The sequence below is a fragment of the Halorubrum trapanicum genome (genome assembly GCF_017873555.1).
GTDB lineage: Archaea > Halobacteriota > Halobacteria > Halobacteriales > Haloferacaceae > Halorubrum > Halorubrum trapanicum.
The window spans coordinates 1-55,000 of record NZ_JAGGKE010000008.1; the positions used below are offsets into that span (position 1 = coordinate 1).

Here is a 55,000-nt window from a genome sequence, read left to right on the forward strand (position 1 = left end):
ACCTCGCGCCTCCCCCGCCTCGTCGCTGGCGGCTATCGCCGCCAGCGACTCCCTCGCGCGTGCGACTCACGCCCTTCGGGCGTTCGTCGGCACGCGCCACCGCGGTTGATTCTTCGTCGTCGTCCCGGTGGCTTTTCGGCGTCGCTCGCGTGTTCCGATCCATGACCGAGACAGCCGAGTCCGCCCCGACGGTCGCGGTCGTCGGCGGCGGCGCGGTCGGCGTCACGGCGGCCTCCGACCTCGCGGCCCGCGGCGCGGACGTGACGCTCTACGAGCGCGGCGAGCTGGCGGCCGAGAGCTCGGGTCGCGCGGCGGGCGTCCTCTACGACGCCTACGCCGAGGACGTCGACGCCGCGGTCGGCGCGCGGTCGATCGAGCGGTTCCGCGCGTTCGACCGGTCGCTGCCGGGGTTCTCGTTTTCGCCCTGCCCGTACGTGATCGCGGTCCGCGAGGGCGACCCCGAGGCCGACGCCGTCCCGGCGATGGTCGAACGCATGCGCGACCACGCCCGCGAGGTGTCCCTCGTTGACCCCGACGAACTCGGCGAGCGCTTCCCGTCGCTCCGGACCGACGACCTCGCCGTCGCGGCGGTCGCCGAGGGCGCGGGGTGGACCGACCCGCCGAGCTACGTCCGCGCGCTCGGCGAGCGGGCCGCCCGGGAGGGCGTCGCCATAGAAACGGAGACCGCGGTCGCGCTCGGCCCGCGGACCGACTCGGGACGCGAGATCCGGATTCGCGACGCCGGCGACGACGGGAACTCGGAGACCGAGACCCGCGCCTTCGACGCCGTCGTCGTCGCCGTCGGGGCGCACACCCGGTCGCTGCTCGCGGACGCCGGCGTCGCGGTCCCGGTCGTCCCCTATCGCGTCCAGGCGCTCGTGGCTCGGGACGACTACGACGGGCCGATGACCTACGACGCCACCGCGGACGCGTACCTCCGCCCGCACCCGGACGGCCTGCTCGCGGGCGACGGCACGGAACCGGTCCCGGCCGACCCCGACGACTACCGGCGGGAGGCGGACGACTGGTTCCGCGAGGACATCGCTGCCGTCCTCGACGAGCGACTCGCCCGCGGCGACTCTCTCGACCGCGCCGATCGCACTAACCGCACTGACCCCGACTCGGATGTCTCGCGGGCGTGGGCCGGACTCTGTACTGCGACCCCCGACGGCGACCCGCTCGTCGGGCCGGTCGAGTCGGCGGCGGACGACCCGACGCTGTTCGTCGCCGCCGGCTGGCAGGGGCACGGATTCATGCGCTCGCCGGCGATCGGCGAGACGCTCGCCGAGGGCGTGTTGGCGTCGCTCTCCGGGATCGCGTTCGACGCGCCCGACTCGCCGTGGATCGGCGCGTTCGACCCGACCCGGTTCGACGGCGACGAGGTGTTCGAGATCGCGGAGGGGATGTCGCTGTCGAACCGGACGGAGGAGACGTAACCGGTCGAAAAAGCGCGGTCAGTCGTCTTCCTCGACCACGTCGACGTCGCTCGACTCCCCGCGTTTGGGGATCTCGACGTGGAGCGTGCCGTTGCGCGTGAGCGTCGCGTTCGCGCCCTCGGGGGTCACGTCCGCGTCGCGCGGGAGGTCGACGCTGCCGGACAGCGAGACGCCGCGGCCGGGGAACACGAGGTCGTGGCCGTCGTAGAAGTCGCGGAAGCGTTCGAGGCTCACCTCGACGGTGTGATCGAGGAAGGTGACGTCGACGTCCTCGCCGCGGACGCCGGGGGCGTCGAAGACGACGAGGTACGCGTCGTCGCTCTCGAGGAGGTCGGACGAGAGCGGGCGGCCCTCCTGGACGCGGCCCCACCCGCGGCCGACGCGTTCGAGGGCGCTGCGGAGCGCGGACCGACCGGTCTCGACGAGTCCGCCCACGGCTCACACCTCGATTTCGACGAGGTCGCTCCCGCCGCAGTACGGACACGAGAGGTCCCCGACCGCGTGGTCGTCGGGCACGTCGTACGTGTAGTGGTTCTCGAACATGTCCAGCTCGCAGTCGTCGCTGACGCACTTGACCTCCATCGTCGATGGCATGTCCCGATATTGTGTCGGCGAGGGCTTAAACGGCGTGGCGGCGGCGACCCGGGGGCGCGAAACGCGCCGCGCGGCGGTCAGATCCCAGCGCCGCGAAGCCGCTCGGGAACGACCGTTCGCTCCGCGAGCAACGCGAGGAGGGTCCCGACCGCGACTCCCGCCAAGAACCCGGGACCGTACGAGAAAAGCGCCGGGGCGAACGCGAGCGCGACGCCGAGCCAGACCGAGGCGACGAGGATCCCCACGCCGCCGGCGACGTACGTCAGCGTCTCGCGGCGATCCTCCGGGACTCGGTCGCGCGCCAGCCACGCGATCGGTCCGAAGACGAGGGCGGTCCCGGCCGCCCACGCGGCCGCGACGCCCCACGGGCGCGGCTCGGCGGCGTAGAACTGTCCCGCGGCGAAGAGGAAGACGCCGCCGAACACGACGTATCGCACGACGCGCAGTCGGGTCGAAACCGTCTCGGAGGGCATACGATTCGATCCCGAGCGAGCTGATATAAATAATTCCCCGCCGCGTTCCGTGCTGTGCGTTCCGCCGCCGCGTTCCGTCCGCGTGTCCGGCCCCCGACGTTCCGCACGCTTTTCCCGTCTCGGCCGACTACGGAGGGTAACATGACCGATTCGCCCGCGTCGGCCCGGGGGTCGCTCCCGGCCGACCCGAACGACCTCTCCGTCACCGTCGTCGACGGGTACGTCGACGAGCCGGCCCACTTCGGCGTCCCGCCGTACCTCTCGACGTACCCGCGGTACACGGCGGGCGCGCTCGTCGACGCGGGCGTCCCCGAGTCGCAGATCACCTACCACACCATCGACGAACTGCGCGAGGACCGGTCGAAACACGCCGACGTGGCCGACGCGGACCTCATGGTGTACGTCGGCGGGATGACGGTGCCCGGGAACTACGTCGGCGGCACCCCGGCGGAGCCGGACGAGGTGCGCGAACTCGGCTGGACCGCCGACGGCGTGACGCTGCTCGGCGGTCCCGTTCGATTCGGGGTCGGCGAGGAGAACGCTGGCGCACAGGAGACGCAGCGCGACGACCTCGACTACGACTTCGTCGCGATGGGCGACGTCGAGGCCGCGGCTCACGACCTCGTCCGCGAGGGGCTTGAGGGGTACGGCAACCGGATGCGGACGAACGAGGAGGTCGACCGCTGGGCGCGGCTGGGGGCGTTCGTCGTCGAGCAGCACCCGAACCACCCCGACTACCTCATCTGCGAGATGGAGACCTCCCGCGGCTGCGCCTACCGCTGCTCGTTCTGTACGGAGCCGCTGTACGGCGATCCGGCGTTCCGCGCGCCCGGTTCGGTCGTCGGCGAGGTCGACGCGCTCTCGGACCGCGGGGTGAAGCACTTCCGGCTCGGGCGGCAGGCCGACATCCTCGCGTTCGGCGGCGACGGCGAGGCGCCGAACCCGGACGCCCTCCGCGAGCTGTACGGCGGGATCCGCGAGGTCGCGCCCGACCTCCGGACGCTCCACCTCGACAACATGAACCCCGTGACGATCACGGACTACCCCGAGGCATCCCGCGAGGCGATCCGGGTCATCGCCGAGCACAACACCCCCGGCGACACGGCCGCGTTCGGTCTCGAATCCGCCGACCCGGTCGTTCAGGAGGAGAACAACCTGCTCGTCACCGCCGAGGAGTGTTTAGAGGCCGTCCGCGTCGTCAACGAGGAGGGCGGCTGGCGCCCGGGCGACACGCCCGAGACGACGCCCGGCGACCCGACCCGCGTCACCGGTCCCTCCACCGGGCCGGACGCCTCGCCGCGGCTGCCGAAGCTGCTCCCCGGGATCAACCTCGTCCACGGGCTGACGGGCGAGCGCCCGGAGACGTACGAGCACAACAGGGAGTTCCTCCAGTCGGTGTACGACGAGGGGCTGATGCTCCGCCGGATCAACATCCGGCAGGTGATGGCGTTCGCGGGCACCGAGATGGCCGAGACGGGCGCCGACATCGCACAGGAGCACAAAGAGCAGTTCCAGGCGTACAAGCGGGAGGTCCGCGAGACCATCGACAACCCGATGCTCGACCGCGTCGTCCCGCCGGGGACCGTCCTGCCCGACCTCCACCTCGAATACCATCAGGACGGGAAGACGTTCGGGCGCCAGCTCGGCACCTACGCGCTCCTCGTCGCGGTCCCGGGCGAGCGCGAGCTGGGGACCGCGATCGACGTGGCGATCACCGACCACGGCTACCGCTCCGTGACGGGCGTCCCGTACCCGCTCGACGTCAACGCGGCCTCGATGGACGAGCTGACGGCGATCCCCGGGATCAACCGGAACACGGCCGGCGACGTCGTGGTCGGCCGCCCGTACGAGTCTGTCGACGCGGTCGACGCCGGGGTCGCCGACCTCGGGGCGTACGCGGTCGCCGGCGACACCGACGTGCCGATCCCCGGCCGCGACCGTCCCGGCTCCGGACCCGGACCGGCCGCGCGGTCGTCGCTCGGCCGCGGGGACTGATCGATGTCGGGCGACGACCCGGAGACCGGCGGCGGTCCGATCTCGAGCGACGAGCCCGCCGTCACCCGGATCGAAGTCCCCGTCGACACCCGCGCCCCCGGCGGGACCACGAACGCGTACCTCCTCGGCGGCCTGCTCGTCGACCCGGCGGCCCGGACCGACGCGCTCGACGCGGCGCTCGCGGAGCGCGGCTCGGACGACGCGGCCGCCCCCGCCGTCGAGGCGATCGCGGTCACCCACGCGCACCCTGACCACGTCGGCGGGGTCGCTGAGTACGCGGCCCTGACGGACGCGACCGTCGTCGCCCGCGAGGGTCACGCGGACCGCTTCGCCGCGGCGACCGGAATCGACCCCGACGAGACGGTCGCACCGGGCGAGGCGGTCGGTGACACCGCGGTCCGCGCGGTCGACACGTCGGGGCACGCGCCCGACCACGTCGCGTTCGCGGTCGGTGAGCCGGAGGAGAGATTTGAACCGTCGGCGGGCGGACCGGCGCCCTCCGCGCTGTGTTGCGGCGACCTCGCCGTCGCCGAGGGGAGCGTCGCGGTCGCCGCGCCCGAGGGCGACCTCTCGGCGTACCTCGCGAGCCTCGAACGCGTCCGCGACGCCGGCTACGACCGGCTCCTCCCGGGGCACGGCCCGCCGATCGACGACCCGGCGGCGACCTGCGACCGGCTGATCGAGCACCGGCTGGCGCGCGAGCGCGACGTGGTCGCCGCGATCGACGATGGTGCCGCGGACCTCGACGCGGTCGTCGACGGCGCCTACGGGAAGGACCTCTCCGGCGTGCGGGACCTCGCGCGGGCGACGGTCGCCGCGCACGTCGAGAAGCTGGTCGGCGAGGGGCGGGTCGAAGCGGCGTGGCGCGCGCGGTTGGCGGACGCCGGGTTCGACTGACTCCGCCCCTCCTGCCGCGCTCGTCGCGGCCGACTATGGCTCCGCCTCCAACTCCCCGACGACCTCGGACAGCGGCGTCTCCGTCACGTCGACGAAGCGCCCGCCGGCGGCGACGATCCCGCCGTCGGTCTCGGGGTCGTCGCCGACGTGGACGAGGGCGGACGTCGAGGTCCCGAGCGCCTCGGCCGCGGCCTCGAACGCGGAGGGGTGCGGCTTGCGCCAGCCGCAGCCGACGCTCGTCGTGACCGCGTCGAACTCGCCGCGGAGTCCGGCGCGGATCAGCGTTCTGGGCACGAGTTCGGGGACCGCGCAGTTCGAGAGCAGGCCGACTGGACCGCGCTCGCCGGCGCCGCGGACCGCGTCGAGCGCGCCGTCGCGTCGGGTCACGTCCGGGTCGAACGCCGCGATCACGGCGTGTCTGGCGACGTTCCCCGTCACGTCGACGCCGCGGGAGTCGAGCGCGCGGGCGACGTGTGCGGGGAGGGGGACCTCCGCGCCCGCCGGCGCCTCGACGTGTCGCTCGCCGTACGCGACGTGCCAGTCGTCGGGAACCGTCACGTCGCGGGACTCCAGTTCGCGCGCGACCGCTTCCGCCGGATCGGACGGGTACTCCACGTCGACGAGGGTCCCGAAGAGATCGAAGGTGACTGCCACGATACCGCCGTTAGGGGCAAACCCGGATTGAAGCTGTCGGTCGGGGCGGCCGCTCCCGGTGGCGGTCGCACGCGTCCCGCGCGGTCACACCCCGAAGTGGAGCGTGAACAGCCGGTAGAGACCGGTCACCCACGCGCAGAGCCACAGCAGCATGAAGCCGGCGACGCCCGCGCGGAGCCGCTTGCGCCAGTGGCCCATGTCCTCGTGGATCTCGTCGATGTCGACGTCGAGGTCCTCGTACGCGTCGGCGTTCCGCTTCGCTTGGAAGATCCGCACGATCCCGGTGAGCGCGAACGCCAGCAGGGCGTACGCCTGGACGCCGAAGAAGGCGTGGAGGATCGCCATCCCCGTCAGTTGATCGAGGACGCGCGGGATCATCCACCCGACGAGCGGGACGGTCGTGAGCAGGAGTCCGGCGACGATGTACCGCAAGTGCCGCATCAACACGTTCCACGACACCGTCTCCGCGTCGATCATGATCCAGGCGCCGTAGAGGAGGAACGGGAGGCTCGTCGTCACGGACACCCCGGCGAGCGCCGCGATGACCGACTCGTCGACCATACTGCCGGTACGTGCTCGGGCGCGTAAAGCCCCGCGATCCGCGTCCGGCGACGCGGTCCCGGATTCTCGGCGGCCGGGCGCGGACGAAAACAGTTAGCGTCAGGAGCACGTACCGCCGAAGCGATGGAGGACACCTCGCCGCGGTCGGAGTCGGAGTCGCCGCCGGAGGAGCCGGTAGAGCCGGCGTCCGACGGGACTCGAGAAGACGAGGCGCCGGAGACGGCCCCCGACGGCGCTTCAAGCGACGAGACCGACATCGAAGCCCTCCGCGAGCGCGTCGAGGCGGAGTACGACTTCGACGACTTCGGACCGTCGGACATGGCCCAGATGAGCGCGGAAGAGTGGGACGCCGCCTTCGATCCCGACACGTGGATCACCGGCGACCGGCTCCTCGACCGCGTCGACGCCGAGTTGAAGTCGCGCATCGCGACCCGCGACGTGTTCGGCGTCTTGGAGCGCGTCCGCGAGGACGGCGAAGAGCGCATCCTCGTCTACTCCGACGAGGGGTACGCGATCATCCGCCCCACCGGTGAGGTGCGCGGCGAGGGGACGGTGCTCCGGGACATCGAACCGGTCGTCGCGCTCGCGGCGATGGAGTCGTACGAGGTGCCCGAACCGCCCGAGGACTGGTCGCTCCCGCACCCCGACAGCGTCCCGGACGGGTCGGGCGAGTTCGGCAACCTCGTGATACAGGCCGTCGCCGCGGTCCAGGTGCTCGCCGGCGTCGCCCTCCTCGTCGCGAGCGCCGTGGCCGACCTCGGGACCATCGTCGCGCCGACGATGGGGGTCGTCTTCCTGCTCGTCGGCGTCTTCCTGTTCGCGATGGTGGCGAACGCGCGGCTCTCGGACCGGTTCCGCTCGGAGGAGTATCGGGACCGACTGCGCGCGCTCCGCGAGGCCAAGGAGCGCCCCGAGTTCGTCCCCGTCGAGGACGGCGTCGTGACCGACGAGGGCGCCGCCGCGAGTGACCGCGACCGCGACGAGTGATCCGCCGATTTCGGCGGTCTCAGACCCCGAAACCTCCACCACGTCGGCGGTTTCAGTCGGTGGGTTTAAGCGGACCCCGTCCTGAGTGAGCCTGTATGAAAAGGCGGGACTTCGTGCGGACGGCCGGCGGCGCGACCGCCGCCGTCGCGGCCTCCGCCGGGGCGACCGGAACGGCGGCTGCACAGGAGGTACAGCCCGACTGGCCGAGCGGCGCCAACGGGAACGTCGGGTCGTACCAGGACGCCCGCGGCCAAGACGAGGTGACCATCTCGGTCGGCGCCGGCAGCAGCGGCCTCGCGTTCGACCCGACGCTGGTGTGGGTCGACGAGGGGACGACCATCGTCTGGGAGTGGACGGGTAACGGCGGGTCGCACAACGTCCAGACGGTCGAGGACGGCGGCCCGGCCGCCCTCGACAGCGGCGACCCGGTCGGCGAGGAGGGGACCACCTACGAGTACGAGACCTCCGGCGAGGACGCCGGCATCACCCACTACCACTGTGTTCCCCACACCAACACCGGGATGCACGGCGGCATCGCCGTCGGCGAGGACGTCGCCACCGTCGAAGTCGGCGGCGCCAACACCGGATGGCCGGAGGACATCGCTTACGTCGGCGTCCCCCTCCACGCCCACTGGGTCGGTATCTCCGCGATGCTCGGCATCGGGATGACGTTCGTGTTCACCTTCTACATGCTCAAGTACGGCGAGTCGGCCCACACCGGCCACGGGGGTGCCAGATGAGCTCCGGTGGTTCCTCGTACGGCGACATCCACCGGTACGAGCCGGCCCGCGAGAGCACCGCCGCCGCGATCGCGATCGTCCTCCTCACGATCATCGAGGTCGTGTTCGTCATGCTGTTCACCTTCGGACTGATGTCGGCGTGGGCGTCGACGGAGTCCGGGAACATGTTCGTCGGCGCGCTGCTGGCGCTCATCTTCATCGACCTCGCGTTCATTTTACTCCTGTACCGGAAGGAGTTCCTTCCGGACGTGATGATCGTGAAGAAGCGCCGCCGCAAGTGGGAGGACCTGTACGTCCGTGAGGAGGACAAGGAGGGCGACGGCATCGACACCGGCAACCTCGCGGAGACGCTGAAGCGGGCGGTGTACCCGTACTACAAGAAGTGATTCGACAATGAGCCTGAAAAAGCAAGACGACATGGACCACAACGCGTGGCTCAAGAGTCAGGACCTCTCGCCCATCGAGACGGCGTTCCTGACCACGCTCATCTGGCTGGACAAGCGGCTCCGCATCGTCGATTACCTCGAGCTGCTGGAGACGATGTACTACCGCGCGAACCTCCAGATGCCGAAGAGCCACACCGAGCAGTACGACCTCGACAACAAGTTCTGGTACTGGTACCCGCTGTACTCGCTCGGGTCCCTCTCCATCATCGCGTACCTGCTCGCGGCGGTGTCCGGCGCGCTGCTCGGGTTCTACTACGCGCCGTCGACCGCTGGCGCGGCGGCGCAGGGCGATCCGACCGCCGCGTACGACTCGATGGTGATGATCATGCAAGACGTCCAGTTCGGCTTCATGCTCCGGTCGATCCACCGCTGGGCGGCGCAGTTCATGGTGGCGGCGGTGTTCCTCCACATGCTGCGGGTCTACTTCACCGGCGCGTACAAGGAGCCGCGCGAGGTCAACTGGATCCTCGGCGTCGTGCTCATCGCCCTGACGCTGCTGTTCGGCTTCTCCGGGTACGTCCTCCCGTGGAAGCAGCTGTCCTTCTGGGCGGCGCAGATCGGCGTGGAGCTGGCCCTCGCGACCCCGCTCGTCGGCGAGTGGGCGGCCCAGCTGCTGTTCGGCGGCTTCACCCTCGGACAGGCGACGCTCGTGAGAATGTACATCCTGCACGTGTTCGTGTTGCCGTTCGTGGTCACCGCGCTCATCGCGGTCCACGTCGGCATCGTCTGGGTGCAGGGCATCGCGGAGCCGCACTAATCCAATGACCGACGACACCACACCCATGACGGACGGAGGCACCGACGACGAGGCGCGCACCGACGGCGGCCCGCCGGCGACGGTCCCGCCGGACGACGAGACGCCGACCTGGTCCGAGCGGAAGGAGCGCAGTCAGGGGCTCGCGCAACTCACCTACCAGTACTTCGAGCGCTCCCGGCGCGAGGACGAGGACCTGCGTGCGGAGTCGACGTACGTCGAGCGCGACGTGCTGGGCTTCCCGACGTGGCCCCACGAGACGATCCGCAACCTCGCTATCACCTCCTTTTTCCTCGGGGTCATCCTGCTCGTGGCCTCGATCCTGCCGTCGCACTTCGGCGACCCGGCGAACCCCGGCTCCACGCCGGCGATCATCCTGCCCGACTGGTACCTCTACTGGTCGTTCGGCCTGCTGAAGCTCAGTCCGATCAACCCAGAACTCGCGGTGTTGGGCAGTAACATCGTCGTGTCCAACGAGCTGTACGGGCTCATCGCTCACGGCGCCATCTTCGGCGTCATCACGCTCGTTCCCTTCCTCAACAAGGGGAACGCGCGGCGCCCCGTCGAAGAGCCGGGCTGGGCCGCGCTCGGCGTGGCCGGGGTCATCCTGGCGATCACGCTGGCGGCGCTCGCCATCCAGAACTTCTTCCCGGTCCAGCTCGAGCTGCTGTTCTCGCTCGTGTTCATGCTCCCGATCGCGGGCGGCGTCATCACCTACGCGGTGTTGAAGACGATGCGCGAGGGGTACATGTACGACCTCAACCGCCGGTACTACATGCTGCGACCGCCGAAGTAACGCGCGGAATCCGCTGCCCCGTTTCCCCGACCGCGTCGCGCTCGCGGCTCTCACCCCGCCGTTCCGACGCTCCGTGTCACTCATGTCATCCTCAACAGACGGCGACTCCTCGCAGGCGTTCGACGAGACCGGCGACCCGATCGCTGGCGACGACGACGCCGACTCCCGCAACGAGCCGACCGGCCCGCGAAAGGGACCGGGCGGCCGGGAGATCGTCGTTCCCTTCAGGCTGTACAAGGCCGTGACCGTCTTCTCGACGCTCGCCGCGGTTGTGACCTACTTCGTCGGGTTCACGCTCATCGACGCCGCGACGCTTCAGATCAGCTTCGTCCGGACGACCATCGTCTACCTGCTCGATAGCGCCGGCGTCATGCCGCCGGAAGACATGCTCGTGGCGATACTCGCGATCACCGGCGTCGGATTCATCCTCCTCGGAACCGCCGTGTACGTGCTCGGGACCCGGTTCCGCGGACAAGGGATGGGAAAGTCTCAAGACGACCCCAGCGAAACGTGAGATAATGGCAGACGAGTTCATGAAGGGCTTCGCCCTGTTCGTGATCGGCGGTCTCGGGTGGATCACCTTCGGCGGCTGGTACCGGACCCCGTCGTACTACGAGGTGGTACAGCTCGTGAACCCGCCGGAAGGTGTGAATACGGCGTACGGCGAGGTCGGCCTGCTCGCGGGCGACATGTTCTTCTGGCTGATGATCCTCGGCGCGTTGACGTTCTGGGTGCTCATCCCGGCCAGCCGGCAGCTCCGCGACTCCCTCAACGACGACGACGCGGCAGCGAACTGAACGCACGACTCCTCGTCTCGCTTTTCCTCGTCGCGGCTTCGCTCCCAGCGGCGCGGCGACGAACCGGGAGCTTTTCACCTCCGCTCGCTCCACCCTCGCGCATGAGCGAGCCGACGCGCCGCCTCGCGGTTCTCGGCGACGGCGAGCCGGCGGCGGCGATCCGATCGGCGGCGACCACTGCGGGCGCGCGCCTCGCCGACCTCTCCGAGACCGACGGGATCGTCGCCGTCGGGGACGCCGCGCTGCGGGACGCGATGCGCGCGGTCGCAACCGGGGACGCTCGTTCGGTTCCGGTCCTTCCGATCGGAGACGGTCGTCACGCGGTCGACCTCGACCTTGCGACCGACCGGATCGGCGGCGTCCTCGACGGACTCGGCGGATCCGAGGCGTCGTTCGACCGCTTCTCGCGCGTCGCACATCCGGTCCTCGCGGTCGACGGAGCGGAGGACGGCCCACGTCGGTTCGCGGCGGCGGACGTCGCGTTCGTGACGGCGGCGCCCGCCCGGATCTCCGAGTACGAAATCGCGTTCTCCGACGGGGAGTCGGCGTCGGTGCGTGCGGACGGCGCCGCGGTCGCCACGCCGCTCGGCAGCGACGGGTACGCGGCGGCGGCCGGCGGGCCGGTGGTGTCGCCGGGGGGCGGTCTCTCCGTCGTCCCCGTCTCGCCGTTCACGACTCGTCCGGACACGTGGGTCGCGAGCGGCGGCGTCAGCGTCACGGTCGAGCGCGAGGAGGAGCCGGTCGCCTTGGTCGTCGACGGGACGCGACGGGGGACCGTCGAGCCGCACCGGTCGGTCCGGATCGAGACCGCGACGACGGTCGATCTCCTCTCACCGACGGCCGAGAACGGCTGAGCGCGGGCGCGGTGGGTTCCACACTCGCGGCGTCGTGCTCGTCTCGCGGGCGCGCCGATCGGAAACACTCTAATACGTCGTGAACGGAAGTGGTGGATATGGACCCACTGCAGTTCCTCGTTCCCCTCGGCTGGCTGTCGGCCGTCGGGCCGGTGCTGCCGTACGCGATCTTCGTGATGACCGTCGCGAACCTCGCGACGCGGCACCTCGCGCACAAGCGGCACGTCGAACAGGGACAGGACGCCGACAGCGTGGAGGCGTACACGCCGCACGTGTTCACCAACGTCGGACTCGTCCTCCTGAGCTTCCTGTTCATCCTCGACTCGCCGGTGAGCGGGACGATCCTGTCGGTACTCGTGCTGGCGATGTTCATCGCCGACTTCTTCGAGCTTGAGGCGCGCAACGTCGAGGCGCGCAACGACATGGAGATCGAGGCGCCGAAGAGTTCGATCGCCGCCTCGCTCGTCGTGTTGGTGTGGTCGTCGTACTACGCGCTGTTCTTCGTCATCGAAGGGTTCTGGAACCAGTTCGTCGTCGCCTGACGGACGCCGACCGCGGCTTCTCCTTCCGCTCTCCGCTCAGAACGGCCAGTCGCCGGTGAGCTTCATCCCCGTCGCCTTCCCCTCGGCTTCGAGCGCCGCGGCGATCTCGTCGGTGTCGCGACGCGGGATCGACGCGTCGGCTTCGGCGAGGTCGACGACGAGTTCGGTCAGGAGGATCGCCTGCTCTCTGAGATTCCGCGACTCCAGCTTGTCGAGGGTGTCGGCGTGGGTGTGGCCCCAGCCGCGGCCGCGCCCCTCGGTCTCGCCGGAGACCATGTACCCCGGAACGCCCCGCTTCACGAACGGCCAGTGGTCGCTGTGGGGGACCAACTCCGCGCCCGTCGCGATCGGGTGATCGAAGCGGTCGCTCACGCGTTCGGCGGCCTCGGCGAGCGCGTCGAAGCCGTGGTGGTCGAGCCGGAGCGTCCGGCCGAACACGTTGCTGTCGACGTTGACGACGGCGCGGACCGCCTCCCGGTCGGCAGCCTCCGCGGCCACCGAGGAGCCGACGAGTCCGACCTCCTCGGCACCGAACGCGGCGAACCGCACCTTGATGTCGAGTTCGTCTTCCCGCGCCGCGAGCGCCCGCGCGACCTCGACGATCGTCGCCGTGCCGGCGCCGTTGTCCATCGCGCCCTCCGCGAGATCGTGGGCGTCGACGTGCGACGAGACGAGTAGGTGCTCGTCCGTGTCGGGACCGAGTTCGGCGACCGCGTTCCCGCTCGTCGCCGTCGGGGTCTCGCAGTCGACCGCGACGGTCACGTCGTCGCCCTCGTTCCGCCGCGCGAGCCGGGCGCCGGTCTCCTTCGAGACGCCGACCGCCGGCACCTCGCCGATGGGCGCGTCCGCCGTCCCGACGCTCCCCGTCGGCGGGAGCGTCCCCTCGACGTGGTTGGCGAAGACGAAGGCGGCGGCGCCGGCGTCGACCGCGCGGTAGTACTTCTCGCGGCGGTGGACGAACCGGTCGACGGACTCCGGCGTGTCCGACGAGACCATCACGACCTTGCCGTCGAGGTCGGTTTCGAAGTCCTCGGGGATCCCGTAGCCGAGGTCGACGAACTCCCCGGTCGCCTCGCCGCTCGGGCTTCGCGGCAGCGCGATACAGGCGTTCGGGCCGACCGCGAGCGGGTCGTCGGTCGCTGCGTCGCGGACCGCGCTGTCGCCGCGCTCCCATCCCTGAATTTCGAACGCCTCTATCGCCGCGTTGCGCGCGCCGACGTCGTCGAACGCGTCGCGGGTCAGCTCCAGCGCCTCGCGCTCGCCCGTCGAGCCTGCCATCCGGTCGCCGACGTCGACGAGGTCGAGGAGGTGGTTCCAGCCCACGTCGCTCGTGAACGTCTCGCCGATCCAGTCGGTCATACGTGTGGGTGTCGCGGCCGCCGCTCAAGCGTTTCGGTGGCGGCGGGGGCGGCCGGAGTTCGGCGGACGGCCCGGATGGATTCGGCGGAAGAGGTCAGACCGGAACGGCCGGCAGCAGGACCGCCGCGGCCTCGGCGGCCGCGAACGTCGAGTCGTACAGATGGTTGAGGAGGAGGTAGGTGACGACCCCCAGCGCGAGCGAGAGGATCCACGCGCTCGCCGCGATCCGGCCGACGCGCCGGTGGGGCGTCTCGGTCCGCAGCTCCTGTTCCGTGTGCGTGAGTCCGAGGACGACCGCGTACAGGACGACCGGGACGGAGACGACGGAGAGGACGATGTGAATCGCGAGCATGACCAGGTACGCCGGGTACACCGGGTCCCACAGCGGGACCCACGCGTACGCCGAGTCCAGCACGAACTCCTTGGTCCCGCCGCCCGCGACCTTCGGGAGGTACATCCCGAGGAACAGGAGGATGAGACCGAACGAGGTCGTCATCGCCGCGGCGTGTTTCTTCACCTCGCCGTTGCGGATCCAGTACCAGCCGAGCGAGAGGGAGATCACGGTGACCGTGTTGACGGCGGCGATGGCGTGTGCGAGCAGGTCGACGGTTCCCTGCGTGAGCGTCGGGAACAGCGCCTGGAACTCCGGCACGAGGAACACGCCGCCGACGGCACCGTAGCCGACGACCGTGAGGAGGACGGTTATCGCGGCGGGGTGGTCTTTCGCCCTGTCGCGAACGCTGGCGGTGGACATATCGGGAGGAGGGAACGGAGCGATAAGTCGGCTTCGGGTGCTCCCGCCGGTCGGGACGTTTCGCCACCGAGCGCGTCGTCGACTACGATCGATGACTCCGGTCGCGGTCGCGACTACCGATCGATGACTCCGGTCGCGGTCGCGACCTCGACCGCGGCCTCCTCGTTGATCCCGCCCTGGAGGATGGTGTAGCGGTCGCGGATCTCGTGGGCGCTCGTCAGGGCGGCGATCAGCTCCGCGTCGTCGATCCCCAGTTCGCCCGCGGTCGTCGGCGCGTCCAGCTCCGCGAGCGCGTCGCGGATGGCGTTCCACCGACCGTTCTCGCCGCTGTGGAGGTACTCAGTCATGATCGACGCGACGCCGACCTGGTGGCCGTGGAGCGCCTTGCCGGGCGCGATGCGGTCGAGCTGGTGGGAGATCAGGTGTTCCGCGCCGGACGCGGGCCGCGAGGAGCCGGCGATCGACATCGCGACGCCGGAGGAGACGAGCGCCTTCACGACGACCCACGCCGACTCCTCTAACCCCGGCCGGATCATGTCGGCGTTCTCGACGAGCAGCTCCGCGGTCATCTCCGAGAGCGCGCCCGCGTACTCGCTGTACTCGACGTTGCGCAGGCGGCGCGCGAGCCGCCAGTCCTTCACCGCGGTGTAGTTCGAGATGATGTCCGCACAGCCCGCGGTGGTGAGCCGCCACGGCGCGTCCGCGATCAGCGTCGTGTCCGCGACGACCGCGAGCGGCGGGTCGGCGGCGACCGAGTGGCGCGTGTCGCCCTCGGGGATCGAGGAGCGCCCCGAGACGATGCCGTCGTGGGAGGCGACCGTCGGGACGGAGACGAAGCCGACGTCGAGGTGGTCGGCGGCCATCTTCGCGATGTCGATCGGCTTCCCGCCGCCGAGGGCGATCAGGTAGCCGGGGTCGACCGCCTCCGCGGTCTCGGTCAGTTCCTCGACGGCCGCGAACGAGGCCTCCTCGACGACGGCGGTCGCGGGGTCGTCGAACTGCGCCCGGACGCGGTCGCCGGCGATCTCGTTGGGCGTGGGGCTGGTCACGATCAGCGGCCGTCCCGTGAGGTAGAGGTCGCCGACCGCCTCCCCGAGGTCGTCGATGACGCCGTGTCCCACGAGGACGTTCCGCGGGAGCTTGATCCACGTCGTCTTCTCGAACATACGGGGCGGTCGCGCCGACGGGTCAAAGCCGTTGTCCATGTCGGCCGCGACCGCTCGGGCGCAGGCGAGCCGGCGGGCGCGTGAGGTCGATCGGTCTCCCGATCGTTCGCTCGCCCCGCTACGCGCCGAGCGCCGTCAGCGTCGTCGCCGCGTCGTAGAGGAAGTAGACGCCGAAGCCGGCGAGCACGACCGCGGAGCCGACGGCGACGAGCGGCGCGAACGTCTCGATCCGGCGCTCCGCGGCGACGAGTCCGGTCGGGAACCCCACGATCCACGTCAACACGCCGAGGAAGAACCCGCCGATGAGCGTCGGCGAGCCGGTGGCGACCACGAGCGTCCCGGCGAGGTCGCTCCCGATCACGGGTAGCTCGGCCAGCACGTCGAGTTCGCCGGGCCGGAGGAGACCGACGCCGATCGTCAGCCAGAACAGCACCTGGTACGGGTTCGTTAAGGCGAGCACCAGCGCCTTGCGGAACCCCTTCCCCTCCTCGACGACGGGGCCGTCGCCCGAGGTCGGGCGGAACGACTCCCGTGCGCCTCGGGCCGCCCCGACGGCGAAGTACAGCATCAAGACGCCGCCGACCGCGACCATGGCGCCCTGTAACAGCGGGAACGACTCCACGACCGCGACGACGCCGACGTACGCGAGGACGAAGAAGATCGCGTCGGCGGTCGCGGCGCCGAGACCGGCCCGGAACCCGGCGACGCGACCGCGGAGGACCGACTCCTCGGCGATCACCGCGTTCATCGGGCCGGGCGGCGCCGCGAGCGCCAGCCCGAAGACGACGCCCGCACCGAGCGTAACGAGAGTACTCACACCGCTCGAAACGCCCGTTTTCGTGAAAAACCCCGCGACAGAGAGGCGGACAGTGGCGGTCGGTTCCGGGTCGTGTGCCCGAGATCGACGCACCGACGGACGGATCCGAACACCGGGGTCGGGACCGGCCCGGGACCGTCGACCGCGCGGCTACGCGTCCTGAAGCTCCGCGTCGCGGAGCGCCTCGTTGAGGTCCTCGCGGACGCGCTCGCCCGTCTCGCGGTCCATCGCCGTGGTGACGATCCGGTTCTCCTGGACGCTGGAGCCGTCCCGCAGGAGGAGCCGAACGTTGCCGTTGGTCCCCGCGCGCGTCGCCTTCGCGCGGAGGCCGGTCCGCGACCCCGTTCCCCCGGCGTCGATGGGACCGGGAACGATCTTCTTGACGTGCGGGTGTTCCGCGACGGTCTGGACGGCCTTTCGGCCCTTGCGGTCGCCGATGAGCGTCGAGTGTGACCCGCCGATCTTCTCGCGCGGCGGCGTCTCGACCACCGCCAGCGACCGGTCTCCCCGACGGTCGAGGACCCACGCGACGACCGGACTCACGTCCTCGTCGTCGCCGTCGCGCTCGCCGTCCGCGGTCGCGGCTCCGCTCTCGCCGGACGCACCGCCGCGGCCTCCCCCGCCCGCGCCGCCGTCGGGGACGCGGTAGAACTCGTGGTGGAGCTGCGCGCGGGTCTCGCGGAGCGGCTCGCGCTCGCCGGCGGCGTAGACGGTCTCGGGGCGCTTCCGCCGGATCTCGTCGGCGACGCGGCCGGCGAAGTTCCGCAGTTGGACCTCGCTCAGTCGCTCTCCCTCTTCCGGGCGCGTGGTGACCGTCGTCTCGCCGACGACCGTGTCCTCGTAGAGCAGCGTCAGGTGGGCGCGGTCGGTCTCGAACTCGGCGACGACCGCGTCGGCGTTGGCGGTGTTGCAGGTCAGACAGTAGTCCCCGGGCTTCTCGATCGGGGTGCCACACCGCCGGCAGTTCATACCGATCGAACGGACGTACCGGGTAAAAGGGCGTCCGTTTGCCGTCCGATCGGAGCCTCCGGGTCGCGGACGGGGTCGTCGCCGTCGACTCGGAGCGACCTCTTATTACCCTCGCCGGACTCCGTACCGGATATGAACGGAGATCGACGCCGCGACGCCGACGACGGTGCGGAGGCGGATGTCGATGACGCGGAAACCGTCGAGGCGGCCGAGCCGGAGACCGTGGAGGACCGGCTGGCGCGGCTGGTCCGCGACGGTCGACTCAACGCGCTCGCGGCGTGGGCGATGATCGCGGTCCTCGCCGGCGTGCTCCTCGAAAGCGCGCTCGACTCCGATCTGCTGTCGGCGGCGATCGCGATCGGACTCGGCGCGGTGGTGCTCGCGCCCACCGTCGCGGCCCGCGACTGGCGGGCGATGCTGCCGGCGGAGCTGGTCGGTCTCGCACTGTTGCCGATCCTCATGCGCGCCCTCTTCGGCGGCGAACTCGGGACGTTCGCGACGTACGTCGCCATCGCGGCGCTGGCGCTCGTGATCGCCGTCGACCTCCAGATGTTCACCACGCTGCGGCTCACCCACTGGTTCGCGGTCGTCTTCGTCGTGATGGCGACGCTGGCGACCGCGGCGGTGTGGACGGTGCTTCGCTGGAACCTCGACCAGCGCGTGGGGACCGCCTACCTGACGACGAACGACGCGCTGATGGTCGAGTGGATGTACGTCACGCTGGCCGGACTCGCCGCGGGGCTGCTCTTCGACGGCTACTTCCGGCGGCGCGGACGCCGCCTCCGGCGCGTCATCCGGCGGGTGGTGCGCCGATGACGCTGCTCCCTCGTCCATCGCTCGCGTCGCAGCGGCGGCTCACGGGCGCGATGCAGGTCCTCCTCGTCGGTATCGTCGCGTACGGCTTCCTCGCGGGCGAGCAGAAGGCGATAAGCAACGGGATCATGGCGTTCCTCGTCACGCTGATCCCGGCGGCGCTCGAACGCCGGTACGACCTCCCCTTGGACCCCTGGCTCGCGCTGTGGATCACGATGGCGGTGTTCCTCCACACGATCGGGTCGGCCGGGTTCTACGCCCGGGTCGAGTGGTGGGACCACCTGACGCACGCGTTGTCGGCCTCGCTCGTCGCCGCGGTCGGGTACACGACGATGCGCGCGGTCGACCTCCACAGCGACGGGATCCGGATCCCGCCGCGGTTCGCGTTCGTCTTCATCGTCGTGGTCGTCCTCGCGTTCGGCGTGCTCTGGGAGCTGTTCGAGTTCGGTCTCGACATCGTCGCGACCGAGACGGGCATCGACATGCCGCTCGCGCAACACGGACTCGACGACACGATCCTCGATCTCATGTACAACACCGTCGGCGCGGTCCTGGTGGGCCTGTTCGGACAGGCGCACCTCACCGGGGTCGCGGAGACGGTCCGCGACCGGCTGCTCGGGAGCGTGGCCGAGTAAGGGAAGCGCGGCTGAGTAGGGGGAGCACGGCCGAGTAGGGCGAACGCGCGGCGGCGGTCCGGGCCGCTCAGTTCAGGCAGGCGGCGACGACCCGCAGCGCGGCCTCGCCCCGCACCTCGTTCGCGAGCAGGGGCACCCGCTTCACGTCGCGGGCGCGGAACAGGTCGGTCGCTTCCCGGAGCGCGTTCTGTTGGACCTCCCAGCGGCGCGCGCAGAACTCGCAGGTGTCCGGGTTCGGCTCCACCACCCAGTCGGGATCGATCGCGGTCCCGTTTCCGCCCGTCACGTCGCCGACGCCCTCCATCACCCGGTTGACGACGAGCGTGTTCACTGGAATCCCGAACTCGTCGAGGCGGGCGACGAGCCGTTCGGACTCGACGACGCTCATCTCCTCTGGGATCATCACGACGCGGAAGTCGGTCTTCGCGGGGTCACGGAGGACGGCCCGCAGTCGCTCGATGCGCTCGCGCAGTTCCTCGAGGTCGGCGGAGGGGTCCGGCTCGTCGTCGCCCCCGCCGAACATCCCCTTGATCCCGTCCATCATCCCGGAGAAGCGCTGGCGGAGCTTCATCACGCGGCCGAGCATCGAGTCCATGATCTCCGGCAGCTGGAGCAGCCGGAGGGTGTGGCCGGTCGGCGCGGTGTCGACGACGACGCGGTCGAACCGCGGGTCGTCGAGGTACTCCAGCAGCTGGCGCATCGCCGCCGCCTCGTCGGCGCCGGGCATCGTGCCGCCGAGGAGGCCGCCGAGGCCGGCGTCTCCGTCCTCGTCCGCAGCTCCGGCGTCCCCGCCTGCGCCGCCCATCGGTCCCTCGCCGCCCATCCCGCCCATCGCGTCGCCCATCTCGCCCAGCCCGCCGAGGGGGTCGCCGTCGGCGCCGAACATCCCCTCGTCGACCGCGGCGTCGGGGTCGATCTCGACCGCGTACAGGGGTATGTCCTCGCGGATGCGCGCCGGCTCGGCGGGGATCTCCGTCTCGTAGGTGTCGGAAAGCGAGTGCGCGGGGTCCGTGGAGACGACGAGCGTCCGGACGCCGCCCGCGGCCGAGGCCAGCCCCGTCGCGGCCGCCATCGTCGTCTTCCCGACGCCCCCCTTCCCCCCGTACAGCACGTAGTCGGGCGCGTCGACGCCCGCCGGGAGGTCGGCGAGGTCGTCGTCGACGGTGAGCGCCTCGTCCGTCTCCGCGGTCTCGACGGCGGTCTCGTCCCCGTCGGCGGTCCCCTCGTCGCTCTCGTCGACGCGGTCGACCGGCTCGACGTCGATGTCGTCCATACTCGCGTGTCGTTCCGGCGGGCTTGTGTACCCGTCGGTCCCGAGAAGACAGATACGCAGTTCCTGCGCGCACCTGTTTCAAATCTTCAGTCGTCGGTTTGTAAATGGACTCTGACGGGTCCACAGCGACCACCTCCAAAGCCCCAGCCGCCCGGTTGGACGCAACTGACTCTCGAACAGCGGAGAACGCCTCCGAAGCCCCAACTGCGAGGACGCCGGACGCTCGTTGCGCTCCTCACTCGGTCGCTTCGCTCCCTCGTTTCGGTGCTTACGTCGCCTCCGGCGTCCTCGCAGTTGCCCCTTTGAGTCCCACCCCGACCGGAACCGCACCGCGGCCTCACACCTCCCCAGCCTCGCCGCTCACGCCCTGCGGGCGTTCGCGGCGTCCCTCGCGCGTGCGACTCGCGGCCGCCGGTGGCGGCCGCTCGCAGGCACGCGCCACCGCACGCAGTTCCGTCACTGTGAGTCCTATGCTTCTGTGTCGTCGCGTTCGACGGCCATCCCGAGGTCGGCCATCGCCTCGAAGAAATCGGGGAACGAGACGTCGACGTGTTCGGCGCCGCGGACCGTCGTCGTCCCCTCGGCGGCGAGCGCGGCGACCGCGAGGGCCATCACGATCCGGTGGTCGTGACGGCCGTCGACGGTCGCGCCGCGCAGGTCGCTCTCCTCGCCGTGGATCGTGAGGACATCCGGCTCCTCGGTCGCCTCGGCGCCGAGTTTTTCGAGTTCCTCGGCCATCGCGGAGACGCGGTCAGTCTCCTTGTAGCGGACGTGCTCGCAGTTCTCGATCCGCGTCTCCCCGTCCGCGACCGCGCCGAGCGCGGCGATCGTCGGGAGGAGGTCCGGGGTGTCGCCCACGTCGACGGTGACGCCGGAGAGGTCGGCGCGCTCGACCGCGATCTCGCCGGCCTCGCGGTCCCAGTCGACGGGCGCGCCCATGCGCTCGACGACCCCGACGATCGCGGCGTCGCCCTGTGCGCTGGGGCGCGCGCCCTCGATTCGCAGCGGCTCTCCCGGCGCGGCCGCGACCGCGCCCGCGCCGAGCAGGTAGGAGATGGAGGAGAAGTCGCCGGGGACCGCGTACGTCCCCTCGCTCGGCGCGTAGGTTTGTCCGCCCGGGACCGAGAAGCCCGCGGCGCCCGCGGCGCCGTCGAGGGGGTCACCGGACTCGTCGACCGGGGTCGCCTCGACGCCGAAGTCGGCGAGCAGTTCGAGCGTGATGTCGACGTACGGCGCCGACTTGAGATCGGTCGTGAGGTCGACTTCGACCCCCTCGTCGGTGACCGCGCCGGCCATCAGCAGCGCCGTGACGTACTGCGAGGAGACGTCGCCCGGGATCGCCACCTCGCCGCCCGCGAGCGGGCCGGCGACCACGAGCGGGGCCTGCCCGTTCGCCCGCGTCGACTCCGCACGGACGCCGAGGTCGGCGAGCGCGTCGAGGAGCGGTCCCTGCGGGCGCGAGCGCAGCGAGTCGTCGCCGGTGAGGACGGTCGTGCCGTCCGCGAGCGCGGCCGCGGCGGTGACCAGTCGCATCGTCGTCCCCGAGTTCGCGCAGTCGATCACGTCGTCGGGGACCCCGGGACGGCCGTCGAACCCCTCGACGGCGAGGGCGTCGGCGCCGGCGAACTCCGACTCGGCCGCTGTCTCACCGTCGGCTCCCGCCGGGGCGACCGACCCGCCGAACGCGGTGACGGCGCGGGCGGTCGCCCGCGTGTCGGCGGAGATCAGGGGCGACTCGACGGTCGCGCCGTCGCTGTACCCGGCGGCGAGCAGCGCGCGGTGGGTGTAGCTCTTCGACGGCGGCGCGCGCGCGGTCCCGCGAAGGTCTGAGCGCGTGACGTGGGCGTCCATACCCACTCCTGCCGGCCGCGGCGACAAGTCGGTACCGACCGCGGCACGATTGCGATCGGTGCGCGTCGAGACGCAGCTGCGCTCGGCGCGCCGCCGCGGCACACCCTTTATACCATCGGGAGCGTTAGCGTCGCGTATGCCCCAGTGTGAGATGTGCGGCGCCGAGGAGGCCTCGCTGACGACGACGAAGGTCGAAGGCGCCGAGCTGGAGCTTTGTAGCTCGTGTACGGACTTCGGCACCGAAGTCCGCGACGAGTCGACCGGCTCCGGCGGCGGCAAGTACTCCACCAGCTCCAGCACCGGGAAGTCGTCCTCGTCTTCGTCGTCCGGCTCGTCCGGCTCGTCGAGCGGTTCCGGGAGCTCAGGCGGCTCGACCCGCCCCCGCGACATGTTCGACGACATGGACGAGATCGCCACCGACTACGACGAGCGGATCCGCGACGCGCGGGAGTCGCGCGGGCTGAGCCAGGAGGAGCTGGCCGACCAGCTCAACGAGAAGGCGAGCCTCATCCGCAAGCTCGAACGCAGCGACACGCTCCCGACCGACGAGGTCCAGCGCAAGCTCGAACGCGCGCTCGACATCTCGCTGGTCGAGGGCCAGTCGGCCGACGACGCCGACTGGGAGACCAACGACGCGGGCACGATGACCCTCGGCGACGTCGTCAAGCGGAAGGACTGAACGGTCAGTTCCTCCGAACCTCACTTCTTCGTTGCTCGCGTTCTTACTGTCAGACGCGTCGCCGCATGCCGACGAGCAGGACCGCGAGCAGCCCGAACGCGACGAACGAGAGGTTCGGGATCGTGAGTCCGAACACCGGACTCCGCCACAGCACGGTCGCGCACGGGCCGCCGAGCGAACACTGCCCCATCGTCGCCTGGAGGTACGAGTGGTAGGCGGCGAGGCTCAGCCCGATCGCCACGAGCGGCAGCGCGGTCCGCCGGACCGCCGGTCGCTCCTCGACGGTCGCGACGCCGAGGACGACGACGAGCGGGTACATGGCGATCCGCTGGTACCAGCACAGGTCGCAGGGCGTCAGCCCGAGTCCGAGGCTGAACCAGAGGCTCCCCGCGGTCGCGACCGTCGCGACGACCGTCGCGGCCGACAGCCACGCGGTCGTCTCCGAGAGCCGACCCCTCACACGGTCTCCCCGCCCTCGTCCGTCTGCTCCGACCCGCCGTAGCGCTCGGTCAGGTAGTCGATGATGTAATCGACGGTCTCGGGGTCGTAGCTCCAGAACCCGTAGAACTCTCCCGGGGCGCGCTCCTCGGCGAGCAGCGCGCACTTCGCGTCCTCGTACCCGCCGCCGTCGTACGCGACGAACCACGTCTCGCGGATCTCCGCGGTCTCGCCGACGTGGACGGCGTAGTGTTCGACGTCGGGCGCGTCCCCCTCGTCGGCGGCGTACGCGTGGACGTCGAGCCGCTCCTTCTCGCCGAGTAAGTCGTAGGTGTCGATCTCGCCGGTGAGCACGTCGAGCGTCTGGAATCCCGCGTGGAGCTCCCCGTCGCCGACCCGCCACGCCCGGTCCTCGATCTCGCGGGACGCGGCGACCATGTCCTCGCGCGAGTAGGAGGTGAACATCGTCTCGTCGAGGTGGTCTAACACCGGCTTTCCGACGCGTCCGCCGCTACCCCCCTCGGCGATCGGTTCGTCCCCCTCCGACGCACCTCTCCCGTCTCCCGACGATCCCGTCCCGTCCTCGCCGCGCCGAGGCAACAGCTCGTCGACCGTCACGGCCGTGACGAACTCACCGTCCCGCGCCAGCACGGCGAACTCCTTCGGTCCGGAGGCCGTCTGGTCGCCGACGATCCGGACGTTGCGGTCGGCGAAGTGTTCCCGAAGCTCGTCCGTCACCGCCGGGTCGGCGTTGAACACGGTCAACGTGGCCTCGTGGGCTTCCACGCCAGCGATGAGCTCGATGAGGGACATCCCTTGTCGGACCCACAGCAGCGGGGTATAAGGTCGTTTCTGCTGTCCGGACCGCGAGGGTTCCTCGGAACCGGAACTCGCGAGGAGCCACGACGAGGGGTCGTCTGGGGAGCGCCGCGAAGCGTGAAGCTATTTGCGCCGCGCCCCCCGAGTGAGGGTATGTTCATTCTGGTGAACCTCAAGGCGTACCCGTGCGATCCGATCGACGTCGCGACCGCGGCCCGCGACGTGGCCGAGGCGTCCGGCGCCCGGATCGCGGTCTCGCCGCAGGCCGCCGACATCGCCCGCGTCGCGGACACCGGCGTCGAGACGTGGGCACAGCACGTCTCGCCGAACGCGCACGGCTCGCACACGGGGTCGACGCTCGCCGAGGCCGTCGGCGACAACGGCGCGGAGGGGACGCTCATCAACCACTCCGAGAAGCGGCTGAAGCTCGCGGACGTCGACGGCTCCGTCCGGGCGGCCGAGCGTGCCGACCTCGAAACGATCGTCTGCGCGAACAACCCCGCGCAGGTCGGCGCCGCCGCCGCGCTCGGTCCCGACGCGGTCGCCGTCGAACCCCCGGAACTGATCGGGGGCGACGTCTCCGTCGCCACCGCCGACCCCGGGATCGTCGAGGACGCGGTCGCGGCCGCTGAGGCCGTCGACCCCGCGGTCGACGTGTTCTGCGGTGCCGGCGTCTCGACCGGCGAGGACGTGTCGACCGCCGGCGACCTCGGCGCCGCCGGGGTCCTGCTGGCCTCCGGCGTCGCGAAGGCCGACGACCCCGAGGCCGTGCTGGAAGACCTCGTCAGCGGCATCTGAGCCGGGAGCCGAGTCGGCGGCCGCGGTGGTCCGGCGGCCGCTCGCGTCTCGACCGGTCTCGAAACGCCGCTGCGTTTGCGGATCTGTATAAAGACACCGATGTGAGCGACTCACACGATCGAGAAACCGCACGACTGCGGCGGCTTCTTTCTTCCGCACGGATGGCAGCGTCTAGTAACCTTTAACCGAAACAAGCCGCTACCTGTGAGCAAGATGGCGAGCAACAAAATTCTCGGTATCGACCTCGGTACCACCAACTCCGCGTTCGCGGTGATGGAGGGCGACGAGCCCGAGATCATCGCCAACGCGGAAGGCGACCGAACCACTCCGTCGGTCGTCGCCTTCGCCGACGACGACGAACGGCTCGTCGGCAAGCCGGCGAAGAACCAGGCAGTTCAGAACCCCGACCGCACGATCCAGTCGATCAAGCGGCACATGGGCGAGGACGACTACACCGTCGAGATCGGCGACGAGGAGTACACGCCGGAGCAGGTCTCGGCGATGATCCTCCAGAAGATCAAACGCGACGCCGAGGAGTACCTCGGCGACGACGTCGAGAAGGCGGTCATCACCGTCCCCGCCTACTTCAACGACAAGCAGCGCCAGGCGACGAAGGACGCCGGCGAGATCGCCGGCTTCGAGGTCGAGCGCATCGTCAACGAGCCGACCGCGGCCTCCATGGCGTACGGGCTCGACGACGAGTCCGACCAGACCGTCCTCGTGTACGACCTCGGGGGCGGCACGTTCGACGTGTCGGTCCTCGATCTGGGCGGCGGCGTCTACGAGGTCGTCGCCACGAACGGGGACAACGACCTCGGCGGCGACGACTGGGACGAGGCGCTCATCGACCACCTCGCAGACGAGTTCCAGAACGACCACGGGATCGACCTCCGCGACGACCGGCAGGCGCTCCAGCGGCTAAAAGACGCCGCCGAGGAGGCGAAGATCGAGCTGTCGAACAAGAAGGAGACCACCGTCAACCTCCCCTTCATCACCGCGACCGACAGCGGTCCGGTCCACCTCGAACAGTCCGTCACCCGCGCGACGTTCGAGAGCCTCACGTCGGACCTCATCGGGCGCACCGTCGATCCGACCGAGCAGGCGCTCTCCGACGCCGGCTACTCGAAGTCGGACATCGACGAGGTCATCCTCGTCGGCGGCTCCACCCGGATGCCGCAGGTTCAAGAGAAGGTCGAGGAGCTGGTCGGGCAGGAGCCGAAGAAGAACGTCAACCCGGACGAGGCGGTCGCGCTCGGCGCGGCGGTCCAAGGCGGCGTGCTCTCCGGCGACGTGGACGACATCGTCCTGCTGGACGTGACTCCGCTCTCGCTCGGGATCGAGGTGAAGGGCGGCCTCTTCGAGCGGCTCATCGAGAAGAACACCACGATCCCGACCGAGGAGTCGAAGGTGTTCACCACGGCCGCTGACAACCAGACCTCCGTCAACGTCCGCGTCTTCCAGGGCGAACGCGAGATCGCCGAGGAGAACGAGCTGCTCGGCGCGTTCCAGCTCTCCGGCATCCCGCCGGCTCCCGCCGGGACCCCGCAGATCGAGGTCTCCTTCAACATCGACGAGAACGGCATCGTCAACGTCGAGGCCGAGGACCAGGGCTCCGGCAACGCCGAGTCGATCACCATCGAGGGCGGCGTCGGCCTCTCCGACGAGGAGATCGAGGAGATGCAAGAGGAGGCCGAAAAGCACAAGGAGGAAGACGAGGCCCGTCGCGAGCGGATCGAGGCCCGCAACGAGGCCGAGACGACGATCCAGCGCGCGGAAACCCTCCTCGAAGAGAACGAGGAGGAGCTGGACGACGACGAGCTGGTCGCCGACATCGAGGCGGCCATCGAGGACGTCGAGGACGTGCTCGAAGACGAGGACGCCGACACCGACGAGATCGAGTCCGCCACCGAGGCCCTCACCGAGGAGCTACAGGAGATCGGCAAGCAGATGTACGAGGGACAGGCCGCGCAGGCCGGTCCGGGCGGCGCGGGCGGCGCCGGTCCCGGCGGCATGGGCGGGATGGGCGGCGCCGGCGGTCCCGGAGGGGCAGCGGGCCCCGGCGGTGCCGGTCCCGGCGCCGACACGGACGACGAGGAGTACGTCGACGCCGACTTCGAGGACGTGGACGACGACGACGAGTAACGCCGACCCGCTCGCCTTCGGACGGGCCGTTTAACACGACCCAACCACGAACGACTCAACAACGAACAACGCATGAGCGAAGATTTCTACGACGTCCTCGGCGTGTCGCGGGACGCCAGCGAGGAGGAGATCAAGAAGGCGTACCGCAAGCAGGCCGCCGAACACCACCCCGACGTCAGCGACGACGACGACGCCGAGGAGCGGTTCAAGAAGATCCAGAAGGCCAAGGAGGTGCTCACCGACGAGCAGAAGCGGAAGCAGTACGACCAGATGGGTCACGACCGGTTCACCGAGGCCGACAAGCGCGGCGCGACCGGCGGCGGTCCGGGCGGCGCCGGCGGTCCCTTCGGCGGCGCGGGCGGTGCCGGGGGCGCCGGCGGCTTCGAGGACATCTTCAACCAGTTCTTCGGCGGTGGCGGTCGCGGCCGCGGCGGCGGTGGCGGCAACCGACCGCGACAGGGCCGCGACCTCAAGACGGGACTGACGATCGACCTCGAAGCGGCGTTCGAGGGCGCGACCAAGGAGGTCACGCTCACGCGGCCGACCGAGTGCGCCACCTGCGACGGCGCGGGGCACCCGCCCGACGCCGACGTGGAGACCTGCCCGCAGTGTAACGGTCGCGGGCAGGTCCAGCAGGTCCAGCAGACGCCGCTCGGGCGCGTCCAGCAGACGTCGACGTGTCCCCGCTGCGAGGGCGAGGGCGAGCTGTACAGCGAGGACTGTTCCGACTGCGGCGGCGACGGCGTCGTCCGCGAGGAGGCGACGCTCTCGGTCGAGATTCCGGCGGGAATCCGCTCCGGACAGAGCCTCCGGATGGAGCGCGAGGGCGCCCCCGGCGAGAACGGCGGCCCGAAGGGCGACCTGCTCATCGAGGTCGACGTCGACGTCGGCGACCGGTTCGAGCGCGACGGCGACGACCTCCGCGTCAACGAGGCGGTCTCGTTCCCGCAGGCCGTCTTCGGCGACACCGTCGAGGTGGAGACGGTCGACGGCAGCGTCGAGATGGACGTTCCCGCCGGCACCCAGAGCGGCGAGACGTTCCGGCTTCAGGGGAAGGGAATGCCCCGGCTCCGTCGTCGCGGGCGCGGCGACCTCTACGTTCAGGTCGCGGTCGTCGTCCCCGAGTCGCTCAACGACGAACAGCGCGAGGCGCTGGAGGCGTTCGCCGAGGCCGGCGGCGAGGACATCGACGTCGGCGGCGGCTTCTTCGAGAAGCTGAAAAGCTCGTTCTGACCGGCGTCTCCGCCACCGGTCGCGCGTCTCCGACTGCGGAGTCTCGGCTTCCGCGGCCCGTAGCTTTTCCGCCCTCCGGCCCGTCCACCGAGACATGGGCTACGACACGACGGCCTACGACGACGTCGAACCGCGCGCTCCCGGGATGTACTTCCTCCGTGAGGCGCTCGACTGCGAGAACCTCGGCGTGACCGTCGTCGAGGCCGACGACGGCTGGGAGGGGATGGAGCACGACCACGGCGACGCCCACCACGAGGAGGTGTACGTGCTGCTCCACGGCGAGGCGACGCTCACCGTCGCCGGGGACGACGTCGACCTCGCCCCCGGCGACGCGGTCCGCGTCGACCCCGGGTCCACGCGCGACCTCGCCTTCTCGGCGGACGGCTCGAAGATGGTCATCGCCGGCGCACCCTGACGCCGGCTCGAAGATGGTCATCGCCGGCGCGCCCTGAGCGTCGGCGCCGACGCCGCCGGATCTGTTTCTCGACCCTCGACGGGCGACGCCGCAGCGTTAAGGCCCGCGCGCTCCGAGAGCCGCGCATGGACCTCGTCGGCGACCTGCTCGCTCGCGACCGGCGCAGCCGCGACGCGGCGCTCGTCACGCCGGACGGCCGGGAGCGAACCCACCACGACCTGATCACGAACGGCTACAAGGCGGCGAACGTGCTCCGCTACCTCGGCGTCCGCACGGGCGCGACCGTCGCCGTCGACCCGACGCCGGGGTTTCACACGACGCTCGCGTTCCTCGGCGCCGCCGCCGTCGGCGCCCCCGTTCGGTTCGACCCGGAAGCGGGGATCGAGGCGGGCAACCGCGTCGTGCTCCCCCCGGTCTCGACCGCGGCGGCCCTCGATCCGGCGCCCGGGACGAACCTCGCTGCGTTCGGGGGAGCGCCCGACCGCCCCGACACGACTCACTGGGAGCAGGAGCTGTGGAGCGAGAACCCGGGAACCCCGCCGAGCGACGTCGATCCCGCCGACACCGCTATCGTCGGGCCGGGTCGCGAGTTCAGCCACCGCGAACTGTGTTCGATCGCGGCCGCCGCCGTCGACGAGGCCGACTTGGACGGGGAGACGCGCGTGGTCCTCCGGCGTCCGTTCTCGGACGCGGCGGCCGTCGCGTGCGGCCTCGTCGCCCCGCTTTCGGTCGACGGGACCGCGGTCCTCGCTCCTTCGAGCGCCGGTCGCGAGGCGGACGACGGAGACGAGGAGTCCCGCGGCGACGTGGCCGTGGCTCCGGCGGATACGAACGTTCCGGAGCCGCGCCGGGTCGACCCGGCGACGCTCGCGTCGGCGGCGGAGTGAACGCTGCTCGGAGCCACGGTCGACCAGACCGAGCGCCGACGCAGATGACTCGTCTCTCGGCTCACGCCTGCGAACCACGCCGAACGTCAGATCCTGAGCGGACTCTTCTCAACATCCCGTCATATCTGTGGCGGATCGGGTTCGGACTGGCACTTACTCGACAGATTCATGATTTCAAGATCTAAACACACTTTTATTCTATAATGATTATTCATTTTTCCTTGTCGGCTTGCTGTTCTATACTTTGTAACACCTCGTACATTTCGACGAATAACTTAGTTTTCGTCCAATAATACGTTCTAAACGCCCTCCCTCAGCGTATCGTAACATATTATAGTAATCAGTTGTAGGATGTGGTATGCCAAGTCGGCACAACGCATCCGATAACAACCAAACTATAAATCGACGTAACGTTATCGCCACCATCGGGGCGGCTGGAGCAGCCAGCCTGGCCGGGTGTGGCGGCCAATCCGACGGCGGCGACGGCAGTGACGGCGGCGACGGCAGTGACGGCGGCGATGGCGGTGACGGCGGCGACGGTGGAGACCTCTTCCCCCTCGACGTTCAGCTCGAAGTCAACGCCGACAACAGCGACCGGCTTCAGATGGTCGAGCTCATCGCCGAGTCGATGGAGCAGACCGGCTACTTCAACACGACGGTCGAGACGTACGAGTGGAACACGTACGTCGGCCGCGTGCTCAACCCCGAGTACCAGAACAACGGGTACGTTCCCTGTATCGGCCTTTCCGGCACGTTCAACCCCGGGAGCTTCTGTAACGCCCTCCACCACTCCAGCAACATCGGCGCGTGTTGTAACCTCAACGGGATCAGCGACTCCGAGCTGGACGACATGATGGACTCCGCGCGGTACGGTGTCGATGTCGCTCAGGATCCCGAACTCCGCGCAGAGCGGTACGACGAGGTCTGGAACTACCTCGCGGACGAGCGCTACAGCTCGATCACTCACTTCGGTCTCGCCACTTCCGTCTCCAACACGGACCTCCACGGCTTCGACATGTGGCCCTTCCAAGGCGGACTGTACAGCTACAACATGTTCGCGCCGCAGGAAGAGCAGGTCATGTGGATCGACCGCGACAACGCTGCGGGCGACTCCGACCTCTCGGACCTCTCCGAGGGCGGCACGCTGTCCATGGCGATCTCCGCGAACGTCGAGTCGTTCGACCCGCCGCACAGCAGCGACACGACGTCGACGCTGGCGCAGAACTTCATCTACGAGGGACTTGTCGCCAACGACAAGCAGGGTAACATCCACCCGTGGCTCGCCGAGAGCTACGAGCTGCTGGACACGACCGACGTCGACCGAACCGCGTACGCGGACTACATGTCGGCGGTCGGGACGACCGAGGAGGGCGCGATAGACACGGACGAGCAGGTCATCGTCCAGCACCCGGAGGACAGCCCCGCCGAGGACGACGAGGTCCGCGTGCTGCTCCCCGACGACGCCACCGAGGCGGCCGAGGACGGGACCTACGGGATGCAGTACCGGTACAACCTCCAGCAGGGCGTCGAGTTCCACAACGGCGACGAGCTCACCGCGGAGGACGTGGTCGCGACCTACGAGTACGCCGAGAACTCCGTGCTCGCCCCGCAGACGTTCGACTCGGTGCTGACCGTGACGCAGGTCGACGAGTACACCGTCGACATCTACGCTCAGGTCGCTGACGCCGAGGCCGAGCGCTCGCTCCCCGCGCTGCTCATTCTCAACGCCACGCAGATCGAGGAGGTCGAGAAGGGCAACATCGACCCGCGTCAGGGCAACACCCCCATCGGGACGGGTCCCTACGAGTTCTCCGAGTTCGAGGACGCCCAGTACTACGAGGTCACGAAGTTCGACAACTACTGGACCGAGCAGAAGGGCGTTAGCGAGGCGTTCAGCTGGTTCGACGGCTCCGACGAGTTCCCGGACGGTCCGGTCATCGACGCCTTCGAGATCGACATCGTCCCCGACAACTCCACCCGTTCCGGGGCGCTCCAGAACGGGGAGATCGACTCCACCTACGGGCTGAACACCTCGACGCTCGACCAGTTCGACTCCTCGGAGGAGTTCCTCCTCTACGAGATCGAGACCGGCGGCTACGAGTACATCCAGTACCCGGTCAACGTCGCGCCGTTCGACGACGCTCGGCTCCGGCAGGCGATCAACCACCTGATCCCGCGCGAACGGATCGTCGAGAACGTGTTCAGCGGCTACGGGCGTCCGGCGTGGACGCCTATCCCCGAGCTGGCACAGGGAAGCGGGACCGCCGACGCCGAGGCCTTAGAGGAAGAGCTTCGGCCGACGAACGAGTACAACGTCGAACGCGCCGAAGAGCTGCTCGAGCAGGTCGCCGCGGACAACTGAGGCGTTCCGCGGACATCCCGTTTCCGATCACACAAATGACGTCATTACGTCTACTGACAACTGAACTCGCCACGATAACCACGCAACGATGAGCCTCCAACGTTTCATACTGAAACGAACGCTGTCGATAATCCCGATCATGTTCGGGGTATCGGTGATCACGTTCGGGATGTTCCACCTGACTCCCGGCGACCCGGTCACCCGACTCGTCGCATTGAACCCGGACGTGACAGCGGCCGAAGAGGCCGCGCTCCGCCAGCGCTGGGGGCTTTCCGGTCCCGTCTGGGAACAGTACCTGGACTGGATTTCGAACGTGCTCGTCGGCGACTTCGGTCAGGAACTCCAGACGGGCCGTGAAGTCTCCGCTATCGTGTGGCGGCGGCTCCCGGAGACCATCGCGCTCGGTCTCTTCGGGTGGGCGTTCGCGCTCGTCATCGCCATTCCAGCTGGGATCTACGCGGCGGTCAACAAAAACCAGCTCGGAGACACCATCAGCCGCTTCCTCGCGCTGTCCGGGATCTCGATCCCGAACTTCTGGCTCGGCTTGATCTTGATCCTGATATTCTCGCTGTACCTGGGTCTGTTCCCGGTGCTTGCGCCTTCGAGGCAGTCGCTTCTCTCCCCGGAGATGCTGTGGTATCTGATCCTCCCGGGCATCACTATCGGGACCGCTTCGGCGGCTAGCATCATGCGCGTGATGCGCACCTCGATGACGGAGGAACTGAACAAGGAGTACGTCACCGCGGCCCGCGCGAAGGGACTCCCCGAGCGGACGGTGATTCTCAAACACGTACTGCGGAACTCCCTGATCTCGGTCGTCACGCTCGCGGCGACGCTCACGGCATCCATCGTGGCCGGGTCGGTCGTCGTGGAAGTCGTGTTCAACTGGCCGGGACTCGGACGGGAGTTCATCAACGCTATCAACCAGCGGGAGATCAACGTCGTCATGGCGATCACCCTCTTTACCGGGTTCTTCGTCATTCTCGCGAACCTCGTTGCTGACATCGTGTACGCGGCGCTTGACCCGAGGATCCGATATGACTGATCGACACACCCACGACGAACGCGGCCGGATCCGCATCTCCGGATTCGATTCGGACCGCGTCAGAGACCGAGAGCCGATGTCCGACTGGACCGACGAATCGAGCGGCGAAACGGTCGGTCGCTGGCGGCGCGGCTTCCGGAAGTTCAAGCGGAATCGCTCCGCGATCGGCGCGCTCGTCGTCGTCGTCGTGATGGCGCTGGCGGCGTTCTTCGCGCGTCCCATCGAGGTGTTCGGCGTGGTCGTCCAGCCGTTCTCGCTGGCCCCGTACGACCCCACGACGATCCTGTACTTGGGGGTCGACCCGAGCGTGAACGTGTACGACCCGCCGTCGTGGCAGTATCCGATGGGCGTCGACGGCTCCGGCCGCGACCTGTTCTCGCGGCTCCTCGTCGGCGGTCGGTACAGCCTCTCGATCGGCTTCATCGTCGTCGGACTCACGGCGTCGTTCGGTCTGATCTACGGCTCCATCTCGGGGTACTACGGCGGCAACGTCGACGAACTGATGATGCGAATCGTCGACACCATCTTCGCGTTCCCCGGACTCATCCTGGCGCTCATCATCGTCGCCATCCTCGGCGGCGGCTACTGGCAGCTCGTCTTGGCGTTCAGCCTCTTCGGCTGGGCGGGATACGGTCGTCTCGTCAGAGGTGAAGTGCTGAAGATCAAGGAGAACGAGTACGTGCTGGCGGCGAAAGCGCTCGGTGCGCGCGACCGCTCGGTGGTGTTCAGACACATCGCCCCGAACGCGATGCCGCCGCTCATCGTTCTGGCGTCGCTCAACATCGGAAGCGTCGTCATCGGCGTCGCTGCGCTCGGGTTCCTCGGACTCGGGCTGGACCCCAGTTCGGCCGAGTGGGGAACGATGTTGAACGCCACGCGGTCGACGCTGATCCAGGGACCGGGCGGCCAGATCCCGTGGTGGGCGACGGTGTATCCCGGTGCGGCCATCTTCATCTTCGTGATGTCAATGAACATGATCGGTGACGGTATCAACGACGCACTGGACGCACAGCAGACGGGTGTCGGCCGCGGGGGTGAGGACTGATGGCGCTGCTCGAAGTGAAGGATCTCACCGTCCGCTTCTACACGCAAGAAGGCGTGGTGACCGCCGTCGACGACCTCTCGTACCGCATCGAGCGGGGCGAGAAGTTCGGCGTGGTCGGCGAGAGCGGAGCGGGCAAAAGCGTCACCGCGCTCTCCGTGTTGCGACTGATCGACAGCCCCGGCCAGATCGAGAGCGGCGAGATCCTGTTCAAAGGCGAGGACCTGCTGGAGATGTCCGAGTCGGAGATCCGCTCGATCCGCGGCAACGAGATCTCGATGATCTTCCAGGACGCGCAGACGGCGCTCAATCCGGTGTACACGGTCGGCGGCCAGATCGCGGAGGCGATCGAACACCACCTGGACTACACCAGCAAGGAGGCGAAGGCCCGAACGATCCAGCTGCTCGATCGCGTCGGTATTCCGGAGGCCGAAGAGCGGTTCTCCGACTACCCGCACGAGTTCTCCGGCGGGATGCAACAGCGGGCGATCATCGCGATGGCCCTGTCGTGCGATCCCGATCTGATCGTCGCGGACGAGCCGACGACCGCGCTCGACGTGACGATCGAAGCGCAGATCCTCGACGAACTCAGAGATCTGGCCGACGAGTTCGACACGGCGATCCAGCTCATCACCCACGACCTCGGCGTCATCGCCGAGGTCTGTGACCGCGTCATGGTGATGTACGCCGGGAAACCGGTCGAAAAGGCACCGGTCGAGGAGCTGTACTACGACCCCAAACACCCGTACACGGTCGGACTGATGAGCTCTATCCCTCGCGTCAACGACAAGCGAGAGCGGCTCCAGACGATCCCCGGCGTGATGCCGGACCTCGTCGAGCTTCCCTCCGGGTGTAGCTTCCACCCGCGCTGTCCGTTCGCCGAGGAGAAGTGTACGCGGAAGGAGCCGCCGCTCACCGACGTCGAATCGGGCGCGGAGGCCACGCTCGACACCGAACACTCCGCCGCCTGTCTCGAGTACACGGAGGGTCTCTCGCAGGGGCTCACCTACTCCGTCGAGACGACCGGTCCGGCGGACGGCGCCGCCGCGGGGTACGTCGAGGGTGATCGCGATGAGTAGCGCCGAGCCGATCCTCCGCGTCGAGGGGTTAGAGAAGTACTACGACTCCACCGGCGGGTTCGTCGACAAGCTGCTCGGTCGGTCGCAGTGGGTGAAGGCGGTCGACGGCGTCGACCTCGAACTCCACGAGGGCGAGACGCTCGGCGTCGTCGGCGAGTCCGGGTGCGGGAAGACGACGCTCGGCCGGAGCATGCTTCGCCTGATCGAGCCGACGGGCGGCTCCGTCTACTACAAGGGCGAAGACATCACGGACCTGTCCAGCTCGGATCTCCGAAACCTCCGGAAGGACGTCCAGTACATCTTCCAGGACCCGTTCTCCAGCCTGAATCCCCGTCTGACCGTCGGCGACATCATCGGGGAGCCGCTCGACATCCACGACATCGCGTCCGGGGAAGCGCGGAAAGAGCGGATCTACGAACTGCTCGAAACCGTCGGGCTGAACCCGAGCCACGCGAACCGCTACCCGCACGAGTTCTCCGGCGGCCAGCGGCAGCGGATCGGTATCGCCCGCGCGCTCGCCGTCGACCCCGAGGTGATCGTCTGCGACGAGCCGGTGTCGGCGCTCGACGTGAGCGTTCAAGCGCAGATCCTCAACCTCATGGAGAACCTGCAAGAGGAGTTCGGTCTCTCGTACGTGTTCATCGCCCACGACCTCAGCGTCGTCGAACACATCTCCGACCGGATCGCGGTCATGTACCTCGGCGAGGTGGCCGAGATCGCGCCGACGGAGGAGGTGTTCGAACCGCCGTACCACCCGTACTCGGAGGCGCTCCTCTCCGCGATCCCCGAGCCGGACCCGCTCTGGGAGGGCGAACAGATCTTCCTGTCCGGCACCGTCCCCTCCCCGTTGAATCCGCCGTCGGGCTGTCGGTTCCACACCCGGTGTCCGAAGGTGATCCGCGACGCCGACTACGACCTTCCACAGGAGACGTGGCGGTCGATCATGGACCTGAAACTCCGGGCGCGGGAGTCGGACTCCGTCGGGTCGGTGACGGCGGAGCTCGAAAGCGACGTGGAGGGGTCGCGCATCGACCCGGCGGACGCGTCGCGCGAGGAGTTCGGTCGGATGGTCCGCACCGAGTTCGACCTCCCGGAGAGCCTGTCGGACGACGACGCGGAACGCGCGGTCTCGGAGGCGATCGACCTGCTCCGCGACGAGGATCTGTCCTCGGCGGCGACGGCGCTGGAGGACGCGTTCACCTCGCCCTGCTCGACGCACGAGCCGGACGCCTACGAGGTGGGCGACGACCACCACATCTCGTGTCTCCGGTTCGACGACCGGTTCGACTCCGAGCGGGAAGTGTTCGGTAACGCGGCGTAGTCGAAGACGTCCCTTTCTTTCCCCGGCGTTCCGCGTTTTTCCCGTTCAGCCCGACGTTTCGCGTTTTTCCCGTTCAGCCCGACGTTTCGCGTTTTTCCCGTTCAACCGGGGGTCCGCCCGTCCGACTCCAGCGTAATGCTTTATCCTTCGACCCACGTAGGTGTCCCAATGCGTCGGATCTACGAGTCGAACGCCCTCCACCGCGACGACGAGGAGGCGCACGCCCCGTCGGAAAAGGAGCGAACGACCAAGCTTCAGGCGCTGCGGTCGGTCCCGTCGTCGACGCTGAGCGATCTCCTGATCCCGCGACGGCTGCGTCACCTTCCGGTGTCGGTCGGCGTCGAAACCCCGGACGACGAGTACGAGGTCGGCGAGCCGGTCCCGTTCACCGTGACGATCCGCAACCGCCTGCCGCTCCCGATATCGATCCCGACGGTCTCGCCGCTCCTCTGGGAGTGGACCGTCGACGGCAACGTCGAGGCGGCCGAGATCCCGATCCGGGACCCGCCCGACGAGGCGGGACAGCTGTCGTTCGACCGCGGCGAGCGCAAGGAGTTCCGGAAGCGGTGGGACCAGCTGTTCAGAGTCTCGGAACGGGAGTGGGAACCGGCGGCGGCCGGGAATCACACCATCGGCGTCGCGGTCAACGCGACGGACGCCGAGAACCGCGGCCTGACCGACGAGACGACGGTGCGGATCGTCCGCTGATCCGGCGTCGCCATCCGACCGGGGGGCGACCGTCTCTATCGCGCCTCTCACCCGCTCTAACTCTCGTTTTTTCCGTCTCCGTCCGACCGGGCCGGCTCCGAGGTTCCCCCTCGACCGTGTCGGAGACAGCTGACGGTCCCGGTCGCGTCCCGGTCCGCGTCGCGCCCGGCCGGGCGAGCGACGGCCGCCGGGGTCTCGCGTTCGCAGACGCTGGTGAACGCCGCGGCCAGTATCTCGTCCGCGGCGTCGACGTCGCCGGCGGCGAGTTCCGCGGCCGCGTCTTCGACCGCCGCCTCCGCTTCGGGATCGCGGAGTTCCTCGCTCAGACCGACGGCGCGTCGGACCTCCGTCGCGGTGCGGCCCCCGGCGTCGCCGTCGCCGCTCGTCGGCGTCTCGCTTTCGCGGTCTCCGACCGCGCTCTCCGGAAGCTCCCCCGCCTGGACCGAGAACCTGAATCCCGCGATCGTCCGCCAGGTCTCCTCGGGAACCGAGAGGTCGTCCGGTGGGATCACGTCCGGACACCGGGGGTGGAACCGACAGCCCGACGGCGGGTCGCTCGGGTTCGGCACCGTGTCCGTCAGCGGCCGCCCCAGCTCCCGGTCCGTCGGGTCGAGGGAGGGGACGGAGGAGAGCAACACTCGCGTGTACGGGTGCGCCGGGTCCGCCAACACGGTCTCGGTCGCGCCCCGCTCGACGATCTCACCGAGGTACATGACCGCGATCCGGTCGCAGCTCCGCCGGATGACGTCGAGGTCGTGGCTGATGAACAGGACGGCGATGTCGAACTCGCGTCGGATCCGGTCCAGCAGGTCGAGTATCTCGGAGCGGACTCGCGCGTCGAGCGCGCTCGTCGGCTCGTCCGCGACGATGAGGTCGGGGCTGACGACGAGCGCCCGCGCGATCGAGATCCGCTGTTTCTCGCCCCCGGAGAACTCGTGCGGGTAGCGGTCCAGGTCGTCGCCCGACAGGCCGACGCGTTCGAGGATGTCCGCGACGATCGCGCGACGCCGGTCGGCGTCGTCGAGACCGTGGATCCGGAGGGGTTCGGCCACCGCCTCCCCGATCGTCATCCGCGGATCGAGGGCGTCGTTGGGATCCTGAACGATCAGCTGCGCGCGGCGGCGGAAATCCCGACGCTCGTCGCCGGACAGCTCCGAGACCGGATCGCCGTCGAACCGGACTTCGCCGGCCGTCGGCTCCTCGAGTCCCAAGACGGTGTGGGCCGTCGTCGTCTTGCCGCTGCCCGACTCGCCGACGATCCCGAGGGCCTCCCCGCGTTCGACGTCGAAGCTCACCCCGTCGACGGCGCGGACGCGACCGACCTCGCGCCGGAGCAGTCCGCGGGTGATCGGGTAATGCTTCTCCAGGCCGCGGACCGAGCAGATCGGCTCCTCGGTCATCGCCGCTCGCCCTCCGTGTCCGGAGTCGGCGTCGCGGGCGACTCCGCGGGGTCCGTGGACCGCCGCTCCGCTCCCCGCTCCGCCCGGCTGTCCATCGGCGACGTCGCGTTCTCGCGGATCGCCGACGGATCCCCGTCCGGTCCGTAATGAACGCACGACGCCGCGTGGTCCGACGAGTCGGCGACCGAGCGGAACGCCGGCTGCGCGCCGCCCGCGCACTCGTCGACCGCGTGCGGGCACTCCGCGCGGAACCGGCAGCCGTCGGTCGGTATCTCGCCGCGGGCGGTCCGCTCCGCGATTGACGCCCCGTCGCTCACCCCGTAGCTGTCGAACAGCGCCTGCGTGTACGGATGTGAGGGGTCGGAGAACACCGCCTCGACGGGACCTCGCTCGACGATCGTGCCGCCGTACATGACCAGCACGCGGTCGGCGACGGCGGCGACGACCCGCAGGTCGTGCGTCACGAGCAGCATGCTCGTCCCGTCGCCGGCGATCGACCGGAACAGGTCGAGCAGCCGCGCCTGAACGGTCACGTCCACCGCGGTCGTCGGCTCGTCGGCTATCAGCAGGTCCGGGTCTCCCGCCAACGCGACCGCGATGGCGATCCGCTGTTGCATCCCGCCCGAGAACTCGTGCGGGTGGCTGTCGAGGCGCTCGCCCGCCCGGGGGATACCCACCCGGCGCAGCAGGTCGACCGCCCGGTCTCGCGCCGTCGACCGGCTCACGTCCTCGTGGATCCGTATCGGCTCCGTCACCTGTTCGCCGACGGTGTACACCGGGTCGAGCGCGCTCTGCGGGTTCTGGAACACGTGCGCGATCCGGCGTCCCCGGATCGACCGCAGCTCCGCCTCCGACCGGTCGGCGACGGACTCGCCGTCGAACTCGACCGCGTCGGACGACACCTCGGCCGGGGGTTGCGGGACGAGACCGGTGAGCGACTCGCAGGTGACGCTCTTGCCGCTGCCGGACTCGCCGACCAGACACACCGTTTCGCCACGGTCGACGTCGAAGCTCACCCCGTCAACCGCGTGGAGCCAGCCGTCGTCGGTCCGGATCCGCGTCCGGAGGTCGCGCACGGAGAGGAGCGGGGTCCCGTCGGTTCCGCCGCGGGAGCGAGTCACGACCGGTCACCCCGCGGGTCGAGGGCGTCTCGGACGCCGTCTCCGAGCGTCTTGAACGCGACGAGCGTCGCCGTCAGCGCGGCGGCCGGGAGCGACGACACCCACCAGATCTTGTGGGCCGGCTGGTCGGCGCGCTCCTGTAGCTGTCCGGCGACCGCGGCGTTGATCGACTCGCTGATCGTCGACCCCCACGAGTAGGTGCCGATCTCGTGGAACCCGAGGAAGGCGACGCCCGCCTCGATGAGGACGAACAGCGCGAGCAGCTGGAACACGGCCGGAACGAGCGTGTTCGTGCTGTTGGGGAGGATGTGCCGCCGGGCGACGTACGCGCCCGACGCCCCGAGGCTCCGGGCGACCAGAACGTACCCCTCCTCGCGGCGCTGGATCACCTCGCTGCGAACCAACCGAGCGATCCCGCCCCAACTGAGCAGGCCGAACGTCGCGAGCAGCAACAGGAGCGAGGGACCGTAGTAGGCGTAGCCGATGAAGTACAGCAGCAGCGCCGGGATACACAGCTGGACGTCGACGTACGACGACAGCAGGTCGTCGACGACGCCGCCGCGGATCCCCGCGACGACCCCGACCGCCGCGGCCAGCGGAACGATGAACGCCGCCGAGATGACGGTCACGTACGCCGCGGTCCGGGCGCCCTCGACTAGGAGGAACCCGAGCGGGTGGCCGCGCTCGTTCGTCCCCAACGGGTACTCCCACGTTCCGTGACACACGCGGTCGAACGGCCCGCCCGTCTCGACGCCGAGACACTCCTGCGGGGGAACGGTGCTGGCGAACCCCACGGGCGGGTGGTAGGCGTGCTGGAACCGGAGCGGCGGGGAGCCGCCGAGCGCCGAACCCACCACGCCGACGGCGACGAGTCCGGCGACGAACGCGCCCGAGAGCACCACCGCGGGCCGCCGTCGGAGGACGCCGCGGAGCGAGACGGGCCGTCGCCGCAGCCGCTTCGCGAACGGGACCGCGCCGTACGCCGCGACGACCGTCACGGCGAGGAGGAACGCCCAATCGAGGGTGACCGGCCGCCAGTCACCGATCAGGTACAGCCCCGCCGACAGCTCCTGGTACGCGCGACCGAGCGCGAGAAGCGCCACGCCGACCGCCAGCGCCGCCCGCTCGGCCGTGACGGTTCGTTTCGACTGCTGAATCTCGTTCCAATCGAGGTCTTCGAACCGCGGATCGTCTTCTGTCGGCGGCATACGGAGGGTGACCGTAGTATCGACGGACGGGGGTTAAAACCACCTGACCGATCCGCGACGCGACGGTGAATATTATCCGCCGTTCGGGGTGAATCAGCGGCACGCGTCAGAGACACGCCCGTGATTTAATATCTTCCCGCTCGTGGTGCCCGCAAACGTGTCCTCCGAATCGCCCTCGAAGCCTCGGTCGATCCCCCCGGTTTTGGGGGTCGTTCACGCGACGACGCCGGCGCGGAACGGAGGTCCGTCCGGATGAACCCGCTTCGGATCCTCACGAAGCGGGTGCTCATGGGTCTCGTGACCTCCTGGGTCGTCCTCACGACGATATTCGCGCTGTTCACGCTCACCGAGGACTGGGTGTTGTCCGGACAGATCGGCGCCGCCAGGTTCGCCGGCGAGAACGACCCCGAGGCGCTCGCGGCGATCAGAGCGGAGTACTTCGCGGCGCGGGGACTCGACAGGCCGCTGACGGACGTGTACGTCGACTGGCTCGGGAACATGGTCACCCTCAACTGGGGGAGTTCCATGTCCACCGGCGAACCGGTGTTCCCGCTCGTGATGGACGCGGCCGCGCGGACGGCCGCGTACGTCGTCCCCGCCCTCGTATTGGCCGTGATCTGCGGGGTCTCGATCGGGATGTCCGCCGCGTTGTACCCGAAGAGCCGCGTCGGGTCCGGCGGCGTCGCGGCGGCGTATCTGCTGTTCGCTGTGCCGACCTTCTGGCTCGGCGGGATGATCCTGTCGTTCACGCTCGACGGGCGACTGGACCGCTCGCCGCTCGTCTTCGATCACCTGCTCCCGATCGGGCTGACGTTCACCGCGCTGCTCGGCGGCTACGTCAGCTACTCGCGCGCTCACTCGCGGGAGTACGCCACCGCCGAGTTCGTCTCGCTCGTCAAAGCGAAGGGCGCGTCGGGGTATCGCGTCGCCTATCACGTCCTCCGGAACGCCGCGATCCCGTTCTTCTCGATGCTGTTCACCGAGGCGCTCGGACTGCTCGTCCTCTCGACGTTCGTGATCGAGGTCCTGTTCGGCATCGAGGGGTTCGGTCTCCTGTTGCTGCAGGCGGTCGCCGACCGCGACCTCCCCGTGCTCCTCGGCGGAACCGTCGTCGTGATCGGCGTCGGCGTGTTCGGGAACGTCGTTCAGGACATGGCGTACGGCTACCTCGACCCGCGGGTCGAGATGGGGTAGTAACCGTTGGAACGGGTTCAGGGCGTGATTCCCGTGTCCTCGCCCGGCGTCGCGACCTTCTCCGGTTCGAGCTCGAGGATGTGTTCGCCGCAGTCCTCACAGCGGATCGCGACCACCTCGTGCGCCATACAGCAGGACTCGACGGTGTTCGCCGTCGCGGCGACCTCGCCCCCGCACACCGGACACGAGGAGATGAACGACCGGAGCGACTGGAGGATCGAGAGCCGCTGTTCGGCCGGCACGTCGAGCCACCGGTCGGTGCGCTCGACGAGGGCGAGATGCGACGCCACGTCCGCGAGGTACGCGCCGTCGCCCGGCCACTTCCGGACGCGCCGCAGGACGGTCACCGCGGGGTAGTCACGGTCCTCGAAGGCGACCTCGTCCGGGGTCACGCCGAACATCTCGGCGAGCGTCTCCGCTCCGACGGCCTCGCGTTCGAGCGACGAGACGTGCGCATCGACCGTCTCGGCGAACTCCGCTTCGAAGACCAGGTCCTCGCCGCCGTCCGTCGGCTCGACGACGCCGACGTCGAGGAGGAACTCGATCGGGTCCACGGCGTTCTCGCGCTGGTCCCGGATCCGCTCGACCGTCTCGAACTCCGGTTCGTCAGCGTCGGTCTGGTCGGTGTCGTCGGCGTCGGCCGCTTCGTCGGCGTCGTCGGCCCGCCCGGAGGTCTCGTCGACCGTCCCGTCCGGCTCGAACGTGGTCACCGTCACCTCGTCGGACCGCCCGGTCGGCGCCTCCTCCCAGCCGTCTCGGGGCCCCTCGGGAGCTTTCCCGAACAGGCGGAGCACGCGGTCGGGGAGATACCGCTTCGTCAGCTCCGGCGTGCCGGGGACCAGATAGCCTCGGTAGTAGATACTCCCCAGCGACGCGACCAGCACGACCGCAGCGACCACCGGGCCGAACACCGCCGCCGCCGCGGTCAGCGCGACGGCGAGAATCCCGTTGAGAACGGTGCACGGAACGCAGCGGTTCTCCCCGGTGTACTCCGGCTCGCGGATCCTGTCTCGCAATGACGTGCCACTGGAGCTCATGTGCGCAGATGTCTCCGCAGCGATAAAAGCGGACGGTGTCCCGGATCACGTCGCCCCGAAACCGACCGCCGAGGGCGTTTCGGTCCCGGTCAGTCGTCGGCCTCTCCGGCCTCCTCGTGCGGTGTCGAATCGGGACCGCGGCCCTCGGAACCGCGGTCCTCGCCGGCGTCGTGCCCCCCGGTCTCGGAGGGGCGCCCGGGCGTCCCGGCGTCGACCGCCCGCTCGTACCGCTCGATCTGCTCGCGGTGGAGCGAGTGGATCATGTCCGCGAGGACGCCGAACACGAGCAGCTGGATCCCGAGGATGACCGCGCCGACCGCGCCGACGGCGATCACCTCGTGGCTGATCCCAAACGCGAGGTACCGGTACAGCACGAACGCCCCCATCGCGGCTCCCGCCGCCGTCGACGCCACGCCGGCGCTGCCGAAGTAGAACAGCGGGTTGTTCGTCTTCGCCTTGCGGTACAGCTCCAAGAAGATCACGCCGCCGTCCCGGATCGGGTGGAGGTTCGTCGCCGAGCCGCCGGGTCGCTCTCGGTAGGTGATCGGCACCACGGCGACCGAGACGCGGTTCTTCACGCACTCGACGGCCATCTCGGTCTCGATGCCGAACCCGTCCGCGGTGAGGTGGAGCCGCTCGAACGACTCGCGGGTGAACGCGCGGTACCCCGAGAGGATGTCGCCGTAGTCCTCTCGGTGGATCGCCCGGAACGCGAGGTTGATCAGGCGGTTTCCGATCCGATTCAGGCGCGTCATCGCGCCCGGGCGCATGTCCGCGAAGCGGTCTCCGATGACGTGGTCGGTCTCGCCGGCGAGGAGGGGATCGAGCATCGCGTCCGCGTCCGCAGCGTCGTAGGTGGCGTCGGCGTCCGCCATCAGGACGTACGACGCGTCGACGTGGTCGCGGACCGCCTCCCGAACCGCCTGCCCCTTCCCGCGTCCCGACTGTTCCGCGACGCGAGCGCCGGCCTCGCGGGCGATCGACCGCGTCTCGTCCGTCGAGCCGCCGTCGATCACGAGGACGTTCTCGAACCCGGCGTCGCGGAAGTCCTCGACGACGCGTGCGACCGTCTCGGCCTCGTTCATCGTCGGCAACAGGACGCAGACGTCGTCGTACTCGCTCATCAGGCGACCGATCACGGGGGAGTCGGTAAACTCTGTCCCTCCGGGTCGCCGCCGAAACGATTCCGGAGACGCGGGGCCGCGATCACCCACACGCTCATGTATGTGAGCATCGATCGTGGTCGTATGTCGCACCCACCGGAGCAACACGCCGACGAACTGCTCAGCGCCGCCCGCACGGCGACGGGCGACGAGCTGCGGAGCCTCACGTACTTCACGACGGCGGACGTCGAGCAGCTGTACCTCCGCAGCGACCTGAGTCGGACCGCCGATCTGGTCGGTTTCGCCGAGAACGAGCGACAGGGGTTCCACGCGCAGTCGATGTACGCCGACACCCAGCTCGGCGACTACCGGTTCACGGTTCGGGTGTTCGAGAACGGCTACCTCACCCGGGTCATCGCCAACGACCACGGGGTGTGGGTGACCACCGACTCGATGGAGATGGACCGGTTCGAGGAGCTGGCGAGCGCGCTCGCGTCGATCCTCCGATCGTTCGATCCCGCCTGACCCCCCGGAGAGTCGGATCCCGGAGGGCGTTCAGCTGAGGTGGCTCTCGAACTCGCCGACCAGCTCGTCGGCGTCGACGGGCTTCGTCACGTAGCCGTCGGCGCCCGCCTTCACCGCCTCCATCATCTTCTCCTGCTGGTCGACGCTCGTACACATCACGATCACCGCGTCGGGCCACCGGTCTTTGATCGCGCCGGTCGCCTCGATCCCGGTCATCTCCGGCATCACGACGTCCATCGACACCGCGTCCGGCTCGTACGCCTCGAACAGCTCGACCGCCTCCGCGCCGTTTTCCGCCTCGTCGACGACCTCGAACCGGTCCTCCAGCGCGTCCCGAACGACGGTCCGCTGGAACGAGGAGTCGTCGACGACGAGTACCCGCTCGGTCATACCCGTTATCCCCGCCTGACCGACATAAGCGCGCGGATCGTTCGCCGTGGTACCGGTGTCGGTCCGCGGCCGGATCTCGGACCCACCTCTCGGACGTCCGAGCGCGGCGCCGTCTCCGGGCGAGTCCCCTTGCATATCCGATGAAGCATATAATGAACATGGGAACAACGTTAAGGTCTATCCCACGATACGGTCGCGTATGGAAACGCGGAAGGTCCAACGGTTGGGACCGTCGACGCTGGCGATGACCCTCCCGGCCGAGTGGGCACAGGAACACGGCGTGAACAAAGGCGACGAGGTGTCGCTGCGGATGGGCGGCAAGGGAACGCTCACGGTGCTTCCCGAGTCGGTGAGCACGGAGGAGTCGGAGGCGGTGATCAACGCCGACGGACTCGACGCGCGCTCGCTCGAACGCGCCATCGTCGCGCAGTACGTGCTCGGCCGTCGCGTGATCCACGTCCGGAGCGAGGGGACGCTCGACAGCGAACACATCAACGCGGTGTACAAAGCCGAGACGCAGCTGATGGGACTCGGCGTCATCGAGGAGACGCCGGAGGACATCTCGATCCGCTGTTCCGTCGACCCCGAGGACTTCACGCTCGACAACCTGCTCGAACGGCTGGAGAACACCGGGTCGACGATGCGCGGCGAGGCCGTGAAGGCGCTCGCGCACGGCAACCCCGACCTCTCGCAGCGCGCGCTCAACCGCGAGCGGCAGGCGAACAAGATATTCGTCCTCCTGCTCCGGCTCATCTTCACGGCCTACCAGAACCCGAACCTCGCCCGCGCGGTCGGACTCGAAGAGGGGTTCCCGCTGATCGGCTACCGCTCCGTCGCGAAGAACCTCGAACTCACCGCCGACAACGCGGAAGACATCGCCGAGATCGTGATGGAGGCCGACGGCCACACCCTCGACGTCGACAGCGCGACGATGCGGCAGATCCGCGAGTTCACCGACCAGGTCGACGAGCTGACCGCGCTCGCGGTCCGGGCCGTCGTCGAGCGCGACTACGACCTCACCGTCGAGTGCCGCGACCTGTTCTCGCGGCTTGAGGACCGTGAACAGGAGATCCTCGACGAGCTGCCGAACGACCTGGACAACGAGACGCTGCTCATGACCCGCGAGGTGCTCGTCAGCCTCCAGCACACTGCTGAGTACGCCATGCGGAACGCGGAGATTGCGGCGAACCTCGCGCTCAACGAGGCGTCAGATCACGTCGAGATAATCTGACCCCCGAAGCCGCGTCAGCGCTCGCCGCGCCGCCCCCGACCGCGTCGCTCGGTTCGCATGAACTAAGTGGTCCCCCGCGAAGCGGTTCGTATGAGCGAGGGTTCCATCGAATCGGACAAGGAGGTCGGCGTCGCGCTCGCGCTCGGCGCCATCGCTGTCGTCGGCGCCGTGGTGATGGTAGCGTATCCCGGACAGCTCGGGAAGGCGTGGGGGTTCGCGGGCGCGTTCGTCTTCGCGACGCTCGCCGTCGGCGCGGTCCAGCTGTTCGACTGACCGGTCGCGGGGACCGCCGGCTCAACCGTTTCTCCGCGGCGACTTCGGCGTCCGCCTCGTGGAAAACGAGAAACCGTTAAGAATGTCAGACACGTACGTCCGCCAATGAGCGAGTACACCGAGGAGGAACAGCGGATCCTCGCGTACCTCACGGACAGCGTCACCCGTGGCGAGCGGTACGTTCGCTCGAAGACGATCGCCGACGCGATCGGTCTCACCGCCAAACAGGTGGGGTCGCGGCTCCCCCGCCTCGCCGAGAAGTCGGACGACGTCGACATCGAGAAGTGGGGCCGAGCCAAGTCGACGACCTGGCGCGTGACGCCGGAAGGGTGACGGCCCACCGGAAGGGTGACGCCCTGCCGGAAGGGTGACGGCCCACCGGAAGGGTGGCGCCTCGCCGGAAGGGTGGCGCCTCGCCGGAAGGGTGGCGCCTCGCCGGAAGGGTGGCGCCTCGCCGGAAGGGTGGCGCCTCGCCGGAAGGGTGGTGCGGTCCCCCCCCGTCCGCGCGCTGTCGCGTCCCCCACTGCCGTCACGTTCTCCGCATCCGACTCCGCCGACGCGCATTTTTAACCCCCGTCGCCCCAAACGGGATCGTATGACCGTTCGAGTCTCCCGGACGTTCGAGTTCGACGCGCCGCCCGCCGACGTGTGGGCGTTCATCTCGGACGCGGAGCAGCGCGCGGGCGCCATCAGCGTGGTCGACTCCTTCGAGGTCCACGACGACGGGAGCGCGACCTGGCACGTCGCGCTCCCGATACCGATGATCCGCTCGACGATCGACGTCGAGACGGAAGACGTCGAGCGCGACCCCCCGAACCGAGTGAAGTTCGTCGGGAAGTCGCGGGCGTTCCGCGTCACCGGCGAACACGAGATCACCGAGACCGACGGCGGCGGCTGCCGGCTCGCCAACGAGTTCGTCGTCGACGGAAGCCTCCCCGGCGTCGAGTCCTTCTTCAAGCGGAACTTCGACGCCGAACTGGACAACTTAGAGGACGCGCTCCGCGCCTCGCTCGCCTCGCCGGCATGAGACTCGCGGGCGTCCAGCTGGCGGTCGAGGGCGGCGACATCGAAGGGAACGTCGAGCGAGCGCTCGACCGCGTCCGAGCGGCCGCCGCCGAGGGCGCCGACCTCGTGGTCCTCCCCGAGCTGTTCGACGTCGGCTACTTCGCGTTCGACTCGTACGGCCGCGCCGCGGAGAGCCTCGCCGGCGACCGGCTCGCCCGGTTCGCCGCCGCGGCCGCCGACCACGACGTCGCGGTGCTCGCCGGGACGGTCGTGGAGGACCTCTCGGCGTCGGCGGCGGATGGGGTCGACGTGCCGGCCGAGTCCGGTCTCGCCAACGCCGCGGTGCTGTTCGACGCCGACGGGGAACGCCGGCTCGTCTACCGGAAGCGGCACCTGTTCGGGTACGGCTCCGAGGAGACGGACCGGATGGTCCCCGGCGAGCGGACGCCCGTGGTCGACCTCGCGGGCGTCACGGTCGGGGTGACGACCTGCTACGACCTCCGGTTCCCGGAGCAGTTCCGCGCGATGGTCGACGCGGGCGTCGAGTGCGTGCTGGTGCCGAGCGCGTGGCCGTACCCGCGGATCGAGCACTGGCGGACGCTCGGCCGGGCGCGAGCGATCGAGAACCTGACGTACGTCGCCGCCGTCAACGGGAGCGGTCGGTTCGGCGACGACGCGCTCTGCGGGCGGAGCGCGGTGTACGACCCCTGGGGGACCGCGCTCGCGTCGGTCGGCGACGAGCCGGGCGTCGTCACCGCGACGGTGGACCCCGAGCGAGTGGCCGCGGTCCGCGAAGAGTTCCCCGCGCTCCGCGACCGTCGGTGAGTCGGTCCGCGACGGTCGATGAACCCCTCCGTGACCGCCCGCTGACGCCTGCGACGCGGCGCCGATCCTGACGTCCGGGGTCGGGGAAATCCCGAGCGACGGATCCGGATCTCACATATTTATACCCGTGAGGCACGTACCGGTAAATGCCGAAGTCCGACGCTTTTCTCGTTGGAGTTCGGCGCTAACGATCCGCGCGCCCGTCCCGACCACCCGGGCGGCGCCGCCGCCGACAGCCTGGGGGTCCGCTGTCCGGCCGCCGCCCGTCCGCCTCCCACTCGCCTTTCGCCCACCGCTCCTCGTCTTCCACCCCTTTCCGCTTCCGACTCCTCTCCGCTTCCGACTCCTCTCCGCTTCCCACCGTTTCCACCTCTTCGGCTGTTCTCGCCTCGTCTTCCATCGTCAGCTCGAATCCGATTCGGTGACGACGCGGTGAAACCCGCCCCGCTGCGACCTGAGTATCCGTATTGATAACTCGGCCGGTACGTTCTTACGTCGGTCGGCGGAGAACGTAAACGCCGCGGACGAATCCGAGCGGCCCCATCCCGTTTCGGGCGGGCCGGTCGGCCACTCGCTTCCACCGTCCGTCGTCCGTCGGCTTGGGTTCGGGTCCACCCGCTCCCACACCGAGCCCGAACCCGTTTCTGTACGTACTTCCCGTTCCGGACAGCGACCGACAGCGTTGGCGCGTCCGGGCCGGAAGCGCAAGGACGAAACCCTCGGCCGACGAACCGGCGGTCGAATGTTCCCCCGCGAGTACCGCGGCGTCGCCTTCGTCGTCGGGCTGTTCGTGATCGTCCAGGTGGGCGCGCTGGCGCTGGTCCCGGAGTTCGTCGCGAGCGACTACCAGGCGGTCGAGAACCCCGATAACCCCGCCAACAGCGTGTTGTACGTCGTCGCCATCGTCGCGATGACCGGGCTGATGCTGGCGGCGTTCCGATACGACCTCGACGGGGCGATCCGACTCCTGATCGTCGGCGTCTCCGCGTGGCTCTCGTGGTACGTCTTCTCCGCGCTCGTCTCGCCGCTCGCGGCCGCCGTCCCCGCGGTCGCGGTCGCGGTCGGTCTCCTCCTCTACCCCGAGTGGTACGTGATCGACACCGCCGGGGTGTTGATGGGCGCTGGCGCGGCGGGGCTGTTCGGCATCTCCTTCGGCCTGCTGCCGGCGCTCGTCCTGCTCGCCGTCCTCGCCGTCTACGACGCGATCTCCGTGTACGGCACCGAGCACATGCTGTCGCTCGCGGAGGGAATTATGGACCTCAACATCCCGGTCGTGCTGGTGATCCCGCTGTCGCTGTCGTACTCGCTGCTCGACGGCGGCGCGGCCAGCGAGGAAGCCGCGGGGGTCGGCGAGGACGTGGAGACCGAGTCGGACGTGAAGGCCGACTCCGCCGACGAGAACGAGGCCGCTGGCGATGACGGGGGAGAACCTGGCTCGGAGGTCGACGCCGCCGAACCCGCGGAGGCCGGCGACCGCGACGCCTTCTTCATCGGTCTCGGGGACGCCGTGATCCCGACGGTGTTGATCGCGAGCGCGGCGACGTTCTCGCCGGCGGCGGACCTCGCGGTCCCCTTCCTCGGCGTCAACCTCCCCGCGCTGCTGGCGATGGTCGGGACCCTCGCGGGGCTGCTCGTCCTCATGCGCTGGGTGATACGGGGGCGGCCGCACGCGGCGCTTCCGCTGTTGAACGGCGGGGCTATCGGCGGGTACCTGGTCGGGTCGGTGGTTGCCGGCGTGCCGCTGATCGAGGCACTGGGACTCGCGGGGATCCTGTAGGCCGGTTCGGGCGTCTACCGATTTCATTATAAACGGCTGATCGACACGAACACACCGAAGCCCCAGCCGCGAGGCGGACAGACGCTCGCTGCGCTCCTCACTCGATCGCTCACTTCGTTCGCTCTCCCGTTCGGTGCTGGCGTCGCCTCTGTCCGCCTCGCGGCTGCCCCTTCGAGTCCCGCCCCGGCCGCACAGCGACCGCACCTCACGCCTCCCCAACCTCGCGGTTCGCGCTCTCCGAGCGCTCACCGCGTCCCTCGCGCGTGCTGTCTCGCGGCCGCCGATGGCGGCCGCTCGCAGGCACGCGCCACCGCAGTCCGTTCTTCAGTAATAGTCGCGGTTTCGGTCTCTTAGTCGTCGTCAGCGGGGTTCCCGTCGCGCGTCTTCACGGCGACGCCGGAGCCGAGCTGCTCGGCCTCCGCGCCCGAGAGTTCGGCGCGGCCGACGCCGAAGATGGCGCCGCTCTCGTCGACGACGAGCACCTCGTCGCCGGGGCGGATCCCGTCGTCCGCGGCGGTGACGAACTTCGCGAACGCGTCGCGCCCCTCGCGCACGAACGGCTCGCTCTCCCCGCCGACGACCATCCGGTGTCGCGGGGCGGCGAACGCGTCGGCGATCCGCTTCCCGCCCGCCAGACCGAGCGTGAACCGGCCGTCGGTGCCGTACGAGACGAGGCGGTCGCCCTCGCTGCTGCCGGGGGTGTCGTCGACGTCGCCGTCGATCACCTGTCGCGGGCGGCCGCCGCTCGACCGGCGCACGGTGAGCGGGTCGTCCGGCGGGAACAGGGCCTCGCCCGCGCCGCTCCCGAACTGGTAGTCGGCGGCGGTCCGCAGGTCCGCGAGCGTCTCGGCGTCGGTCATGCCCGCGATACCGACCGCGCGCTGAAAGCGGTTGCGACACCGTTCGCCGCCGCGTTCGACTCCCGGGTCACCCGAGCGCGGGATACGTCGCGGCGACGCCGTCGCCGTCGACGCGCCAGCGGTCGGCGATCTCCCGGTACGCGGCGGGATCCGCGGCCGCGTCCGCCGGAATCGCGTCGGGCGGCGACTCCCGAAGCGCCTCGGCCAGCGTCTCGGGATCGATTCCGTCGGTCCCGCTCGTCCCGTCGGACTCCCCGGCGAGCAGGTCCGCGATCCGGTCGGCCGCGTCGACTATCGCGCCGGCGGCCTCGATCCGGCGGCCGAGGTCGAGCGCCGCGGTGAGTCGGTCGGCGGCCGCGACGGCGTCGCTGCGCTCGGCCTCGACGGCGCCGAGCGCCGAGAGCGCCTCCGCCTCGGCCTGCGTGAACCCGCCCTCCCGCGCGGCGTCGAGCGCGGACCGCAGCGCCGTCGCCGCCGCGTCGTGGTCGCCCCGTGCGAGCGCGAGCCGTCCCCGGACCCGTTCCATCTCGGCCAGTCGCTTGTGGCCGGCGTGGTCGTCGAGCAGCGCCGCGGTCCGCTCTACCCGCCGCTCGGCCGCGGACAGGTCGCCGCGGTCGACCGCCACCTCCGCCAGGATCGCGGCCACCATCGCGCACCGCGTGTCGGCGTCCAGCGCGTCGAGGCGGTCGAGCGCGCCAGTCAGGAACCGCTCCGCCCGGTCGAGGTCGCCGGCGAGGTGCGCCGCGCTGCCCAGGTGGCTCAGCGCGAACGCCTCGTACATGTCCGAGCCGATCCGCTCGGCGATGACGCGCGCCGCGGACGCGCGGTCGACCGCCTCCTCGACCGCGCCGCGCTGCTCGGCGACCGCCGCGAGGTTCAGAAGGGAGATGGCCTCGCGGTGTTCGTCGCCGACCGTCCGGTAGCCGTCGAGCGCGCGGCTCGCGGTTCGATTCGCGGCGTCGAGGTCCCCCCGTCGCCGCAGCGCGACCGCGAGGTTCGTCCGGACGTTCGCCTCGCCGTGGGTGTCGTCGTGCGCGCGGAACAGGTCGCCAGCGACGCGGTAGTGGTCGAGGACCGCGTCGGTCCCGTCGAGGGAGTCGAGCGCGTTGCCGACGTCCATCAGCGCCTTCGCCCTCGCGATGGGGTCGCCGACCTCGACCGCGATGGCGTACGCCCGCGACGCCGCCTCGTACGCCTCCTCGTAGTCGCCGTCGAAGTGCGCCGCCTGCGCTCGCCCCCTGACCGCCGCCGCGAGTCCACGGCGGTCGCCCGCGGCCGCGAACAGCTCCTCGGCCCGCTCGAACCGCTCTCGCGCCGCGTCGTACTCGCCGCGGCGGCGGGCCACGTCGCCGTACCCGCGCTGGCGCTCGGCCGCCCCGGCCTCGTCGACGGGTCGCCACGCGTCGAGCGCGTCGGTCGCGCCGTCGAGGTCGCCGGCGTCGACGTACATCCGCACCACCCACTCCGGCGGGCGGTCGCGCAGGTCGTCCGGGCACGCGTCCGGGAGGTCGATCCACGCGTAGCGGACACGGCCGTACAGGGGCGCGAGCCGGGGGTAGCGCCGCCCGACGCCGAACACCGCCCGAACCGTCTCGGCCGCCCACGCGCTCGGGTCGCGCTCGATCCGGTCTACCGTCGGGGCCTCCCCCCCGACGGCGCGCCGGATCCGAGAGCGACGCGCGGGGTCGTCCGCGAGCGCGAGCACCCGCGAGACGGCTCGCCCGACGCGTCTGGCGACCACCGGGTCCGGTTCCCGGTCCAAGAGCCGATCCAAGAACAGCACCGACCACTCGTCGTGAACGGTGCGGTACTCCTCGCCTCCCGACCCGACGAGGACGGTCCCAGTGAGCCGGTCGAGCGCCCGCCGAACCTCCTCGACCGTCGGCGAGGGATCGCCGTCGGTCCCGTTCGTCCCGCCCCGATCCGGGCCGTCGACGAGCGCGTACGCCAGGGTCCGAACGCCGTTCACGCCGGCGACGTTGAGGAGGTTCGCCAACACCGCGACGTCCACGGTCGGCGGCGGCCGGTTCCGGACCTCCCGGACCGCCTCCGCGACCGCCGCCTCCAGCCCGGACGCCGGTCCCCCGTCGCCGTCGTCGCCGCTTCTCTCCGCCCTCGCTCCGTCGCCGCTTCTCTCCGCCCTCGCTCCGTCGCCGCCGCGATCTCCGACCGCCCCGCCGACTCCGTCGCCGGTCGCGCGGACGAGGCGGTGGACGAGAGCGAGCAGTTCGCCGACGCGCTCGTCGTCGGCGCGCCGCACGTCGGCGAGCAGCGCCCCCGGCTCGGCCGCCGGGGCGGAGCCGGTGCGGTCGGCGACGTGGCGGACGAACCGCTCGACCTCGCGCTCGTCGAGCCGCGGCATCCGGACGGTCTCGATCGCCCGCCGGTAGCGGAGGTCCGCGGGCGAGAGCGGGATCCCATCGGGGTCGTCGTACGGCTCCTCGCGGGCGTCGAACAGGAACGAGACGTCGTCGCGGTCGGCCAGCTCGCGGGCGACGCCGACCGCCTCCGCGGCCCCCGGATCGACGGCGTCCTCGACGACGACGAGGTGGTGCCCCTCGCCCCCGGTGACCCGCTCGCGCAGCTGCTCGGTCGCGGTGAACGCCTCGCCGCCGTCGCTCGCTCGGTACGTCACCGGACCGCGTCCCGATCGGTACCACTCGACGGCGACGCGCCGGCAGACGGTGCTTTTCCCGCTTCCCGGCGGGCCGACCAGCGCGTGGTCGGTCCCCTCGGCGAGACCGTCGGCGAGCAGCCCGGCGATCGAACGCCGGTCGCCGTCGCGCACCGCGGTCCTGTCGAGGACGTACCCCGCGTCGACCTCGGGGAACGACGCCGTGGCGCGGAGCGGTCCGTACGGGTCCGGATCCCCGGCGAGCCGGTCCTCGTCGACCGCGTGGAACCCTTGTGCCGAGAGCGCGTCGCGTCCGTCGCCGTCGCCGTTCCGCCCGAACAGCCCGCCCGCGCCGCGCTCTCCCCTCGCGCCCGTCCCGCCGCGCTCTCCCCTCGCGCCCGTCCCGCCGCGCTCTCTCCTCACACCCACCCCGCCGTCGCTTTCCCGGTCGCCCGGGTCCGCGGCCTCGTCGCGGGACGGGTCGCCCGAACCGTCTCCCTCGGACCGATCGCCCTCCGCCTGCGTCTCGGTGTTGCCCATCGCCGCGAGCGCCTCGCCGCCGTCGCGGCCCCGGCCGATCAGGTCGCGCACCCTCGCCTCCGCCCACGCGACCGCCTCGGGATCGGTCGACGCGGCCGCGCCGTGGAGCGTGCCGTCGCCGTCGAAGGTGAGGAGGAGCGCGGTCCCGTCGGCCGCGACCGCCCCAACGTCGACGGCGTCGACCGCCGCGATCCGACACCCGTCACGGCGCGCGACGGCTCCGAGGTCGTCCGCGAACCGATCGGCCGCGTGCCGGAACGCCCGCTCCGCCAGCGCGAGGTCAACGGTCCCGCCGCCGACCGCCGCGCGTCGGAGCCGCTCCGCGACCCGGGGGTAGGGGAACGCCGGCAGCGCGGCGGCGACCGCGTCCGCGTCGGCGAGCGCGTCGTCGAGGACCTCGAGCGGTCGGTACGGGTCCGGGGCCGCGGCCCGGTACGTCTCCGCCTCGCGGAGGACCGCGGGGGAGACGTCGGCGTCCGCGCCGAGCGGGTCGAGCACGTCGCCCGCGGCCGCGAGGTCGTCGGCGACCGTCAGGAACTCGCGGTACTCGCTCGCGAGCAGCCGCCCCGAGAGCGTCGTCCGGTAGCCATCCGTCTCGCCGGCGACGAGTCCGGCCGCCTCCAGCTCGTCTATCGCGCGGTTCACCGTCGACCTGGAGTGGCCGAGCGCGTCGACGAGCTCGTGTTTTCGCAGCGGTCCCGCGGCGAGCCGTTCGAGGAAGTCGAGGCGCCGCTCGACGACGCCCACGAGGTCCGACGGCTCCGTC

The 55,000-nt window shown here is 70.0% G+C and carries 56 protein-coding genes (1 of these 56 cut by a window edge); 34 read left to right on the forward strand and 22 right to left on the reverse strand.

Going from position 1 to position 55,000, the window contains the following annotated elements:
* Positions 1-161: 161 nt before the first annotated feature.
* The gene (locus J2744_RS09755; protein ID WP_210113171.1) at positions 162-1,436 is read left to right on the forward strand and encodes an NAD(P)/FAD-dependent oxidoreductase; all 1,275 of its coding nucleotides are present in this window, start codon (positions 162-164) and stop codon (positions 1,434-1,436) included.
* 18 nt (positions 1,437-1,454) lie between these two features.
* On the opposite strand, the gene J2744_RS09760 is transcribed toward J2744_RS09755, so the two are convergent.
* The 3 genes from J2744_RS09760 to J2744_RS09770 form a co-directional block, all read right to left on the reverse strand.
* Positions 1,455-1,871 carry an Hsp20/alpha crystallin family protein gene (locus J2744_RS09760; protein ID WP_210113172.1) on the reverse strand — a complete coding sequence of 139 codons (417 nt, stop codon included), beginning with the start codon at positions 1,869-1,871 and terminating at the stop codon, positions 1,455-1,457.
* A gap of 3 nt (positions 1,872-1,874) precedes the next feature.
* Positions 1,875-2,030: a DUF7559 family protein gene (locus J2744_RS09765; RefSeq protein WP_006114342.1), complete on the reverse strand. Its 156-nt coding sequence runs from the start codon at positions 2,028-2,030 to the stop codon at positions 1,875-1,877.
* A gap of 77 nt (positions 2,031-2,107) precedes the next feature.
* Positions 2,108-2,503 carry a hypothetical protein gene (locus tag J2744_RS09770; RefSeq protein WP_210113173.1) on the reverse strand — a complete coding sequence of 132 codons (396 nt, stop codon included), beginning with the start codon at positions 2,501-2,503 and terminating at the stop codon, positions 2,108-2,110.
* A 141-nt stretch (positions 2,504-2,644) separates the two neighbouring features.
* Here J2744_RS09770 and J2744_RS09775 point away from each other — a divergent pair, with 141 nt between their 5' ends.
* Together J2744_RS09775 and J2744_RS09780 are read left to right on the forward strand one after the other, a co-directional pair.
* Positions 2,645-4,498, forward strand: coding sequence for a radical SAM protein (locus J2744_RS09775; protein ID WP_210113174.1), 1,854 nt, complete (start codon positions 2,645-2,647; stop codon positions 4,496-4,498).
* Between the two features lie 3 nt (positions 4,499-4,501).
* On the forward strand, positions 4,502-5,395 hold the full coding sequence (locus J2744_RS09780) for an MBL fold metallo-hydrolase (protein ID WP_210113175.1): 894 nt from the start codon (positions 4,502-4,504) through the stop codon (positions 5,393-5,395).
* 33 nt (positions 5,396-5,428) lie between these two features.
* Here the strand turns inward: J2744_RS09780 and J2744_RS09785 are convergent, their stop codons facing one another.
* On the reverse strand, positions 5,429-6,049 hold the full coding sequence (locus tag J2744_RS09785; RefSeq protein ID WP_210113176.1) for an HAD family hydrolase: 621 nt from the start codon (positions 6,047-6,049) through the stop codon (positions 5,429-5,431).
* Positions 6,050-6,133: 84 nt separating this feature from the next.
* Positions 6,134-6,610, reverse strand: coding sequence for a DUF7321 family protein (locus tag J2744_RS09790; RefSeq protein WP_210113177.1), 477 nt, complete (start codon positions 6,608-6,610; stop codon positions 6,134-6,136).
* 123 nt (positions 6,611-6,733) lie between these two features.
* Here J2744_RS09790 and J2744_RS09795 point away from each other — a divergent pair, with 123 nt between their 5' ends.
* From J2744_RS09795 to J2744_RS09835, 9 genes are all read left to right on the forward strand, one after another.
* Positions 6,734-7,597, forward strand: coding sequence for a DUF7319 domain-containing protein (locus J2744_RS09795; RefSeq protein ID WP_210113178.1), 864 nt, complete (start codon positions 6,734-6,736; stop codon positions 7,595-7,597).
* Positions 7,598-7,692: 95 nt separating this feature from the next.
* A complete protein-coding gene (locus J2744_RS09800; RefSeq protein WP_210113179.1) occupies positions 7,693-8,337 on the forward strand; it encodes a halocyanin domain-containing protein in 645 nt (214 codons plus the stop codon).
* A complete protein-coding gene (locus J2744_RS09805; protein ID WP_210113180.1) occupies positions 8,334-8,723 on the forward strand; it encodes a DUF7318 family protein in 390 nt (129 codons plus the stop codon). Before J2744_RS09800 ends, J2744_RS09805 begins: the two co-directional genes overlap by 4 nt.
* Before the next feature lie 7 nt (positions 8,724-8,730).
* Positions 8,731-9,540, forward strand: a complete 810-nt coding sequence (locus J2744_RS09810; RefSeq protein WP_210113181.1) for a cytochrome b — start codon at positions 8,731-8,733, stop codon at positions 9,538-9,540.
* A 4-nt stretch (positions 9,541-9,544) separates the two neighbouring features.
* Positions 9,545-10,333, forward strand: coding sequence for a cytochrome b family protein (locus tag J2744_RS09815; protein WP_210113182.1), 789 nt, complete (start codon positions 9,545-9,547; stop codon positions 10,331-10,333).
* A gap of 82 nt (positions 10,334-10,415) precedes the next feature.
* Entirely contained in the window at positions 10,416-10,847 is a 432-nt protein-coding gene (locus J2744_RS09820; RefSeq protein ID WP_210113183.1) for a DUF7315 family membrane protein, read from the forward strand.
* A 4-nt stretch (positions 10,848-10,851) separates the two neighbouring features.
* On the forward strand, positions 10,852-11,130 hold the full coding sequence (locus J2744_RS09825; RefSeq protein ID WP_210113184.1) for a DUF7314 family protein: 279 nt from the start codon (positions 10,852-10,854) through the stop codon (positions 11,128-11,130).
* Between the two features lie 101 nt (positions 11,131-11,231).
* Positions 11,232-11,984 (forward strand): NAD(+)/NADH kinase, encoded by a 753-nt coding sequence (locus J2744_RS09830; protein WP_210113185.1) that lies wholly within the window; start codon positions 11,232-11,234, stop codon positions 11,982-11,984.
* A gap of 98 nt (positions 11,985-12,082) precedes the next feature.
* A complete protein-coding gene (locus J2744_RS09835) occupies positions 12,083-12,526 on the forward strand; it encodes a DUF7313 family protein (RefSeq protein ID WP_210113186.1) in 444 nt (147 codons plus the stop codon).
* 36 nt (positions 12,527-12,562) lie between these two features.
* Here J2744_RS09835 and J2744_RS09840 read toward each other — a convergent pair whose 3' ends face one another.
* From J2744_RS09840 to J2744_RS09860, 5 genes are all read right to left on the reverse strand, one after another.
* A complete protein-coding gene (locus J2744_RS09840) occupies positions 12,563-13,885 on the reverse strand; it encodes a M28 family peptidase (RefSeq protein ID WP_210113187.1) in 1,323 nt (440 codons plus the stop codon).
* Between the two features lie 94 nt (positions 13,886-13,979).
* Positions 13,980-14,639, reverse strand: coding sequence for a DUF420 domain-containing protein (locus tag J2744_RS09845; RefSeq protein ID WP_210113188.1), 660 nt, complete (start codon positions 14,637-14,639; stop codon positions 13,980-13,982).
* 113 nt (positions 14,640-14,752) lie between these two features.
* A complete protein-coding gene (locus J2744_RS09850; RefSeq protein ID WP_210113189.1) occupies positions 14,753-15,805 on the reverse strand; it encodes an NAD(P)-dependent glycerol-1-phosphate dehydrogenase in 1,053 nt (350 codons plus the stop codon).
* 118 nt (positions 15,806-15,923) lie between these two features.
* Complete coding sequence (locus tag J2744_RS09855; RefSeq protein WP_210113190.1) at positions 15,924-16,622, reverse strand: LysE family translocator; 699 nt, start codon at positions 16,620-16,622, stop codon at positions 15,924-15,926.
* A gap of 150 nt (positions 16,623-16,772) precedes the next feature.
* Positions 16,773-17,591 (reverse strand): DUF2103 domain-containing protein, encoded by an 819-nt coding sequence (locus J2744_RS09860; protein WP_210113191.1) that lies wholly within the window; start codon positions 17,589-17,591, stop codon positions 16,773-16,775.
* Between the two features lie 132 nt (positions 17,592-17,723).
* Here J2744_RS09860 and J2744_RS09865 point away from each other — a divergent pair, with 132 nt between their 5' ends.
* Both J2744_RS09865 and J2744_RS09870 read left to right on the forward strand, forming a co-directional pair.
* On the forward strand, positions 17,724-18,407 hold the full coding sequence (locus J2744_RS09865) for a hypothetical protein (protein WP_210113192.1): 684 nt from the start codon (positions 17,724-17,726) through the stop codon (positions 18,405-18,407).
* The gene (locus J2744_RS09870) at positions 18,404-19,039 is read left to right on the forward strand and encodes a hypothetical protein (protein ID WP_210113193.1); all 636 of its coding nucleotides are present in this window, start codon (positions 18,404-18,406) and stop codon (positions 19,037-19,039) included. Before J2744_RS09865 ends, J2744_RS09870 begins: the two co-directional genes overlap by 4 nt.
* A 67-nt stretch (positions 19,040-19,106) precedes the next feature.
* On the opposite strand, the gene J2744_RS09875 is transcribed toward J2744_RS09870, so the two are convergent.
* Both J2744_RS09875 and aroA read right to left on the reverse strand, forming a co-directional pair.
* Positions 19,107-20,312 carry an ArsA family ATPase gene (locus J2744_RS09875; protein ID WP_210113194.1) on the reverse strand — a complete coding sequence of 402 codons (1,206 nt, stop codon included), beginning with the start codon at positions 20,310-20,312 and terminating at the stop codon, positions 19,107-19,109.
* A gap of 468 nt (positions 20,313-20,780) precedes the next feature.
* Positions 20,781-22,163 (reverse strand): 3-phosphoshikimate 1-carboxyvinyltransferase, encoded by a 1,383-nt coding sequence (gene aroA / locus J2744_RS09880; RefSeq protein ID WP_210113195.1) that lies wholly within the window; start codon positions 22,161-22,163, stop codon positions 20,781-20,783.
* Between the two features lie 136 nt (positions 22,164-22,299).
* On the opposite strand from aroA, the gene J2744_RS09885 reads away from it, so the two are divergent.
* Positions 22,300-22,842: a multiprotein bridging factor aMBF1 gene (locus J2744_RS09885; RefSeq protein ID WP_210113196.1), complete on the forward strand. Its 543-nt coding sequence runs from the start codon at positions 22,300-22,302 to the stop codon at positions 22,840-22,842.
* A gap of 49 nt (positions 22,843-22,891) precedes the next feature.
* Here the strand turns inward: J2744_RS09885 and J2744_RS09890 are convergent, their stop codons facing one another.
* Both J2744_RS09890 and J2744_RS09895 read right to left on the reverse strand, forming a co-directional pair.
* Complete coding sequence (locus tag J2744_RS09890) at positions 22,892-23,302, reverse strand: disulfide bond formation protein B (RefSeq protein WP_210113197.1); 411 nt, start codon at positions 23,300-23,302, stop codon at positions 22,892-22,894.
* On the reverse strand, positions 23,299-24,093 hold the full coding sequence (locus J2744_RS09895) for a DICT sensory domain-containing protein (RefSeq protein ID WP_210113198.1): 795 nt from the start codon (positions 24,091-24,093) through the stop codon (positions 23,299-23,301). Before J2744_RS09895 ends, J2744_RS09890 begins: the two co-directional genes overlap by 4 nt.
* A gap of 159 nt (positions 24,094-24,252) precedes the next feature.
* Between J2744_RS09895 and tpiA the strand changes: the two genes are divergently transcribed.
* The 11 genes from tpiA to J2744_RS09950 all read left to right on the forward strand — a co-directional run bounded on the left by tpiA (position 24,253) and on the right by J2744_RS09950 (position 37,131).
* Complete coding sequence (tpiA, locus tag J2744_RS09900) at positions 24,253-24,897, forward strand: triose-phosphate isomerase (RefSeq protein ID WP_210113199.1); 645 nt, start codon at positions 24,253-24,255, stop codon at positions 24,895-24,897.
* Positions 24,898-25,110: 213 nt separating this feature from the next.
* Positions 25,111-27,039 (forward strand): molecular chaperone DnaK, encoded by a 1,929-nt coding sequence (gene dnaK / locus J2744_RS09905; protein ID WP_210113200.1) that lies wholly within the window; start codon positions 25,111-25,113, stop codon positions 27,037-27,039.
* Positions 27,040-27,111: 72 nt separating this feature from the next.
* Complete coding sequence (dnaJ, locus tag J2744_RS09910) at positions 27,112-28,272, forward strand: molecular chaperone DnaJ (RefSeq protein WP_210113201.1); 1,161 nt, start codon at positions 27,112-27,114, stop codon at positions 28,270-28,272.
* 94 nt (positions 28,273-28,366) lie between these two features.
* Entirely contained in the window at positions 28,367-28,687 is a 321-nt protein-coding gene (locus J2744_RS09915) for a cupin domain-containing protein (RefSeq protein ID WP_210113202.1), read from the forward strand.
* Between the two features lie 125 nt (positions 28,688-28,812).
* Positions 28,813-29,574 carry an acyl-CoA synthetase family protein gene (locus J2744_RS09920; RefSeq protein WP_210113203.1) on the forward strand — a complete coding sequence of 254 codons (762 nt, stop codon included), beginning with the start codon at positions 28,813-28,815 and terminating at the stop codon, positions 29,572-29,574.
* 604 nt (positions 29,575-30,178) lie between these two features.
* The gene (locus J2744_RS09925; RefSeq protein WP_210113304.1) at positions 30,179-31,936 is read left to right on the forward strand and encodes an ABC transporter substrate-binding protein; all 1,758 of its coding nucleotides are present in this window, start codon (positions 30,179-30,181) and stop codon (positions 31,934-31,936) included.
* A gap of 88 nt (positions 31,937-32,024) precedes the next feature.
* On the forward strand, positions 32,025-32,981 hold the full coding sequence (locus J2744_RS09930) for an ABC transporter permease (RefSeq protein WP_245203302.1): 957 nt from the start codon (positions 32,025-32,027) through the stop codon (positions 32,979-32,981).
* Positions 32,974-34,026 (forward strand): ABC transporter permease, encoded by a 1,053-nt coding sequence (locus J2744_RS09935; RefSeq protein ID WP_210113204.1) that lies wholly within the window; start codon positions 32,974-32,976, stop codon positions 34,024-34,026. Before J2744_RS09930 ends, J2744_RS09935 begins: the two co-directional genes overlap by 8 nt.
* Positions 34,026-35,102, forward strand: coding sequence for an ABC transporter ATP-binding protein (locus tag J2744_RS09940; RefSeq protein WP_210113205.1), 1,077 nt, complete (start codon positions 34,026-34,028; stop codon positions 35,100-35,102). The genes J2744_RS09935 and J2744_RS09940 overlap by 1 nt, the downstream gene beginning before the upstream one ends.
* The gene (locus tag J2744_RS09945) at positions 35,095-36,423 is read left to right on the forward strand and encodes an ABC transporter ATP-binding protein (protein ID WP_280921415.1); all 1,329 of its coding nucleotides are present in this window, start codon (positions 35,095-35,097) and stop codon (positions 36,421-36,423) included. Before J2744_RS09940 ends, J2744_RS09945 begins: the two co-directional genes overlap by 8 nt.
* 168 nt (positions 36,424-36,591) lie before the next feature.
* Entirely contained in the window at positions 36,592-37,131 is a 540-nt protein-coding gene (locus J2744_RS09950) for a hypothetical protein (protein WP_210113207.1), read from the forward strand.
* Between the two features lie 56 nt (positions 37,132-37,187).
* Here the strand turns inward: J2744_RS09950 and J2744_RS09955 are convergent, their stop codons facing one another.
* The 3 genes from J2744_RS09955 to J2744_RS09965 are packed head-to-tail and all read right to left on the reverse strand — an operon-like array spanning position 37,188 to position 40,860.
* Positions 37,188-38,531, reverse strand: a complete 1,344-nt coding sequence (locus J2744_RS09955) for an ABC transporter ATP-binding protein (RefSeq protein ID WP_210113208.1) — start codon at positions 38,529-38,531, stop codon at positions 37,188-37,190.
* Positions 38,528-39,652, reverse strand: coding sequence for an ABC transporter ATP-binding protein (locus tag J2744_RS15495; RefSeq protein WP_210113209.1), 1,125 nt, complete (start codon positions 39,650-39,652; stop codon positions 38,528-38,530). Before J2744_RS15495 ends, J2744_RS09955 begins: the two co-directional genes overlap by 4 nt.
* Complete coding sequence (locus J2744_RS09965; protein WP_210113210.1) at positions 39,649-40,860, reverse strand: ABC transporter permease; 1,212 nt, start codon at positions 40,858-40,860, stop codon at positions 39,649-39,651. Before J2744_RS09965 ends, J2744_RS15495 begins: the two co-directional genes overlap by 4 nt.
* Before the next feature lie 252 nt (positions 40,861-41,112).
* Here J2744_RS09965 and J2744_RS09970 point away from each other — a divergent pair, with 252 nt between their 5' ends.
* Positions 41,113-42,054 carry an ABC transporter permease gene (locus tag J2744_RS09970; RefSeq protein WP_210113211.1) on the forward strand — a complete coding sequence of 314 codons (942 nt, stop codon included), beginning with the start codon at positions 41,113-41,115 and terminating at the stop codon, positions 42,052-42,054.
* A 17-nt stretch (positions 42,055-42,071) separates the two neighbouring features.
* On the opposite strand, the gene J2744_RS09975 is transcribed toward J2744_RS09970, so the two are convergent.
* Positions 42,072-43,091: a hypothetical protein gene (locus tag J2744_RS09975; RefSeq protein WP_210113212.1), complete on the reverse strand. Its 1,020-nt coding sequence runs from the start codon at positions 43,089-43,091 to the stop codon at positions 42,072-42,074.
* Positions 43,092-43,180: 89 nt separating this feature from the next.
* Complete coding sequence (gene aglJ / locus J2744_RS09980) at positions 43,181-44,215, reverse strand: S-layer glycoprotein N-glycosyltransferase AglJ (protein WP_210113213.1); 1,035 nt, start codon at positions 44,213-44,215, stop codon at positions 43,181-43,183.
* Positions 44,216-44,338: 123 nt separating this feature from the next.
* Here aglJ and J2744_RS09985 point away from each other — a divergent pair, with 123 nt between their 5' ends.
* Positions 44,339-44,719 (forward strand): DUF7522 family protein, encoded by a 381-nt coding sequence (locus tag J2744_RS09985; protein ID WP_210113214.1) that lies wholly within the window; start codon positions 44,339-44,341, stop codon positions 44,717-44,719.
* 30 nt (positions 44,720-44,749) lie between these two features.
* On the opposite strand, the gene J2744_RS09990 is transcribed toward J2744_RS09985, so the two are convergent.
* Positions 44,750-45,109, reverse strand: a complete 360-nt coding sequence (locus tag J2744_RS09990; protein WP_210113215.1) for a response regulator — start codon at positions 45,107-45,109, stop codon at positions 44,750-44,752.
* Between the two features lie 199 nt (positions 45,110-45,308).
* Between J2744_RS09990 and J2744_RS09995 the strand changes: the two genes are divergently transcribed.
* From J2744_RS09995 to J2744_RS10020, 6 genes are all read left to right on the forward strand, one after another.
* The gene (locus J2744_RS09995; protein ID WP_210113216.1) at positions 45,309-46,340 is read left to right on the forward strand and encodes a phosphate signaling complex PhoU family protein; all 1,032 of its coding nucleotides are present in this window, start codon (positions 45,309-45,311) and stop codon (positions 46,338-46,340) included.
* A 90-nt stretch (positions 46,341-46,430) separates the two neighbouring features.
* Positions 46,431-46,613, forward strand: a complete 183-nt coding sequence (locus J2744_RS10000; RefSeq protein ID WP_210113217.1) for a DUF7525 family protein — start codon at positions 46,431-46,433, stop codon at positions 46,611-46,613.
* Between the two features lie 105 nt (positions 46,614-46,718).
* Positions 46,719-46,946 carry a DUF7123 family protein gene (locus J2744_RS10005; RefSeq protein ID WP_008440311.1) on the forward strand — a complete coding sequence of 76 codons (228 nt, stop codon included), beginning with the start codon at positions 46,719-46,721 and terminating at the stop codon, positions 46,944-46,946.
* A 262-nt stretch (positions 46,947-47,208) separates the two neighbouring features.
* Positions 47,209-47,640, forward strand: a complete 432-nt coding sequence (locus tag J2744_RS10010; RefSeq protein WP_210113218.1) for a CoxG family protein — start codon at positions 47,209-47,211, stop codon at positions 47,638-47,640.
* Complete coding sequence (locus tag J2744_RS10015) at positions 47,637-48,443, forward strand: carbon-nitrogen family hydrolase (RefSeq protein ID WP_210113219.1); 807 nt, start codon at positions 47,637-47,639, stop codon at positions 48,441-48,443. Before J2744_RS10010 ends, J2744_RS10015 begins: the two co-directional genes overlap by 4 nt.
* A gap of 742 nt (positions 48,444-49,185) precedes the next feature.
* Positions 49,186-50,220, forward strand: a complete 1,035-nt coding sequence (locus tag J2744_RS10020) for a presenilin family intramembrane aspartyl protease PSH (protein ID WP_210113220.1) — start codon at positions 49,186-49,188, stop codon at positions 50,218-50,220.
* Between the two features lie 350 nt (positions 50,221-50,570).
* Here the strand turns inward: J2744_RS10020 and J2744_RS10025 are convergent, their stop codons facing one another.
* On the reverse strand, positions 50,571-51,080 hold the full coding sequence (locus tag J2744_RS10025) for a PUA domain-containing protein (RefSeq protein WP_210113221.1): 510 nt from the start codon (positions 51,078-51,080) through the stop codon (positions 50,571-50,573).
* A gap of 67 nt (positions 51,081-51,147) precedes the next feature.
* On the reverse strand, positions 51,148-55,000 hold the 3' portion of the coding sequence (locus J2744_RS10030) for a transcriptional regulator FilR1 domain-containing protein (RefSeq protein ID WP_210113222.1). The gene runs 2 nt beyond the window's last position; 3,853 of the gene's 3,855 nt are visible here — the last part of the coding sequence; only part of the start codon is in view: it crosses the right edge, with 1 base visible at position 55,000; its stop codon occupies positions 51,148-51,150.

Excerpts from the sequence above, each read along its gene's own strand:
- J2744_RS09975 (WP_210113212.1), bottom strand. The coding sequence starts at position 43,091 with ATGAGCTCCAGTGGCACGTCATTGCGAGACAGGATCCGCGAGCCGGAG.
- J2744_RS09985 (WP_210113214.1), top strand. The coding sequence starts at position 44,339 with ATGTCGCACCCACCGGAGCAACACGCCGACGAACTGCTCAGCGCCGCC.
- J2744_RS09920 (WP_210113203.1), top strand. The coding sequence starts at position 28,813 with ATGGACCTCGTCGGCGACCTGCTCGCTCGCGACCGGCGCAGCCGCGAC.
- J2744_RS09930 (WP_245203302.1), top strand. The coding sequence starts at position 32,025 with ATGAGCCTCCAACGTTTCATACTGAAACGAACGCTGTCGATAATCCCG.
- J2744_RS09840 (WP_210113187.1), bottom strand. The coding sequence starts at position 13,885 with ATGACCGACTGGATCGGCGAGACGTTCACGAGCGACGTGGGCTGGAAC.
- J2744_RS09775 (WP_210113174.1), top strand. The coding sequence starts at position 2,645 with ATGACCGATTCGCCCGCGTCGGCCCGGGGGTCGCTCCCGGCCGACCCG.
- aglJ (WP_210113213.1), bottom strand. The coding sequence starts at position 44,215 with ATGAGCGAGTACGACGACGTCTGCGTCCTGTTGCCGACGATGAACGAG.
- J2744_RS09885 (WP_210113196.1), top strand. The coding sequence starts at position 22,300 with ATGCCCCAGTGTGAGATGTGCGGCGCCGAGGAGGCCTCGCTGACGACG.
- J2744_RS09820 (WP_210113183.1), top strand. The coding sequence starts at position 10,416 with ATGTCATCCTCAACAGACGGCGACTCCTCGCAGGCGTTCGACGAGACC.
- J2744_RS09765 (WP_006114342.1), bottom strand. The coding sequence starts at position 2,030 with ATGCCATCGACGATGGAGGTCAAGTGCGTCAGCGACGACTGCGAGCTG.
- J2744_RS09935 (WP_210113204.1), top strand. The coding sequence starts at position 32,974 with ATGACTGATCGACACACCCACGACGAACGCGGCCGGATCCGCATCTCC.
- J2744_RS09970 (WP_210113211.1), top strand. The coding sequence starts at position 41,113 with ATGAACCCGCTTCGGATCCTCACGAAGCGGGTGCTCATGGGTCTCGTG.
- dnaJ (WP_210113201.1), top strand. The coding sequence starts at position 27,112 with ATGAGCGAAGATTTCTACGACGTCCTCGGCGTGTCGCGGGACGCCAGC.
- J2744_RS09995 (WP_210113216.1), top strand. The coding sequence starts at position 45,309 with ATGGAAACGCGGAAGGTCCAACGGTTGGGACCGTCGACGCTGGCGATG.
- J2744_RS09945 (WP_280921415.1), top strand. The coding sequence starts at position 35,095 with ATGAGTAGCGCCGAGCCGATCCTCCGCGTCGAGGGGTTAGAGAAGTAC.
- J2744_RS09825 (WP_210113184.1), top strand. The coding sequence starts at position 10,852 with ATGGCAGACGAGTTCATGAAGGGCTTCGCCCTGTTCGTGATCGGCGGT.
- J2744_RS10005 (WP_008440311.1), top strand. The coding sequence starts at position 46,719 with ATGAGCGAGTACACCGAGGAGGAACAGCGGATCCTCGCGTACCTCACG.
- J2744_RS09990 (WP_210113215.1), bottom strand. The coding sequence starts at position 45,109 with ATGACCGAGCGGGTACTCGTCGTCGACGACTCCTCGTTCCAGCGGACC.
- tpiA (WP_210113199.1), top strand. The coding sequence starts at position 24,253 with ATGTTCATTCTGGTGAACCTCAAGGCGTACCCGTGCGATCCGATCGAC.
- J2744_RS09790 (WP_210113177.1), bottom strand. The coding sequence starts at position 6,610 with ATGGTCGACGAGTCGGTCATCGCGGCGCTCGCCGGGGTGTCCGTGACG.
- aroA (WP_210113195.1), bottom strand. The coding sequence starts at position 22,163 with ATGGACGCCCACGTCACGCGCTCAGACCTTCGCGGGACCGCGCGCGCG.
- J2744_RS09800 (WP_210113179.1), top strand. The coding sequence starts at position 7,693 with ATGAAAAGGCGGGACTTCGTGCGGACGGCCGGCGGCGCGACCGCCGCC.
- J2744_RS09955 (WP_210113208.1), bottom strand. The coding sequence starts at position 38,531 with ATGACCGAGGAGCCGATCTGCTCGGTCCGCGGCCTGGAGAAGCATTAC.
- dnaK (WP_210113200.1), top strand. The coding sequence starts at position 25,111 with ATGGCGAGCAACAAAATTCTCGGTATCGACCTCGGTACCACCAACTCC.
- J2744_RS09940 (WP_210113205.1), top strand. The coding sequence starts at position 34,026 with ATGGCGCTGCTCGAAGTGAAGGATCTCACCGTCCGCTTCTACACGCAA.
- J2744_RS09780 (WP_210113175.1), top strand. The coding sequence starts at position 4,502 with ATGTCGGGCGACGACCCGGAGACCGGCGGCGGTCCGATCTCGAGCGAC.
- J2744_RS09795 (WP_210113178.1), top strand. The coding sequence starts at position 6,734 with ATGGAGGACACCTCGCCGCGGTCGGAGTCGGAGTCGCCGCCGGAGGAG.
- J2744_RS09925 (WP_210113304.1), top strand. The coding sequence starts at position 30,179 with ATGGTCGAGCTCATCGCCGAGTCGATGGAGCAGACCGGCTACTTCAAC.
- J2744_RS09835 (WP_210113186.1), top strand. The coding sequence starts at position 12,083 with ATGGACCCACTGCAGTTCCTCGTTCCCCTCGGCTGGCTGTCGGCCGTC.
- J2744_RS09860 (WP_210113191.1), bottom strand. The coding sequence starts at position 17,591 with ATGAACTGCCGGCGGTGTGGCACCCCGATCGAGAAGCCCGGGGACTAC.
- J2744_RS10025 (WP_210113221.1), bottom strand. The coding sequence starts at position 51,080 with ATGACCGACGCCGAGACGCTCGCGGACCTGCGGACCGCCGCCGACTAC.
- J2744_RS09810 (WP_210113181.1), top strand. The coding sequence starts at position 8,731 with ATGAGCCTGAAAAAGCAAGACGACATGGACCACAACGCGTGGCTCAAG.
- J2744_RS09875 (WP_210113194.1), bottom strand. The coding sequence starts at position 20,312 with ATGGACGACATCGACGTCGAGCCGGTCGACCGCGTCGACGAGAGCGAC.
- J2744_RS09830 (WP_210113185.1), top strand. The coding sequence starts at position 11,232 with ATGAGCGAGCCGACGCGCCGCCTCGCGGTTCTCGGCGACGGCGAGCCG.
- J2744_RS09870 (WP_210113193.1), top strand. The coding sequence starts at position 18,404 with ATGACGCTGCTCCCTCGTCCATCGCTCGCGTCGCAGCGGCGGCTCACG.
- J2744_RS10000 (WP_210113217.1), top strand. The coding sequence starts at position 46,431 with ATGAGCGAGGGTTCCATCGAATCGGACAAGGAGGTCGGCGTCGCGCTC.
- J2744_RS09965 (WP_210113210.1), bottom strand. The coding sequence starts at position 40,860 with ATGCCGCCGACAGAAGACGATCCGCGGTTCGAAGACCTCGATTGGAAC.
- J2744_RS10020 (WP_210113220.1), top strand. The coding sequence starts at position 49,186 with ATGTTCCCCCGCGAGTACCGCGGCGTCGCCTTCGTCGTCGGGCTGTTC.
- J2744_RS09915 (WP_210113202.1), top strand. The coding sequence starts at position 28,367 with ATGGGCTACGACACGACGGCCTACGACGACGTCGAACCGCGCGCTCCC.
- J2744_RS09895 (WP_210113198.1), bottom strand. The coding sequence starts at position 24,093 with ATGTCCCTCATCGAGCTCATCGCTGGCGTGGAAGCCCACGAGGCCACG.
- J2744_RS09770 (WP_210113173.1), bottom strand. The coding sequence starts at position 2,503 with ATGCCCTCCGAGACGGTTTCGACCCGACTGCGCGTCGTGCGATACGTC.
- J2744_RS09815 (WP_210113182.1), top strand. The coding sequence starts at position 9,545 with ATGACCGACGACACCACACCCATGACGGACGGAGGCACCGACGACGAG.
- J2744_RS09755 (WP_210113171.1), top strand. The coding sequence starts at position 162 with ATGACCGAGACAGCCGAGTCCGCCCCGACGGTCGCGGTCGTCGGCGGC.
- J2744_RS09805 (WP_210113180.1), top strand. The coding sequence starts at position 8,334 with ATGAGCTCCGGTGGTTCCTCGTACGGCGACATCCACCGGTACGAGCCG.
- J2744_RS09850 (WP_210113189.1), bottom strand. The coding sequence starts at position 15,805 with ATGTTCGAGAAGACGACGTGGATCAAGCTCCCGCGGAACGTCCTCGTG.
- J2744_RS10010 (WP_210113218.1), top strand. The coding sequence starts at position 47,209 with ATGACCGTTCGAGTCTCCCGGACGTTCGAGTTCGACGCGCCGCCCGCC.
- J2744_RS10015 (WP_210113219.1), top strand. The coding sequence starts at position 47,637 with ATGAGACTCGCGGGCGTCCAGCTGGCGGTCGAGGGCGGCGACATCGAA.
- J2744_RS09950 (WP_210113207.1), top strand. The coding sequence starts at position 36,592 with ATGCGTCGGATCTACGAGTCGAACGCCCTCCACCGCGACGACGAGGAG.
- J2744_RS09845 (WP_210113188.1), bottom strand. The coding sequence starts at position 14,639 with ATGTCCACCGCCAGCGTTCGCGACAGGGCGAAAGACCACCCCGCCGCG.
- J2744_RS09865 (WP_210113192.1), top strand. The coding sequence starts at position 17,724 with ATGAACGGAGATCGACGCCGCGACGCCGACGACGGTGCGGAGGCGGAT.